General features: G+C 70.3%; 30 protein-coding genes and 1 pseudogene (1 of these 31 running past the window's edge). 18 read left to right on the plus strand and 13 right to left on the minus strand.

Annotated features, from left to right (window positions below):
• A pseudogene (locus HR086_RS03435) lies at positions 1-614 on the plus strand (monooxygenase); the annotation flags it as partial.
• 6 nt (positions 615-620) lie between these two features.
• Here HR086_RS03435 and HR086_RS03440 read toward each other — a convergent pair.
• A complete protein-coding gene (locus HR086_RS03440; protein ID WP_174454187.1) occupies positions 621-1,253 on the minus strand; it encodes a TetR/AcrR family transcriptional regulator in 633 nt (210 codons plus the stop codon).
• Between the two features lie 93 nt (positions 1,254-1,346).
• Here HR086_RS03440 and HR086_RS03445 point away from each other — a divergent pair, with 93 nt between their 5' ends.
• Both HR086_RS03445 and HR086_RS03450 read left to right on the plus strand, forming a co-directional pair.
• Positions 1,347-2,390 (plus strand): SDR family oxidoreductase, encoded by a 1,044-nt coding sequence (locus HR086_RS03445; RefSeq protein ID WP_174464862.1) that lies wholly within the window; start codon positions 1,347-1,349, stop codon positions 2,388-2,390.
• A gap of 92 nt (positions 2,391-2,482) precedes the next feature.
• On the plus strand, positions 2,483-3,592 hold the full coding sequence (locus tag HR086_RS03450) for an MBL fold metallo-hydrolase (RefSeq protein ID WP_174464863.1): 1,110 nt from the start codon (positions 2,483-2,485) through the stop codon (positions 3,590-3,592).
• 5 nt (positions 3,593-3,597) lie between these two features.
• On the opposite strand, the gene HR086_RS03455 is transcribed toward HR086_RS03450, so the two are convergent.
• Positions 3,598-4,953, minus strand: coding sequence for a hypothetical protein (locus HR086_RS03455; RefSeq protein WP_174464864.1), 1,356 nt, complete (start codon positions 4,951-4,953; stop codon positions 3,598-3,600).
• A 103-nt stretch (positions 4,954-5,056) separates the two neighbouring features.
• The gene (locus HR086_RS03460) at positions 5,057-5,980 is read right to left on the minus strand and encodes a LysR family transcriptional regulator (RefSeq protein ID WP_174464865.1); all 924 of its coding nucleotides are present in this window, start codon (positions 5,978-5,980) and stop codon (positions 5,057-5,059) included.
• Positions 5,981-6,086: 106 nt separating this feature from the next.
• Here HR086_RS03460 and HR086_RS03465 point away from each other — a divergent pair, with 106 nt between their 5' ends.
• From HR086_RS03465 to HR086_RS03475, 3 genes are all read left to right on the plus strand, one after another.
• Positions 6,087-7,811: an alkaline phosphatase family protein gene (locus tag HR086_RS03465; protein WP_174464866.1), complete on the plus strand. Its 1,725-nt coding sequence runs from the start codon at positions 6,087-6,089 to the stop codon at positions 7,809-7,811.
• A gap of 110 nt (positions 7,812-7,921) precedes the next feature.
• A complete protein-coding gene (locus HR086_RS03470; RefSeq protein ID WP_141641645.1) occupies positions 7,922-8,485 on the plus strand; it encodes a regulatory protein RecX in 564 nt (187 codons plus the stop codon).
• 147 nt (positions 8,486-8,632) lie between these two features.
• On the plus strand, positions 8,633-9,409 hold the full coding sequence (locus HR086_RS03475) for an alpha/beta fold hydrolase (RefSeq protein ID WP_174464867.1): 777 nt from the start codon (positions 8,633-8,635) through the stop codon (positions 9,407-9,409).
• A gap of 18 nt (positions 9,410-9,427) precedes the next feature.
• On the opposite strand, the gene HR086_RS03480 is transcribed toward HR086_RS03475, so the two are convergent.
• Positions 9,428-10,330 carry a LysR family transcriptional regulator gene (locus HR086_RS03480; protein WP_174454193.1) on the minus strand — a complete coding sequence of 301 codons (903 nt, stop codon included), beginning with the start codon at positions 10,328-10,330 and terminating at the stop codon, positions 9,428-9,430.
• Positions 10,331-10,420: 90 nt separating this feature from the next.
• Between HR086_RS03480 and HR086_RS03485 the strand changes: the two genes are divergently transcribed.
• Entirely contained in the window at positions 10,421-11,536 is a 1,116-nt protein-coding gene (locus HR086_RS03485) for an aldo/keto reductase (protein ID WP_174464868.1), read from the plus strand.
• A 27-nt stretch (positions 11,537-11,563) separates the two neighbouring features.
• On the opposite strand, the gene HR086_RS03490 is transcribed toward HR086_RS03485, so the two are convergent.
• From HR086_RS03490 to HR086_RS03520, 7 genes are all read right to left on the minus strand, one after another.
• The gene (locus tag HR086_RS03490) at positions 11,564-12,151 is read right to left on the minus strand and encodes a Uma2 family endonuclease (RefSeq protein ID WP_174464869.1); all 588 of its coding nucleotides are present in this window, start codon (positions 12,149-12,151) and stop codon (positions 11,564-11,566) included.
• 49 nt (positions 12,152-12,200) lie between these two features.
• Positions 12,201-12,791 carry a Uma2 family endonuclease gene (locus HR086_RS03495; protein WP_174464870.1) on the minus strand — a complete coding sequence of 197 codons (591 nt, stop codon included), beginning with the start codon at positions 12,789-12,791 and terminating at the stop codon, positions 12,201-12,203.
• A gap of 64 nt (positions 12,792-12,855) precedes the next feature.
• Entirely contained in the window at positions 12,856-13,593 is a 738-nt protein-coding gene (locus tag HR086_RS03500; protein WP_141641651.1) for an SDR family oxidoreductase, read from the minus strand.
• A 24-nt stretch (positions 13,594-13,617) separates the two neighbouring features.
• Positions 13,618-15,009 carry an FAD-binding oxidoreductase gene (locus tag HR086_RS03505; protein ID WP_174464871.1) on the minus strand — a complete coding sequence of 464 codons (1,392 nt, stop codon included), beginning with the start codon at positions 15,007-15,009 and terminating at the stop codon, positions 13,618-13,620.
• A 13-nt stretch (positions 15,010-15,022) separates the two neighbouring features.
• Positions 15,023-16,468, minus strand: a complete 1,446-nt coding sequence (locus HR086_RS03510) for a UbiA family prenyltransferase (RefSeq protein ID WP_174454198.1) — start codon at positions 16,466-16,468, stop codon at positions 15,023-15,025.
• Positions 16,469-16,551: 83 nt separating this feature from the next.
• Positions 16,552-17,595: a methyltransferase gene (locus HR086_RS03515; RefSeq protein WP_174454199.1), complete on the minus strand. Its 1,044-nt coding sequence runs from the start codon at positions 17,593-17,595 to the stop codon at positions 16,552-16,554.
• A gap of 11 nt (positions 17,596-17,606) precedes the next feature.
• Positions 17,607-17,972: an MXAN_6627.5 family MYXO-CTERM protein gene (locus HR086_RS03520; RefSeq protein WP_141641655.1), complete on the minus strand. Its 366-nt coding sequence runs from the start codon at positions 17,970-17,972 to the stop codon at positions 17,607-17,609.
• Between the two features lie 114 nt (positions 17,973-18,086).
• Between HR086_RS03520 and HR086_RS03525 the strand changes: the two genes are divergently transcribed.
• Positions 18,087-19,415, plus strand: a complete 1,329-nt coding sequence (locus tag HR086_RS03525; protein ID WP_141641656.1) for a response regulator — start codon at positions 18,087-18,089, stop codon at positions 19,413-19,415.
• A gap of 70 nt (positions 19,416-19,485) precedes the next feature.
• Here HR086_RS03525 and HR086_RS03530 read toward each other — a convergent pair whose 3' ends face one another.
• Positions 19,486-20,133 (minus strand): hypothetical protein, encoded by a 648-nt coding sequence (locus HR086_RS03530; RefSeq protein WP_141641657.1) that lies wholly within the window; start codon positions 20,131-20,133, stop codon positions 19,486-19,488.
• Positions 20,134-20,189: 56 nt separating this feature from the next.
• Here HR086_RS03530 and HR086_RS03535 point away from each other — a divergent pair, with 56 nt between their 5' ends.
• The 4 genes from HR086_RS03535 to HR086_RS03550 all read left to right on the plus strand — a co-directional run bounded on the left by HR086_RS03535 (position 20,190) and on the right by HR086_RS03550 (position 23,361).
• The gene (locus HR086_RS03535) at positions 20,190-20,684 is read left to right on the plus strand and encodes a hypothetical protein (protein WP_174454200.1); all 495 of its coding nucleotides are present in this window, start codon (positions 20,190-20,192) and stop codon (positions 20,682-20,684) included.
• A gap of 68 nt (positions 20,685-20,752) precedes the next feature.
• Positions 20,753-21,949 carry a thioredoxin-dependent thiol peroxidase gene (gene bcp, locus HR086_RS49365; RefSeq protein WP_305794046.1) on the plus strand — a complete coding sequence of 399 codons (1,197 nt, stop codon included), beginning with the start codon at positions 20,753-20,755 and terminating at the stop codon, positions 21,947-21,949.
• 379 nt (positions 21,950-22,328) lie between these two features.
• Positions 22,329-22,823, plus strand: coding sequence for a hypothetical protein (locus tag HR086_RS03545; RefSeq protein ID WP_141641660.1), 495 nt, complete (start codon positions 22,329-22,331; stop codon positions 22,821-22,823).
• 100 nt (positions 22,824-22,923) lie between these two features.
• On the plus strand, positions 22,924-23,361 hold the full coding sequence (locus tag HR086_RS03550) for a hypothetical protein (protein WP_174454202.1): 438 nt from the start codon (positions 22,924-22,926) through the stop codon (positions 23,359-23,361).
• Between the two features lie 107 nt (positions 23,362-23,468).
• Here HR086_RS03550 and nagZ read toward each other — a convergent pair whose 3' ends face one another.
• The gene (gene nagZ, locus HR086_RS03555; RefSeq protein WP_174464878.1) at positions 23,469-24,533 is read right to left on the minus strand and encodes a beta-N-acetylhexosaminidase; all 1,065 of its coding nucleotides are present in this window, start codon (positions 24,531-24,533) and stop codon (positions 23,469-23,471) included.
• Between the two features lie 256 nt (positions 24,534-24,789).
• Between nagZ and HR086_RS03560 the strand changes: the two genes are divergently transcribed.
• From HR086_RS03560 to HR086_RS03585, 6 genes are all read left to right on the plus strand, one after another.
• On the plus strand, positions 24,790-25,230 hold the full coding sequence (locus tag HR086_RS03560) for a DUF488 domain-containing protein (protein ID WP_254614143.1): 441 nt from the start codon (positions 24,790-24,792) through the stop codon (positions 25,228-25,230).
• Between the two features lie 88 nt (positions 25,231-25,318).
• The gene (dbpA, locus tag HR086_RS03565) at positions 25,319-26,701 is read left to right on the plus strand and encodes an ATP-dependent RNA helicase DbpA (protein ID WP_141641662.1); all 1,383 of its coding nucleotides are present in this window, start codon (positions 25,319-25,321) and stop codon (positions 26,699-26,701) included.
• A gap of 875 nt (positions 26,702-27,576) precedes the next feature.
• The gene (locus HR086_RS03570; protein ID WP_373564255.1) at positions 27,577-34,641 is read left to right on the plus strand and encodes an SDR family NAD(P)-dependent oxidoreductase; all 7,065 of its coding nucleotides are present in this window, start codon (positions 27,577-27,579) and stop codon (positions 34,639-34,641) included.
• Positions 34,638-40,226, plus strand: coding sequence for a type I polyketide synthase (locus HR086_RS03575; protein ID WP_174464874.1), 5,589 nt, complete (start codon positions 34,638-34,640; stop codon positions 40,224-40,226). The genes HR086_RS03570 and HR086_RS03575 overlap by 4 nt, the downstream gene beginning before the upstream one ends.
• Positions 40,227-40,245: 19 nt before the next feature.
• Positions 40,246-45,819, plus strand: coding sequence for a type I polyketide synthase (locus HR086_RS03580; protein ID WP_174464875.1), 5,574 nt, complete (start codon positions 40,246-40,248; stop codon positions 45,817-45,819).
• An 11-nt stretch (positions 45,820-45,830) separates the two neighbouring features.
• A protein-coding gene (locus HR086_RS03585; protein WP_174464876.1) for a type I polyketide synthase crosses the window boundary here: on the plus strand, positions 45,831-57,671 show its 5' portion. The gene runs 3,702 nt beyond the window's last position; only the first 11,841 of its 15,543 coding nucleotides appear in the window; the start codon lies at positions 45,831-45,833; the stop codon falls past the right edge of the window.

Genomic DNA, 57,671 nt, shown 5'->3' on the forward strand with positions numbered 1-57,671 from the left:
GGCTGGAGGTGGCCACGGAGGGGCCCCGGCGCTTCGGGTTGCGCAGGCACTTCCAACTGGCGCCGTGGACGCCCTACGTGGAGGTCCACTTCGCGGACGGCGTGGAGGCGTATGTGACGCCCGCCGGAGCGCGCCGCGTGGGGCTGGCCTTCCTGTGGGAAGACGGTGGCGTGGAGGGGCGGGTGGGCTTCGACACGCTGCTCGCGCGCTTCCCTCGGCTCCAGGAGCGACTGCTCGTCGCGTCGCCTGACTCGCAGGTGCGCGGCGCGGGGCCGCTGGCGCGGGTGGCGCGGGTGCGCGTGGCGGACCGCTTCGCGCTGGTGGGCGACGCGGCGGGCTACGTGGACGCGCTGACGGGCGAGGGCCTGTCCCTGGCCTTCGCGTGCGCGGAGTCGCTGGGGACGCTGCTGCCGGACGCGCTGACGAAGGGGGCGACGCGCCAGGTGCTGCGCCCCTACGAGCAGCGCTTCCAGCAGGTGTTCCGCAAGTACGCCTGGGCCACGCGCGCGCTGCTCATGCTGGCGCGAAGGCCCGGGTTGCGACGCCCCATCGTCCGGCTGCTGGGGCGAAGCCCGTGGATGTTCGAGAGAATCCTCCACGCCGTCGTGGCGTGACGGGCCCTACTTCGCCATCACCCACCCGACGAACAGCTCCACGGAGCGCTCCAGCAGGGGTTCAATGGAGTCGCTCCGGGTCTTCTTGCGCAGGGGCCCCTCGTTCCACAGCGAGGCGAGGCCGTGCACCCAGGCCCAGACGGTGAACGCGAGCGTGTCCATGTCCACCTTGCCGCCCGTGGTCTCCTTCGCCAGCTCCTGGAGCCGCCCGTAGGCGCGCATGCCCTCCGCGTGGAGGCTCGCGTACTTCTCCTCGTCCCCCCACTCCTGCCGGAACATGACGCGGTAGTGCGCGGGGTGCTCCACGGCGAAGCGCACGTAGCACCGGGCGAGCGCCCGCAGCTGGTTGTCCGTCCGGGGGGCTCGGATGCTGGACAGCGACTCGTCCATCCGCTGGTTGAGCGCCCGGTAGCCCTCTTCCGCCACCGCCGCCAGGAGCGCATCCTTGTCCCGGAAGTGGTGGTAGGGCGCCGCCGCCGTCACACCGGCCCGCCGGGCGACCTCGCGCAGGGACACCGCACCCACGTCCTCCGTCGCGATGAGCTTCAGCGTCGCGTCCACCAGGGCCTGGCGCAAATCTCCGTGGTGGTAGGCGCGCTTTCGCGGCGCCGCCGGTTTCTTCCCGACCCGAGTCGTCATCGCCCCTGCCCCCTTCCTGGAATGTCGTTCATCTTGACACTGCTGAGATTGCCTCTTATCTGAACAGTGATCATATAGACTGGGAGACGCGGGATGCGCGCATTCGTGACGGGTAGCACGGGCCTGTTGGGTAACAACGTGGTGCGGGCGTTGGTGGCGGGAGGACACACGGTGCGGGCGCTGGCCCGCTCGCCGTCGAAGGCGCGCCAGGTGCTGGGGGGCCTTGCGGGCGTGGAGGTGGTGGAAGGGGACATGCTGGACGTGAAGAGCTTCGCGGCCGCGCTGGAGGGATGTGACGTGGTCATCCACACGGCGGCCTACTTCCGTGAATACTACGCGCCCGGCGACCACTGGCCGAAGCTGTATGCCATCAACGTGAAGGCCACGGTGGAGCTTGCCGAGGAGGCCCACCGACGCGGGGTGAAGCGCTTCCTGGACATCAGCTCCTCGGGGACGGTGGGGACGAAGCCGGACGGCTCGGCCGGAGACGAGCAGACGCCGCCCGCACCCGTCGCCTCCTCGAACCTGTACTTCAAGAGCAAGGTGGAGTCGGAGCGGGAGCTGAATGCCTTCAGCGCGCGCTCGGGCCTGGAGGTGGTCTACATCCTGCCGGGGTGGATGTTCGGGCCGGGGGACGCGGGCCCCACGGGCTCGGGCCAGTTCGTGCTGGATTTCCTCGCGGGGAAGATGCCGGCGCTGCTCGACGGCGGCTCGTCGCTGGTGGACGCGCGCGACGTGGCCGAGGCCACGGTGGTGGCGGCACAGAAGGGCCGTGCGGGCGAGCGGTATCTGGTGGGCGGTGAATTCGTGGACCTCGTGACGCTCTCCCAGGCGCTCGAGCGGGTGACGGGGGTGAAGGGGCCGCGCCGGACGCTGCCGCATGGGCTGGCGGTGGTGCTGGGCGCGTTGGGGCAGACGTGGGCCCGCCTGACGGGGGGCCAGACGTCGCTGACGGTGGAGGGTGTGCGCGTCATGCACGCGAATCTGAGCGTGGATTCGACGAAGGCGCGGCGGGAGCTGGGCGCGTCGTTCCGTCCCCTGGACGAGACGCTGCGCGACACGGTGGCGTGGCTGCGCGAGCACACGCTCAAGGCCGCGCCCGTGCTGGAGAAGCCCCAGGTCGCCACTTCCCCTTGAAGAGGCCTGCGCGTCGTCACGCCGGCCGTTACGATGGGTCCCCAGCGCGCCCTGGCCGGAGGGCTCGGTCGCTTCGATGGAGTGTCGTGCCCATGCCCCTGGACCGCCAGTCCCCCACCTCGACGGTTCTGTTCCTGTTGCTGTGCGCACCGCTCCTCGGTGGCTGTCTCTTCGCGGGCCCGAGTCACCAGGGGCCGCCGCTCGCGCACTTCGATGGCGAGAAGTTCCACAACCTCGGGGACGCGCCGGAGCTGAAGACGACGGAGCTGGTGGAGGCGGCGCTGAAGGAGCCTCGCGGAGAGTGGCGGGAGTACGAGGAGCTGACCCCGGGCAGGACTCCTCCGACGCGGGTGGGGCCGGGCCGGCTGCGGGTGACGCTCATCAACCACGCCACCGTGCTCCTCCAGGCGGACGGGGTGAATGTGCTGACGGACCCCATCTACTCGGACCGGCCCAGCCCGGTGCCCTGGGTGGGGCCCAAGCGCGTGCATCCGCCGGGCATCCGCTTCGAGGACCTGCCGCCAATCCACGTGGTGGTGGTGAGTCACAACCACTATGACCACATGGATTTGCCCACGCTGCGCCGGCTGGAGGAGGCGCACCATCCGCGCTTCATCGTCGGCCTGGGCAACAAGGCGCTGCTGAAGGGCGAGGGCTTCCGGAACGTGGAGGAGCTGGACTGGTGGCAGTCCACGGACGTGACGCCGGAGGTGAAGGTGACGGCGGTGCCCGCGCAGCACCGCTCCAACCGGGGCCTCACGGACCTGTCCGAGACGCTGTGGGCGGGCTACGTCGTCTCCACCACGGGAGGGCCGGTGCTCTTCGCGGGGGACACGGGCTTCGGTCCGCACTTCTCGATGATGGCCGCGCGCTTCGGGCCCATGCGGCTGTCGGTGCTGCCGATTGGCGCGTTCCGTCCGCGCATCATCCACAAGGTGCACATGGGGCCGCGCGAGGCCCTGGATGCGCACAAGGTGCTGAACTCCTCCACGTCCGTGGCCATGCACCACAACACCTTCCCCATGGCCTTCGACGGGCAGGACGAGGCGAAGTTCCTGCTGCTGCGGTTGCTGGCGCGCGAGGAGGTGCGACCGCGCTTCTGGGCGCTGGGGTTCGGCGAGGGACGCTACGTGGAGCCGCTGCCGACGACCGCCGCGGCCCTCGCGGGTATCTGCCACCCGGATACGGTGGTTTCCGAGTAGCCGCTTCAGCGATTGAACGGAACTTCCTGGACCCAGTTGAAGCCTCGGTTGAGGAGCTGGAGCTGGGAGGTGTCCACCTTGCGCACGCGGACGTGGAGGGCGGCGCCCTCGAAGGTGCCCTGGATGACCAGGTGCTCCGGGTCTGGCTGCTCCAGGGTGAAGGTCGTCTTCTTCGCGTCCTCGCCCCGGCCTTCGGCGAGGACGAGCATCCGGGTCTCCGGGCTGCCCGACACCTGGTAGCGCTGTGTGGAGTCGTCCATCTTCCGGAGGGTCATCCGGAAGCGGCCGATGGCGAGGCTGCGCCAGCGCGAGGTGTCGCCCAGGAGCGGGGGCAGCACCTGTCCATTCTTCGTGAAGGATTCGACCTCATAGAGGCCGTAGAGCGGCGGCAGTGGCGCGCCATCTCCCCACTTCATGTGGCCCTCCAGGGTCCGGCTGGCATTGGAGTAGAGCATCCAGCCGACGAAGAGGAGCTTCACGCCTCGCAGCGCCCAGGTGACGCGGGAGGAGAAGGCGAAGGGCGTGTCGAGCACTGCGGGCTGGGTGGCGCGGTTGAAGACGAAGACGTCGGCCAGGCGTCGGAGGTCGGGCAGCAGCAGGAAGACGGCGTACAGCAGGAGCAGCGTGGAGTAGAGCTTGACGGGGACGTCGTAGAAGAAGTTCAGCGCCACCACGTTGGACATGACGCCGACGACCACCAGTGAGCCGAGCGTGGTGGTGCGTCGGAAGAGGAGCAGCAGGCCTCCCAGCACCTCCGCTCCTCCGGTGAAGAGGTTGTAGCCCGGGGAGAAGCCCATGAAGGTCCACAGCAGCCCCATGGGAGAGAACTCGCCCAGGGGTTGCGTGAGTCGGTCCACGGTGGGGAAGGGGAATTGGGACTTGAAGACCTTGGCGAAGCCATAGGACAGCATGGCGAGGGCCAGCATGTAGCGGACGTAGACGCGCAGGAAGTCGTGGGCCTTCACGTACCGGGTGCGACGCCGGTCGATGACGGACCACACGCTCGCCGCGATGAAGGCGAGCACCAGGCAGAGGGCCGTCTGCGCGTAGTCGATGGCCTTGTCTCCGCTGCCAGACGTGGCGATGGAGAGCTCCTGCTCGTAGCCGACCACATGCCGGGCGACCCAGGGCACGACGACCTGCCAGAAGCCCGAGATGGCCGTGGACAGGGGCCTGTCGATGAAGGGGAGCGCGTCCAGCGGGAAGGCGAAACAGTAGATGAGGACGAAGGCGCAGACGAAGCGGAATGCGATGCGCTTCGCGGGGCTCCAAGACTCGGGCACCGGAGGGGCGGAGACGGGCGCCGCTGGCACTGGAGCGACGGACCCTGGCTCGGAGTGAAGAGGGGTGGCGGTGGTCATGGAGGGCTCCTGCGCCCAATCGTAGCCAGGGAGCACGGGGTGCCCAAAAGGATGATTGCCCTGTGGCGCGCTCGCGGGAGCCCGCTCCGTTCCTCCGAGGCGCCTACCGCGCCTTTGTCCGGCGTGTCTTGGGCGCGGTGAGTCCACGCTGCTCGCTGGCGGTGCGCAGGGACTCGATGAGGCGGAGCGCCGCGGGGTTCTCCGGGGCGCTCGCCCGCTGCACGGAGTAGATGAGGTTGACGACCTGCTGGCGGCTCGGGGCCTGGGGCACGACGACGGTGCCCTGACGGGCGGCCTGGGCGACGCAGTGGTCGGGGAGGATGGACCAGCCGTGGCCGGCGGCCACCGTGCCCAGCACCTCTTCCAGCTCCTCGAAGTGGTACGTGCCCCGCACGGAGCGGGGCTGTCGCCCGTAGTGGCCCTCGAACCACTTGCCGAAGACATACTCACACTCGTCATACGTGATGAAGGCCAGGTCCTCGAAGGCCGCGAGCGACGGGAACGCGCGTCCCCGTGCCTGGGGCGGACCGACGAGCACCAGCTCCTCGCGCCACACGGGCGCGGTCAGCAGGCGGCTCGATACGTGGGGCAGGTAGACGAAGCCCACGTCACAGACACCGTCCTCCAGGGATGAGAAGACCTGGTCCGCCGTGGGGAAGCGCAGGGAGTACGGCGCGGAGGCCCGCTCACGGGAGAGGAGGGGATAGAGCACATAGCGTCCGAAGCCGCTCACCGAGGCGATGCGCAGCGGTGCTGGCTGGGTGTCGCCTTCCTTGAACGTGCGCGCGAGTCGACCGAACTCGTCGAAGAAGCGCTCACAGAGGGCATGCAGCTTCGTGCCCGCGTCGGTCAGCGTGAGTCGCCGCGTCGTGCGGTCGAAGAGCACGGTGCCCAACTGCTGCTCCAGTTGATGAATCTGGTAGCTCACCGCCGGCTGCGTCCGGTGCAGCACCGTCGCCGCGCGACTGAAGCCCCGCTCGCGGCTCACCGTCAGGAAGGTCTCGAGATAGCGAGGGTCCAGATCCATCGAACCATTCTATCGGCTCCATCCAGTCTATCCATTGGATTGATGGCGCGGAGCGCTCGCAGGATGCCCTCCACATCGCGAGGTGCGCGGTGTCGGAGGTGGAATCATGACGGGTTCATGGAGTCGGACGCTCGTGTCGCTGGGCTGTCTATGGGTGGTGCTGGGCTCGCGCCCGAGCGAGGCACGTGAGCCGGAGGTGTCCTCGGGCAAGGTGGGGTCGCGCACGGTGGCTCCAGTCCGAGGCTCCTCGCGGGCCCAGGCGTCCGCCGTGGAAGAGGCGCGTCCGTCGTTGGTGGTGTTCCTGGTGTTCGACGGATTGCGCTACGACGACCTGGAGCGGTGGCGCCATCGGATGGGGCCGGGAGGTTTCCGCAGGCTGCTGGAGGGCGGCACCGTCTTCGACTCCGCGCGCTATCCCTATGCGACGACGAAGACGTGTCCAGGACACGCCACGCTCGCGACGGGGGCCCTGCCCGGCGCGCACGGAATCATCTCCAACGAGTGGTACGAGCGGGAGTCCGGCGCGGAGGTGAGCTGTGTAAAGGACGCCGCGAGCCCACCGCTGGATGACCCGAAGGGAAAGGGCGTGTCACCCCGGCGACTGCTGGTGCCGACGTTGGGAGACCGGTTGCTCGCGACGCATGGGGCCTCGTCGCGCGTGCTGTCCGTCTCGTTGAAGGACCGCGCCGCCATCATGCTCGGAGGCCACCGGGGACAGGCGTACTGGTGGGGCACGAAGGGCTTCACGACGAGCCGTCACCACGCGGAGCAACTGCCATCCTGGGTCTCCACCTGGAATCAGGCCCAGGTCTCCCAGAAGGGTGGAGTCTGGGCACGAGGCGCGGAGCCCGGAGCGTATGGCGCGCTGGGGCCCGATGACGATGCGCGCGAGCGTCCACCCGAGGACCTGGGGCGGACGTTTCCGCATCCCCTCTCCACGGAGGACGCCTTCCTCTACACCCCGCTGGGCGCGGAGAAGCTGTTCGAGTTCGCCCTGGCGGGCCTGCGCGCCGAAGCGCTGGGGAAGCGTCCTGGTGCGAGGGACCTGCTGGCCATCGGCATGTCGAGTGTTGATGTGGTGAGCCACGCCTTCGGTCCGGAGAGTCACGAGACGGCGGACATGATTCTCCGAATGGACAGGGCGCTGGCCGCGTTCCTGGCGACGCTGGAGCGGGAGCTCGGATTGTCGCGGGTGCTGGTGGCCATGAGCGCGGACCACGGGATGGCGCCCGCGCCCGCGCGAGCCGAGCAGCGGATGCCAGGTGCGCTCGTGACGCACGCGGTGGACGCGGCGCTGGACCGGGCGTTCGGACCCGAGGACTGGGTGGAGGCCTTCAGCGTGCCGCACCTGTATCTGCGTCAGTCGCGCCTGAAGGCGCGCAAGGTGAGGTTGGAAGATGCCGTCGAGGTGAGCCGCACCGCGGTCCAGGCGCTGCCCGGCATCTCCGACGTCGTCTCCGCCTCGGACGTGAGCGCGGGCCGTGAGCGGGGCTTCGCTCGAAGGGTGCGCGGGGAGTACGTGCCGGCGCGGTCCGGGGAACTCGTCATCATCGCGGACCCGCATGTGCTGCTGGAGCCGGGGGAAGACCATGCGAGCACGCACGGCACGCCGTACGAGTACGACATCCACGTGCCGCTCATCCTCTTCGGCCAGGGCCTCCCCGCCGCGCGCCATGGGCGGCCCGTCACTCCGCTCGACCTGGCGCCCACGCTGGCGACGTGGCTGGGCGTGACGCTGCCGGATGCCTCGGGAAGTCCGCTCTGCGAGGCCCTGGCGCCTGGGACGTCCGTGCCCGCGAGCTGCGCCGCGAATGCCGCCGCCGCTCGATGAGGGCGAGTGAGGAGGCGGTGGCGCCGCTCGACTGCCCGCTTGGGTGTTCCTGGACCTGACACCTCTTGTTTCGCGTCCGGGTCAGACGCCCCTGGTAGATAGGGGGCCACGTGGACGACGACCGGACCGGACAGGACAGCAGGCCCCCCAGGAAACAGAAGCGACCCCGGAAGGTGTCCGCCCGCTATCTGGAGAACGTGGCGCTGCACTACCTCAAGCGCTACGCCTCCACGGTGAGCCAGTTGAAGCGCGTGCTGGTGCGCCGGGTGGACCGCTCGGTGAAGGAGCATGGCGGAGACCGCGCCGAGGCGCTCGGGTGGATTGACGCGCTCACGCAGAAGCTCGTCCGCAACAACCTCGTCAACGACGACGCCTATGCGGGGATGAAGGCGCAGTCACTGCGCGCTTCGGGGCGCAGCACGCGGATGATTGCCCAGAAGCTGCGGATGAAGGGCGTGGCCTCGGACCTGGTGCAGCGCAAGCTGGCGCTGGCCACCGCGGAGGTCTCCGACGAGGACGCCGCGCGCATCTGGGCCCGGAAGAAGCGACTGGGGCCCTTTCGCAAGGACCTGGCCACGCGTGAGGAGAATCGCAAGCGCGACCTCGCGTCGCTGGCTCGCGCGGGCTTCTCGTTCGGCGTGGCGAAGAAGATCATCGACGGAGCACTCGACTAGCGCTGCGACGTCCGGCCCGGCGTGAACTCCCATGCCGTGATACCGCGAAGCAGTTTTGCGGAAAAGAACGCAGCTATCAAGTTGCAAAAGTCTCCCGTACTTCCCCGCGTGACTGGAACACCTCCAGTCCCTCACGGGAGTCACGGGATGAACGCGACGAAAGACCTGCGGACAGTCACGCTCGATGGCCTGCGAATGCACTGCACGCTGATGGGCGAGGGCCCTCCTCTCGTCCTGCTCCACGGCTTCACGGGGACGGGCGCGGACTGGGTCCATGTGTTCGACCTGGAAGTGCTCGCCCGCAGGTACCGGCTCATCATTCCGGACCTGCGGGGCCACGGCCGGACCGACAACCCGTCAGAGGACTTCACCACGCGCCAGTGCGGGGTGGACGTGCTCGCGCTGCTGGACTCGCTGGGCATCGAGCGGTTTCGCGCCATCGGCATGAGCCTGGGCGGCAACACGCTGCTGCACCTCGCGACGCGTGCACCGGGCCGCGTGGAGCGGATGGTGCTCGTCTCCAGCACGCCGTACTACCCCGCGCAGGCGCGCCGCATCATGGCCACCTTCACGGAGGAATCGCGCACCGAGGCCGAGTGGGCGGACATGCGCTCCAAACACGTCCATGGGGACGCGCAGATTCGCGCGCTCTGGCGACACGGCCGAGGCTTCGCGGACAGCTTCGACGACATGAACTTCACGCCGCCGTTGCTGGGCACGGTGCGCGCGCGGACGCTGCTCGTCCAGGGGGACCAGGACCCGCTCTATCCGCTGGAGCTGTCGGTGGAGCTGTATCGCGCCATTCCCGCGTCCCGGCTGTGGGTCGTCCCGGGCGGGGGACATGGCCCCATCTTCGGGGAGCAGCGTGAGGACTTCGCGCGAACGGCGCTGGCGTTCCTGGAGGAGCCCGCGCCGGCGTCGTGAGGTGGCGATGCCCCCGTGTCAATTCGTGGGGAGCAGCTTGCGCGCCAGGGCGATGAAGGCGCGCAGCGGCGCCGACGCGCGAGCCCGGTGGGGGTAGTACAGGAAGATGCCCGGGACGGAGGGCGCCCAGTCCTCCAGCACGGGCACGAGGGTGCCCGCGCGCAGGGCGGGGGCGACCTGCAGCTCCGCCAGGTAGGTCAGCCCCACGCCCGCTACCGCCATGCGGTACATGACCTCCGAATGGTCCGTGGCCAGCCGGCCCTTCACCTGGATGCGCAGCTCCTTGCGACCCCGCTCCAGCTCCCAGTGATAGGGCAGGCTCGTCGTGGGCGCGCGGTAGGTGATGCAGTCATGTTTCGCCAGGTCCTCGGGGTGCATCGGGGTGCCGTGGCGCTTCAGGTAGGAGGGGGAGGCGAGGACCATGAAGCGGAAGGCCGGCGTGAGCCGCACCTGCACCATGTCCTTCTCCACGGCTTCAATCAGCCGCAGTCCCGCGTCGAGTCCCTCCTCGACGATGTCCACGAACCTGTCGGACAAGCGCACCTCCGCGTGGACATGCGGATTGTCCCGGAGGAAGCGGGGCAGCACCGGCTCGATGATGCTGGCGAGGGCGATGCTGGGCACCGTGAGTCGCAGGGTGCCGGTGAGCTGCGTGGTATCGGCGGACAGGTGCTCGAGCGCGTTGAGGGCGGACTCCAGTCCCGGGGCGGCCCGCTCCAGCAGTCGCTGGCCGGCGTCGGTGAGCGACACGTTGCGAGTGGTGCGAAAGAACAACGCCTGTTGGACGCGCTCCTCTAGCAGCCGCACGGACTGACTCACCGCGGAGGTGGAGACGCCCAGCTCCTTCGCGGCCCGGGTGAAGCTCTTGTGCCGTGCGACGGAGACGAACACGGCCAGCTCGTTCAGAGGGGTCAGTGCCATTGTGAAGCCATTCTAAACAGTGCTTTCGCGCCGTGCCTCTTCTCCGAAAGGCCCTCGGGCGGCAGTTTGAGGTCATTCACGGAGGCACACATGACGACGACGAACCGCATCGACTCGCTTTCCCGTTACCACCTGTTGGGGCGCTCGGGGCTGCGGGTGAGTCCGCTGGCCCTGGGGACCATGACGTTCGGCACGGAGTGGGGCTGGGGGAGCCCCAAGGACACGGCGCACCGCCTGCTGGCCCGCTACCTGGAGGCAGGGGGCAACTTCCTCGACACGGCGGACGGCTACACGAACGGGACGAGCGAGGAAATCATCGGGGACTACTTCGCGAAGCAGGGCGGGCGTGACGGCGCCGTCATCGCGACGAAGTTCACGGTGAACACGTCGCCGGGAGACCCGAACGCGGGAGGCAACGGACGCAAGAACATCCACCGCGCGGTGGAGGGCTCTCTGCGCCGGCTGAAGACGGACTACCTGGACCTGTACTGGATGCACGCGTGGGACGGCATCACTCCGATGGAGGAGGTGATGAGCACGCTGACGGACCTCGTGAGGGTGGGGAAGATTCGTTACATCGGCCTGTCGGACGTGCCGGCCTGGTACTTCGCGCGGGCGCAGACGCTGGCGGAGCGCGAGGGCTGGGAGCGCGTCGTCGCGTTGCAGTTGGAGTACTCGCTGGTGGAGCGCAACATCGAGCGGGAGCACATCCCGGCCGCGCTGGAGCTGGGGGCGAGCATCACCCCGTGGAGCCCGCTGGCGTCGGGGTTGTTGTCGGGCAAGTACACGCGAGAGGGCCTGGTCGCGAAGGGAGAGGGGCGACTGCCGGCGGTGCAGGGCCGAGGCAACCCGGGAATGGAGAAGCTCTTCACGGAGAAGAACTGGCGCATCGTGGATACGCTGATGGAGGTGGCGCGGGAGCTGGACAAGCCGCCCGCGCAGGTGGCGTTGGCGTGGGTGACGCGGCGGCCGGGGGTGGCCTCCACCATCATCGGGGCGACGAAGCTGGAGCAGCTCGAGGCGAACCTGCGTGCGCTGGACGTGGAGATTCCGGAGGCGCAGGCGGCGAAGCTGGACGCGGCCGGTCGCCCGGAGCTCGTCCACCCGTACATCTTCTTCGAGAACGCCTTCTTCACCAGCGGCATGTTCACCGGTGGCACGTCCGTCCGGGCCGAGCCGACGTGGTTCCGCCCGGCGGTGCGCTGAAGCTCGGATGCGCGCTGGAGGCTGGTTTCAGTCGGTGCGCTGAAGGGCGCGCCAGAGCCAGCCCCAGCGCAGCTCCAGGTCCTCGAAGGGTGGGACTCGGATGAGGGCGTCGTGCTCGTTGTAGACGCCCAGCTCGGCCCATTGTCCTTCACGCAGCTCGCTCACGGTGAGCGTGCGTGAGTCCAGGTCGATGAGCCACAAGTGTTTGATGCCGAGTCGCGCGTAGAACGGGCGCTTGATGCGCAGGTCATACGCGCGTGTCGACGGCGACAGGATTTCACAGACCCAATCGGGCTCCGTGGTCCATTGTCGCTCGGGAAGACGGGCGACGCGCTCTCTCCGCCAGCCCGCGAGGTCTGGGATGAACTCCGGGGAGCCTCCGGCCTGCACGCCGGGCTCGACCATGAGCCACCAGTCGCCCGGCCCTGGGTTTCCGAGCTGGAACGGACCATCCAGCTCACCAAAGAGTCTCAGCCCGAAATAGACATGCCCACCACCGGGGCGGGCATGCGTGTACAGCGCTCCATCGATGATCTCGCCCACGACGCCCTCGGGCAGAGCCTCGATATCGGCGAGGGTCGCGACACCCTCTGTCTCGCGCTTGCCGTAGGCCATGCCCCGAGTGTGGAGATAGCAGCGCTGTCTGACAAGCGGACGCGAGAGGCTATATCCCGGCGGAGGGCTCCACGAACGGCCAGAGCGCGCCGAGTCTCAGCTCGAGGTCTTCGAACGGAGGCACGCGGACGACGTCCTCATCACCGTAGGTCCCTACTTCCATCCAGAGTCCGTCGCGCAGCTCGCTCACCGTGAGGGTTCGTGCGTCCACGTCGATGAACCACAAGTGCTTGATGCCAATCCGCGCGTAGAACGGCTGCTTGATGTGCAGGTCATACGCACGTGTCGACGGTGACAGGATTTCGCAGGCCCAGTCAGGTGCTACGAGCCAGGAACCCGTGGGTAGCCGTGCCACCCGGTCCTTCCTCCAGCCCGCGACGTCCGGAATGAACTCCGGCGAACCCTCCAGCCGGATGCCGGGCTCCACCTGAATCCACCAGCCCCCAGGTCCGCCACTCCCATGCTGGAAGGGGCTCCAGAGCAGGGCATGCAGACTTCCAAGGGTATTCATATGCCCAGCACGTGGCTGGGCATGCACATACAACGTTCCTTCGATGATCTCGCCCACGACGCCCTCGGGCAGAGCCTCGATGTCGGCGAGGGTCGCGACACCCTCTGTCTCGCGTTTGCCGTAGGCCATGCCCCGAGTGTGGAGATAGCAGGGCCGTCCGACAAGCCGCGCCGCTGACGGCGTCCGTTTACAGCTAGAGCTTCAACTTCTTGAACACGGATTCCGGGATGCTCTTGATGATGAGCATGATGAGCGCCCAGATGCCGGGAACGTAGACCTCGTTCTTGCGCGCATCCGCGGCGCTGAGCAGTCCGCGTGCCACCTTCTCCGGCGAGGCGAACAGCTTGTTCTTCGGCAGGTGCGCCGTCATCGGTGTGTCCACGAAGCCCGGCTTCACCGTCACCACCGCCACGTTGGACTTCGCCAGGCGATTGCGCAGGCCCTGCAGGAACACGGTCAGCGCGCCCTTCGACGTGCCGTACACGTAATTGCTCTGCCGGCCGCGGTCTCCGGCCACCGACGAAATCACCACCAGCGTGCCGGCCTTCTGCGCCTCGAAGCGGTTGGCCAGCACCGTCAGGAGCGACGCCGCGCTCAGGAAGTTGGTGCGCAGCACCGCCTCCGTCGCCGTCCACGAGCGCTGCGCCTCCGCCTGGTCTCCCAGCACGCCGTGCGCCAGCACCACGCCGTCCAGCCCGCCCAGCGCCTGGAACGCCCCGTCCACCAGCGCCTCGTGCACGGCGAAGTCGTTCAGGTCCACCGCCTTCGACTCCACCTTCGCGGCGCCCCGCGTGGCGGCATCCTTCGCCACCGCGTCCAGGTTCTCCGCGTTGCGGCCCACGAGGTACAGCGAGGCACCGCGAGCGGCGAGCAGCCGCACCGTCGCCTGGGCAATGGCGCTGGTGGCGCCGAGGACGAGCACTTTCTTCATGGGGTCGGCAATCTCGGAGAGAGGTCAGCGAAGCGCAAGCAAGGACTTGGGATGCGGCGCTCCGGAAGCGCGCTCCGATTCCAGCGAGAAGGGCATCGTCACCGGATTCATCCGCCGCCAGAACGACGAGGAGAACGCCGGGTCGATGTACCCCGCGAACTCCGCGCGGCGCGGGAAGTACGCGGCGAAGCTCTCCGGACTCATCCTCGCGTCCTTCGCCGGATACACCGCGCCGCCCGCCTCGCGCGTCACCCGGTCCAGCTCCTCCACCAGCCGGTACGTCTTCTCCCCCCGGTTGGCGAAGTCCATGGCCAGCGTCACACCCTGGCGCGGAAAGGACATCCACCCCGGCGAGGGAAGGTCACCGAAGGTCTTCAACACCGAGAGGAAGCTGGGCAGCCCGCCGCGCGAGCTGCGCTCCAGGATGTCCTTCAGCGCGTCACGCGCGGTGGCGTAGGGCACCACGCACTGGAACTGGAGGAAGCCCCGGCTGCCATAGATGCGGTTCCACGCGTAGATGGCGTCCAGCGGATAGAAGAACGGGTCGTAGTGCGTCAGCCGCTGCTTGGGCTTGCCGTTCTGCCGGTGGAAGTAGAGCCAGTTGAACGCCGACACCGACAGCCGGTTGAGGCAGAAGGCCGGCATGTCCATCGGCACCGCGAGGCCAATGCCATGCGACAGGTGGCTCTTGGTCAGCGGGAGCCCGTCGAACTGCGGCGGCGCGAAGTTGCCCCGGTACAGCAGGCCCCGTCCCACCTTCTTGCCGCGCGCCAGGCAGTCCACCCACGCCATGGTGAACTCGTGGTCCGCCTCGGACTCGCGCGCCACGACGAGGAATTCGTCCAGGTTGCCGAAGGGCACCGTCTCCTGGAGCACGTACGGGTTGCTGATGGGCTTGAGCTGCACCTCCGCCCACGTGACGAGCCCCGTGAGGCCCAGGCCGCCAATCGTCGCGCCGTACCAGTCCGGGTTCTCGTCCGGCGCGCACACCCGGCGGCTGCCATCCGAGCGCACCAGCTCGAAGCGGCGCACGTAGCGGCCGAACGTCCCGCCCCGGTGGTGGTTCTTCCCGTGCACGTCGTTGGCGATGGCGCCGCCCACCGTCACGTACTTGGTGCCCGGCGTCACCGGCAGGAACCAGCCCCGAGGCGCCGCCAGTCGCAACAGCGTGTCCAGCGTGACGCCCGCCTCGCAGCGCACCACGCCCGTGGCCGCGTCGAAGGCGATGAGCTTGTCCAGGCCCGAGGTGAGCAGCAGCGTCCCGCCCCCGTTGAGGCAGGAGTCGCCATAGCTGCGCCCCAGCCCGTGCGGCAGCACGGAGCCAGAGACTTGCGGCAGCGCGTCCGAGCGCCACGTCAGCGCCTGCGTGCGCTGCTCGACTTGGGGGTAGCGCCCCCAGGACTCCAGTGACTTCATCGCGGAAGCCCTCTCACGTGGCCGCCCACAAGACCAGGGCGGAGACGAGCCCCACCGCGTAGCTCACCTTGTCCTTGAGCGCGAAGACGAGCGGGTCCTCGTTCACCTGCCCGCGATGCGCCAGCACCCAGATGCGGCCCACCCAGTAGAGCATCACCGGGCACAACAGCCACAGGCGCTCCGGGTGGTCGTAATAGACAGTCACTTCCTTCGACGTGATGTACAGCGCCAGCACCAGCACGGACACCTGGCCCGCCGCCGCGCCCAGGCTGGCGAGCTGCTCGTAGTCCTGCGCCAGGTACCCGCGCCCGTGCGCGGACGTCTCGTTGGACAGCCGCAGCCGACGCACCTCGCTCAGCCGCTTCACCAGCGCGAGCGACAGGAACAGGAACATGCTGAACATGAGCAGCCAGCTCGACGTGGGCACGCCCACCGCCAGCGAGCCGCCGAAGATTCGCACCGTGTACAGGCCCGCCAGCACCAGCACGTCCAGCATCACCACCTGCTTGAGCCGCAGCGAGTACGCCAGCGTCAGCGCGTAGTACGTCGCCAGCAGCGCCGCGAAGGCGGGCGGCAAGAGCAGGCACACCGCCGCCCCGGCGAGGAGCAGCACTGGCGCCAGCACCACGCCCACGCTCACCGGCAGCGAGCAGGCCGCGAAGGGGCGCTTCTTCTTCGTCGGGTGCCGCCGGTCCGAGTCCAAATCCAGCAAGTCATTGAGCACGTACACGCTGGACGCGCACAGGCTGAACGCCACGAAGGCCAGCACCGCCTGGGCCAACAGATTCGGCGCCGCGGCCTTGTGCGCGGCGAGCACCGGCACGAAGACGAGCGCGTTCTTCGCCCACTGGTGCACGCGCAGCGCCTTCACCCAGACGCGCGGGCCCACCTTGGGCCTCTCGAAGACGCGGTGGACCTGACGCCCCAGTCCCCGGGCCTTCTCGAGCACGCCCGCCGGCGCGTGGACCACCACGATGTTTCGCGACTCGCGCCACAGCGGCACGTCCACCGCGTCGTTGCCCGCGTAGTCGAACGTGCCCAGCGCGGCCTTCAGCTTCGCCAGCTTGCGCGCGCCGGAGAGGTTCACCGTGCCGTCGCTGGCGTGGACCTCCGCGAAGATTCCCAGGTGCGCGGCGACGGCCTGCGCGATTCGCTGGTCCGCCGCCGTGGCCAACACCAGCCGGCGGCCTCGCGCCTTCTCCTCGTGGAGGAACGCGAGCAGCTCCTCGTTGTACGGCAGCTGCGCGGCGTCCAGGCCCGCCCGCCGGGCGACCTCCGCCTTGAAGTACGCCTTGCCCTTGAGCACCCACAGGGGCAGCAGCAGGAGCAGCCACGGCGCGCGCTTGAAGAGCACGAGCAGGTTCTCGTGCAGCGTGTCGGTGCGCACCAGTGTCCCGTCGAGGTCGACGGCGAGCGCCACGTCGGGCGAGTCAGCGGTGAGGGGTGTCTCGGGAAGCATGGGCAACGGGGGCGAAGGCTACCCTGTCAGACCGCTCCTGGGAGCGGGAAGGGCGCGCGCCCCCCCGCCCGCCAGGGCACCGCTCAGTCGAGTCGGGCGATCAGCAGGGTTTGAAGGGGGAGGTTTCGGATGGGTCGGCTGCTCTCGATGCGGTAGCCCGCGTCGTCGAGGAAGCCCTCCACCTCCGCGGGCGTGTAGGCGTCAGAGCCGGAGGTGACGAAGTAGTGCAGGCCGATGAGGGGCGCGGAGCTGGCGGGGTCCTGGATGTCCTCACGCAGATACTCCAGCACGGCCAACGTCCCCTTGGGGGCCAGCGAGGAGCGGATGCGGCGCAGGAGCGCCACGTTCTGCGCGGGCGTCAGGTGGTGCATCACCTGGAACAACAGCACGCCGTCATAGAGGCCACCCAGCTCCGCGGAGAGGATGTCCCCGGCCTGATGGGTGACCAGGTGGCTCAGCCCCGCGGAGGCGATGATGTCCCGGCCCACTCGGACGCTGCCTTCCAAGTCCAGCACCGTGGCCTTGAGGCCCCGGTGGCGCAGGCACAGCTCCGCGGCGAACCAGCCGTGCGCTCCGCCCAAATCCAACAGGTGTCTGGCACCTCGGGGCAGGGGGATGGCGCCCACGACCTCCGGGGCCGCCAGCCGGGCGAGCTGGTGCATGGCGTGGATGTAGTCGCGCCAGCGCGGGTCCTCCGGCGCGAAGTCGTGGATGTCCACCGCCTCGCCCGAGCGCACCACGCCCTCCAGCCCCGTCCACCAGTCCCACTGCGCGTAGTTGAACTCCAGGAAGGCGCCCACGTACTTGGGCGAGCGCGGGTCCAGCCACCGCTTCGAGCGCGAAGCCAGCCGGTAGCGGCCGTCGCGCTGACGCTCCACCGCCTCGCACGCCACCAGCGCCTCCAGCAGGGAGCGGGTGCCTTCCGGGGACAGCTTCAGCCGCGCCGCCAGCGCCTCCGACGTGGCCGCGCCGTCCGCCAGCGCGCCGTAGATGCCCAGCCGCACGCCCGCCATCAGCGTGCGCGACGCCATCATCCCGAAGAAGGCATGGGCCAGGGGTTGGGGGGCCAGGTTGAACCAGTCCGCCACTCGCTCCAGCAGGTTGTCCGCCTTGAGCCCCAGCCGCATGCGCGCGCCCCCTAACGCTTCTTCCGGGGGAGGGCCAGGCCGGCCAGTCCCACCATCACCAGCGCGGCCTCCACGCCCATCAGGCAGCCCACCTGCTCCGCCTTGCGCACCCCCGTGTAGCGGCAGGTGCCGTCCTCGCAGGAGAAGCGCGGCGAACAGTCTCCGCTGCTGCGACAGACCGTGTTCACCCGCCCCGTCCCGTCCTCCCCTTCCGGGTTGTCCCGGTCGGGTCCGCCCTCTCCAGTGGATGCGTCCGGGAGGGGGATGATGATGCCTCCGTCCCCCGATGACTGGGCGAGGGCGACGGCGGGCAGCAAGAGGGGGAGGCAGGCCAGCAGAGACAAGCCCTGGGCGCGGACAAGGTGACGAAGGGACATGACGGGGTCGTCACCCTAACCGCCCCGCCGCACAGATGCATCCACCGTGGAAACCGGAACTCGGGGGTAGATTGTCCCACCCCACCGCCTTCATCTGGTAGCGTACGACCCGCGATGGCCGCCCCCAGAATCCTCGTCGTCGATGACAACCCGGAGCTTCTTTCCCTCCTCACGCAGCTGTTCGAGGACGCGGGCTACGAGGTCGTCGGCGCCAGCCGCGGCAGGCAGGCGGTTGACGTCGCTCGGGCCAATCCCCCCGGCGCGGCCGTCTTGGACATCCTGCTGCCGGACATGATGGGCTACCACCTGGCGGACGCGCTGCGGAAGGACAACCCCCAGCTCCCGCTGCTCTTCATCACCGGCGTCTTCAAGGGCGGCAAGCACGCGCTGGAGGCCCGGCAGAAGTACCAGTCCGCCGGCTACTTCGAGAAGCCGTTCGAGGCGCAGAAGCTGCTGGAGGCCGTCACCAAGGTCCTCCCTCCGGAAAAGAAGGCCCCGCCCGCCGGCTCCCTCCAGGACGCCTTCGAGGTGGAGCTGGACATCGACGTGGAGGAGGAGGGCCCCCAGGATGTGATGGAGCTGACGGGCCGCATCAAGGTGACGGGTGGCGGCAACATCACCGCGGAGATTCGCGGCGCCAACCTCACCGCCAGCCCCATGCAGAAGGTGCCGGCCACCCAGGTGCGGCGGCCCACGCCGGGCCATCCGCCGGACTCTCCTCCCGCGGGCTCGGGCGCGCCGGGCAGCCGCCGGGGCGAGCTGAAGGACAACCTGCCCTCGTTGCTCACCGCCTACTACCTCTCCCGTGAGACGGGCGAGCTGGGCATCCAGCGCGGCAAGGTGAAGAAGGTCGTCTACTTCGAGAAGGGCATGCCGGTGTTCGCCCTCTCCAACCTGCTGGCGGACCGCTTCGGGCAGTTCCTCGTCCGCGTGGGGAAGATCAAACCCGAGCAGCTCCAGGATGCCTCCGCCGTGGCGGGAGCGACGAACCGGCGCACGGGCGACGTGCTGGTGGAGCGCGGGCTGCTCAAGGACACCGAGCGGCTCTACTACGTGGGCCAGCAGGTGAAGGCCGTCATCTACTCGCTCTTCGCGTGGGAAGAGGGCACGTATCTGATGAGCTTCCGGGAGAAGGCCAGCTCGGAGTCCATCAAGCTGGACGTGCACCCGGCCAACCTCATCGTCCGTGGCATCAAGAAGCTCTACAAGCCGGAGCGCCTGCGCCGGCTGCTGCAGCCGGAGGACCGGCTCATCCCCGCGGTGGCCCCGGCGTACCAGCTCAACGAAGTGGAGCTGGAGCGGTGGGAAGCGGAGCTGTTGCCCAAGATTGACGGCAACCGCACCGTCGCGGAGCTGCTGGCGTTCGCCAACCGCCCCGAGCACGTCGTCTACGGCTTCCTGGTGGCGATGATGGCGCTGGGCATCCTGGACAAGCGCTCGTAGCGCGGCTGCGGGTCGCCGGGCGGGCGCCTGCTTGGAGCCTGGGGCGCCCGGGGTGGCTTGGAGCTCGAGCTCAGCCGCCCGTCAGACGGGAGCCAATCCAGAACAGGCCGAGCGCACCGGAGCCCACGGCGACGACGCGCTGCACCCAGGTGGTGATGCGGTCGTTGAGGCGGGTGAGGCCCTCGGCGAAGAGCAGGCCCACGGTGCCCATGCCGATGAGGATGCCCAGCGCGAAGCCGGGCAGGTACGTCCACGCGGCCAGGCTCATGCTTCCGCCGACGAGCAGCGGGGGCAGGGCGAGCAGCAACGAACGCACGCCGCTGACGGCCATCAGCGCGCCGGCGGCGGTGCTGACGGTGTGCACGTGCTCGTGCGGCTCCTTGGAGTGGCCGGGCAGGTGGGGGTGGCCGTGGTTCAGGCTGTTGGGGAACAACAGCGCCGTCACGGCGAGGGCCACCAGCACGGCGCCGCCGAAGATTTCGGCCCAGCGCTCGAAGGTCTCGGACAGGCCCACGCCGGCCAGGAGGCACAGGGAGGCGATGCCGCCCAGCATGGCCGCGTGCCCCAGCGCGAAGCGGAAGGCGGTGGCGATGGCCGCGCGACGCCGGCCCCCATTCAGGGTTCCGAGCGTGGCCACGGCCGCGCAATGGTCCGGCCCCACGGCGTGGAGCAGGCCCTGGGACAGACCGAGCAGGAAGGCAAGGAGAATGGGCTGCACGACGCGGACCCTACCCGCGCTTCCCTCCGGAGGCCAGCAAGAGGTACCTACGCGTCATGTGGACTGCCTTCCGACCGCTGCCGGCCGCGCTTTCACTCGTGTTTTGTTGGGTCCTCTTCACCGGGTGTGACTCGGGGAAGAAGCAATTCCAGGAAGCCAATGCGCAGTACGAGGCGCTGGTGGACCGGGGCGTGCCGCCGACGGACCCGGCGTGGGACGCAGTGGTCGCGTCGCTGGAGAAGGTGCCCGCCGGCTCACGCTCGCGTCCGGAAGCCGACAAGCGTCTTTCGGCCATTCGTGGCCTGCGGGGCAGCCTGCCTCCGCGTCCGTTGGCGACCCCCGGCGCGACGGGGCCCGGCACCAGCGAGGCGGACGTGAAGCGCGCCGCGTGCGAGGCGCTGGCGAAGAAGCTGGGACAGGCGTCGGACGAGGCCACTCGCGAGCCACTGCACAAGGCGCTCGAGCAGTGTCACGCGGACCTGGTCCGGCTGGAGGCCAAGAGCCACCCTCCCGGGGAAGAAGGCCACGAGCATGGGAGTCCGCCGCATTGACGCCGTGTGACGTCGCTCACGGATGATTGAGAACACGTCGGGTTTGTGGCTATGGAGCGCGCATGCCCATGCCCCAAGCAGGTGACGCGGCTCCCGACTTCGTGCTTCAGGACCAGGACGGCAACTCCGTGACGCTCTCGCAGCTCGCGGGGAAGAACGTCGTCCTCTATTTCTATCCGAAGGATGACACTCCCGGATGCACCGTGGAGGCGTGCAGCTTCCGCGACGAGCACTCGGTGCTGGAGGCCGCTGGAGCGGTGGTGCTCGGCGTGTCCGCGGACAGCACCGCGAGCCATCGCAAGTTCGCGACCAAGTTCAACCTTCCCTTCCCGCTGCTGGCGGACACCGAGCACCAGGTGTCGGACGCCTATGGCGTCTGGGGGGAGAAGTCGCTGTATGGACGCAAGTTCCTGGGCATCAACCGCGCCACGTTCCTGATTGGACCGGACGGCAAGGTGAAGCAGGTGTGGCCCAAGGTGAAGGTGAACGGCCATGTGGTGGAGGTCCTCGCCGCGCTGGGGGCGAAGCCGAGTGCTCCGGTGTCGGGCGGGTCCGCGTTAGAGGTGGAGGGGGCGGCGCCCGAACTGCCCGCGGCGTCCGTGAAGGACTCGGAGTGGGTAGATGAACTCACGCCGCTCTCGGGCACTCCGTTGACGGCGCCGGCGCAGGTGACGAAGTTCGAGCCCGCGAAGCGGAAGTCCGCGGCGACGAAGGCCCCCGCGAGCAAGGCCGCGTCGCAGGATGAGACGCCGGCCGGGGCGGCTGTCGCGGTGACGACCGCGCCCGAGAAGAAGGCCGCGCCCGCGAAGAAGCCGGCCTCCGAGAAGAAGGCCGAGCCTGTGAAGAAGTCGGCCTCCGAGAAGAAGGCCGCGCCTGTGAAGACCGAGCCTGTGAAGGCCGCGCCCGAGAAGAAGGCCGCTCCCGCGCAGAAGACCTCCGCGAAGAAGGCAGCGCCTGTGAAGAAGGCGGCCGCGCAGAAGACCTCCGCGAAGAAGGCAGCGCCGGTGAAGAAGGTGGCCGCGCAGAAGACCTCCGCGAAGAAGGCAGCGCCGGTGAAGAAGGTGGCCGCGAAGAAGACCTCCGTGAAGAAGGCCGCGTCCGTGAAGAAGGAGGCCGCGAAGAAGGCCGGGCCCGCGAAGAAGACCTCCGCGAAGAAGGCCGCGCCTGTGAAAAAGGCAGCCGCGAAGAAGTCGCCCGCGAAGAAGGGGGCCTCGGCGAAGAAGTCCGCGCCCGCGAAGAAGAAGTCCGCTGCGAAGCGGAAGTAGCAGAGCGCTGCCGTGAAGCAGGCCACTTCCCAGATGCGTGGACGCGGCGCTTCAAGCCTCGTCCCCGTATCTGGGGATGAGGCGCCACGGAGCACTGCCTGTGCGGCGACGACCGTCATACTCGGACGCACGGTGCTTTGAACCAGGCAAGGGAGCAGGGACTCGCCGCGCAAAATTTGCGGCGAGACGCGGGCTTCTGTCCCGAAGAAGTCTCAATCCACCGTGACCATGAAGAAGACGGTGCGCGAGCGCAGAGGAGGGCGTAACTGAGCAAGCGGCCCAAGCGGCCGCCGTGTACCCGCCTCGTGGTTTGGACACCAGACGTGCCCATTCTCCTGGGATGCGGGGGACTTGAAGACAGACATCCGAGGAGTGGGACATGCGCGAGCGGAATTTCCGGCGGTGGGCTCAGGTGGCGGCGTTGACGGTGGGTGTCATGGGCGCGGTGGGCTGCGGTGGCCTGCCCGAGACAGGGGGCAAGCAGCCGGGCGAGAGTCGCGGCGGGCCGTTCGCTCAGCGTGGCATCCAGCCGGATGCGCTCCTGGACATGCAGGGCAACGTGCATCCCGAGAAGTCCCCGCCCTGGTTGATGGTCGCGGACCGGGGCCACAACGGCACCATCAAGGACATTGGCTCCAGCATCGACCCGCGCACGCCCAAGCTGGAGGGACAGCAGAACAAGTCTCTCTGGGACGACAAGGGGAAGATGATGGAGGACCGGTACGGCAGCGAGGGTGGCGCCACCTTCGCGCCGACGGCACAGGGGCTGGGCGGCGAGGATGGCGCGCTTCAGAGCGGCTCGACAGACTTCAACCACGGTTGGGGTTACCGGCCGCTGGGCTGGCAGGACCGCAACGCTCGGCTGCGGCGCTAGGTTCGACTCGGGCGGACGGCTGATTCTTCGCCGGCATCTGCGTACGAGGATGGGTATCCATCCCTCTGGGGCCTGAATGGCTCGCCGGAGGGATGGACACATGAACCAGGGAAACATTCGCCGCTGGCTCCTACCCGGCGCGCTGGCCGTGGCTTCGTTGGTGGGCACGGCGTGTCACCGGGAGGAAGAGCGCGTCCGTCGGGAGATTCCCAGGACGGGCGGCCCCTATCAGGGCGTCGCCAATGACTCGCAGCCCTTGAGCAGCTTCGGCCCGGGAACGGGTGGCTCGGGCACGCCCGACATCGCGCCCGTGCAGGACATCGTGGGCACGAACCTGCCGCCCACGGCGGTGGGCAATGTCCCTCCGCGTGTGGAGCCCGGCATCGCCGCGGGCTCACCGACAGCGATTCAGAAGGAGCAGCAGGAGCAGGACGCACCGCCCCAGGGGGCCCCGCCCGCGAAGAACACGCCGGATGGAACGTCGGCCCCGAAGCCAGGGGATGCTCCTCCACGCGAGGACTCCAAGGTCCCGCACTAGTTGCTCGGTGCACGGGGCCGGTGCCCCGTGGCGCTCATCGAGACGCGAGCATGACCTTGGTGGGGCCTGGGCTCGCTACACGGGGTGGTGCCCCGTGGCCGTCACGCTCAGCGAGACGCGAGCATGACCTCGGTGGGGTCCTTGCCCGCGAAGGCGCTGTCGAGCCCCTTGGCGAGCGCGTGATGCTCGGCGCCTCCCAGGGTGGCGAGCCGGTCCTCCGCCGGGTGCGCGAAGCGCGCGGCGAGTACGTCGAGCCTGCGGTGCGCCTCGGTGATGCGCTCGCGCGGAATCCTGCCGGACTCCACCGCCTTCACCACGGCCTCGACGGCGCGACGCTGCACCTCCGCGTGGTGGCACACGAGGAACAGGTCCACGCCCGCGAGCGTGCCCTGCACCGCCGCCTCCTCCACCGTGTAGTGGTCCGCGATGGCCTTCATCTCCAGGTCGTCGCTGACGAGCACGCCGTCAAAGCCCAGCTCCTCGCGCAGCACCCCCGTGAGCACGCGCTCGCTCATCGTCGCGGGCACGCCCTTGTCCAGCGCGTCGAACAGGACATGGGCCGTCATCAGCGAGGCCAGCCGCGCCTGCGCGAAGGCCCGGAAGGGCACCAGCTCCACACGCCGCAGCCGCTCCAAATCATGCGCCAGCCTGGGCAGCGTCAGATGGCTGTCCGTGGTCGTGTCACCATGCCCGGGGAAGTGCTTGCCGCAGGAGGCGATGCCGCCGGCCTCCAGGCCCCGCGCGAGCGCCACACCCAGCCGCGCCACCTCCTCCGCGTCCCGGCTGAAGCTCCGGTCCCCAATGACGGGATTGGCCGGGTTGGTGTCCACATCCAGCACCGGCGCGAAGTCCCAGTCGAAGCCCACCGCGCGCAGCTCGTGCGCCAGCAGCCGCCCCACGCGCTCCACCAACCGGGCGTCCCCGCGCTGTCCCAGCTCGCGCATCGGGGGCAGGGCGGTGAACGGCGCCCCGCGCAGCCGCGCCACCCGTCCTCCCTCCTGGTCCACCGAGAGGATGAAGGGCCGACCCGCGCGCGTCTTCAGCTCGCGGCACAGCGTCGCCGTCTCCTGCGCCGTACCCACGTTGCGCTTGAAGAGGATGGCGCCATAGACGCCGTCATCCATCAGGGCCGCCAGGTCGGCGTCGATGCGAGTCCCAGGAAAGCCCACCATGAACAGGCGGGCGCAGTCGCGGTAGAGGGCGGAGGCGGTCACGGGACGCAGTGTCGCAGAACCCGGGCCTCAGCTGGATACCGTTCCTTCGCGGTCCGCACCGGGCGTCGTCTGCCCGTCACCTCCCGGGGCGGTCATGTCCGCTGGCCGCCATCCCGGTCCGCCCGGGGCAGGGGTCGCCCGGCTCCTCCACGTGGCTTCCGGCGGGCTCCTCGCATCGTCATGTTGAGGCACGGCGGCGAGGCGCCAGCGCGGGATGCCAGGGCGCCTGCCCGTCCACCTGTCGGGGGAGCACGGGACGATGATTCAAATCGAGCGGGTGTATCACCACCTGGAGCCGCACGACTCGGAGGGGGCTCGCTTCCTCGTCGAGCGACTGTGGCCGCGAGGTATCAAGAAGACCCACCTGAAGCTGGATGGCTGGCTCAAGGACGTGGCGCCCAGCACGGAGCTGCGCAAGTGGTACGGCCATGAGCCCGCGCGCTGGGAGGAGTTCCAGCGCAGGTACGCCCAGGAGCTGCGGGAGCATCGCGAGGCCCTGGAGCCGCTCGTCGAGGCGGCCCGACGGGGAGACGTGACGCTGCTGTTCAGCGCGCGGGACGAGGACCACAACAGCGCCGTCGTCCTGAAGGCGCATCTGGAGCGCGGGCTGCGTCCAGCCAGGCGGCGCTCGCGCCAGCACCCGACGGTGCATTGACACAGGGGCTTGTTCCGCCACGGACGGCTGCTACAAGGGCCCCGGGATTCCGAGGCACCTTCCGCGCCTCCGTTCAATCGAGGCCCTGATGGATTTCGCCACGCTCGAGCTGTCTCCACCCTTGCTCCAGGTCATCGCCGAGCTGGGTTTCCAGGCCGCCACGCCCATCCAGGCGCAGAGCATCCCCGTGTTGCTCAAGGGCAAGGACCTGGTCGGCCAGGCGCGCACCGGCAGCGGCAAGACGGCGGCCTTCGCGCTGCCCATGCTCCAGCACGTCCAGCTCCAGGACCGACGCCTGCAGGGGCTGGTGCTCTGCCCCACGCGAGAGCTGTGCGCCCAGGTGGCGGGAGAGATTCGCAAGCTGGGGCGTCGGCTGCCGGGCCTTCAGATATTGGTGCTGGCGGGCGGGCAGCCCATCCGGCCGCAGTTGGAGGCGCTGGAGAAGGGCGTGCACATCGCGGTGGGGACGCCCGGCCGGGTGATTGATGTGCTGGAGCGCGAGGCGCTGGAGACGAAGCGCCTGGGCACGGTGGTGCTGGACGAGGCGGACCGGATGCTCGACATGGGCTTCCGCGAGGACATGGAGCGCATCATCGGCGCGATGCCGTCACGGCGTCAGACGGTGCTCTTCTCCGCGACGTTCCCTCCAGACATCGCGGCCCTGAGCCGCGCGTTCCAGAAGGACCCCGTGCGCGTGACGGTGGAGGACACCGAGGCCACGCCCGCGATTCGTCAGGTCCGCTACGACACGAAGCCCGAGGACAAGACCCAGCAGTTGCTGCGCGTGCTCCGGCTCTACCAGCCGTCCTCCGCCATCGTCTTCTGCAACCACAAGGCGACGGTGGTGGAGCTGACGAAGGCACTCTCCGACGCGGGCGTCAGCGTGGACGGGCTCCAGGGGGACCTGGAGCAGTTCGAGCGGGACCGGGTCATGGCGAAGTTCCGCAACCTCACCACGCGGGTGCTCGTCGCCACGGACGTGGCGGGGCGAGGCATCGACGTGGAGGCGCTCGACGCCGTCGTCAACTTCGACATGCCCTTCCAGCCGGAGCCGTACGTGCATCGCATCGGACGCACGGGGCGCGCGGGGCGCACGGGGCTCGCCATCGCGCTGGTGGCGCCGAACGACAAGCGCAAGGTGGAAGAGATTGAGCAGTCGCTGGGCCTGAAGCTGGAGCCGGGCGACGCGGCGGAGCTGGAGGCCGCGGCGTCGAAGCCGGGTTCGCTCGGCTCGGATTGGGAGACGCTCTACATCTCCGCCGGGCGCAAGGACAAGATGAGGCCGGGAGACATCCTCGGCGCGCTGACGGGTGAGGCGGGTGGCTTCGCCGCCACGGACGTCGGCAAGATTGAAATCCAGGACCACATCTCCTACGTCGCCGTCGCGCGCCGCGTGATCAAGGTGGCCTTCCAGCGCTTGAGCGAGGGCAAGATCAAGGGCCGCAAGCACAAGATTGAGCGCGTGAAGTAGCCGCCCGCGGAGAACGAACCCGCACGCGGAACGGGCCAGGCCCGCACCTTCTGGCCCTCCCACCCGCGACGGGTGACTCCGTCATGCGGGAATCCTCCAGTGCTGAGTGGCTTGCCGCTTCTGGGCGGGATGCCTCCCGTGGAGGTTCGCCGCGCCAGGGCAGCACCCTGCCGTGCGGTGGCGCCGAGGACCGGTGCCCTCACGGCGCATGACCTGATGCGGGCTCGTGCCTCGCACGACCTGGGAACGAGGTGGATGGCCCGGGCCGTGTCACGTGTCGCGGCGGGGTGACGGGACTCCCCGCTTCCAGCCCGCATGAATTTGTGGCGTCCGTGCATCAGCTTCGAGTCTTTGCGATGGCTGTCTGACGAATGCCAGGTAAAGGCAATCGCGAGAGGGCGTCGCTCTGCCGACACGATGAAATTTCTATGAGTGTGTTGCCCGGCCCGAGGACCGCGTGACGGCCTTCGTTCGTGGCGCTCTCGAGAAGGCAGGTCGAATTTCCTGGACGCGGCGGTGTCCACCGTCTGCCTGTCCTGTGCGGGTATCTCCGAGGGCGCAAGTCATGGATGGCAGTTGTGCAATGTTTTTGCCCGACGAGAGACGCCAGACTCGCCTCGTGGTTGTCTGACTGGGGTCATCAGGCAAATTCATACAGACGTGGCCCCATTTGTTGGGGGGCCACGGTTTTCGCAACCCTGTTTTGTTTTCCAGCAAAACAGGCGGTGCCGCTTTATGACTTGCAACGCACGACAATCTTTGGCATCTATTTTTCCCGCATCGCGTCAAATAGAGGGGAAACGGGTTATGCCCGTTTACGTCTCGCTTTCCAGGAAAACGTCATTGGCTTGCGGGCGCGCGAGTTAGAGGTTCCAGTGTCAGCGAACGATAGTGTGGTGAAGGACGGCCTGGCTGGGATCCAGGCGCGTCTGGCCCGTGTGCTTGCACAACGGTTGGGAGTCGATGCGCGCCAGTTGGACGTGCGCGAGAGCTTCAGCAGGTATGGGCTGGACTCCGTGATGGCCACGGGTTTCATCGCGGAGCTGGGAGCGATGCTCGGGCGGCCGTTGTCACCCACGCTCGCCTGGGAATTCCCTACCCTGGAGTCCCTGGCCGCGCACCTCTCTGGAGCGCGGGCTCGTCCGACCTCGCAGGTCCTTCCCAGACACTCGATGGAGGATGAGCCCATCGCGGTGATTGGCATGGCGTGTCGTCTTCCCCAGGCCCCCAATCCGGAGGCGTTCTGGCGTCTGCTGGCGGGAGGGACGAATGCCATCTCCGAGGTCCCCGCCGAGCGCTGGGACGTCAACCGTCTTTATGATCGCGACCCCGCGGCTCCCGGCAAGGTGACCTCCCGCTGGGGCGGGTACCTGGACCGGGTGGATGGGTTTGACCCGCTCTTCTTTGGCATCTCACCCAAGGAAGCGCTTCACATGGACCCGCAGCAGCGGCTCATGCTGGAGCTGACCTGGGAGGCATTGGAGGATGCGGGCATCCCAGCGGATCGGCTGCGGGGCTCGCCCACGGCTGTCATGTTCGGGGCCGTCTGGATGGATTACGAGGCGCAGCTGCAACGGCTCGGCTTGCGGCGCATCTCTTCGTACACCGCCACGGGTTACCACCACAGCATCGTCGCCAACCGCATTTCCTACGTCCTGGGTTTGCGGGGGCCGAGTCTGTCCATGGACTCGGCGTGCTCGTCTTCACTGACGGCGGTGCATCTGGCCTGTGAGAGTCTTCGCAGGGGCGAGTCGACCCTGGCCCTGGTGGGCGGCGTGAACCTGACGCTCGCGCCCGACAGCACTGTTGCCCTTTCCAAGCTCGGCGCCCTCTCTCCGGACGGTCGCTGCTACACCTTCGATGCCCGCGCCAACGGGTTCGTACGGGGCGAGGGGGGCGGTGTGGTCGTGCTCAAGCCCCTCTCCCAGGCCCTCGGGGATGGCGACTCCATCTGCTGTGTCATCCGAGGCAGTGCCCTCAACAACAACGGTGGAAGCAACGGCCTCACCGCGCCCAACACCAGCGCCCAGGCGGAGGTGATTCGCCAGGCCTGCGCCCGCGCGGGCGTCGCGACGACCGACGTGCAGTACGTCGAGGCCCATGGCACCGGCACGCAGCTCGGTGACCCGATGGAGGCCCTCGCGCTGGGCGAAGTGCTCGGTGAGGGGCGGCCCGTCGACAAGCCCCTTCACATCGGTTCGGCCAAGACGAACGTCGGCCACCTGGAGGCCGCCGCGGGCATCACCGGGCTCATCAAGGTCGCCCTGTCCATCCGGCACCGGGCGCTCCCTCCGAGCCTCCACTTCGAGACGCCCAATCCGCTCATCCCTTTCGAGGCGCTGCGGCTGGAGGTCCAACACACCCTGACGGATTGGCCGGAGCCGGACCGGAAGCTCCTCGCGGGGGTCAGCTCCTTCGGCTTCGGCGGCACCAACTGCCACGTCCTGCTCGAGGAGCCGGACGCGCCCCGAGCCGAACTCGTGCGCGTGTCGGCGGAGAGTCCGGAGGCGCTCCGGGCCGCGGCGCAGCGGCTGTTCGAGCGTCTGGACGGCGCCATCCACCAGCCCTGGTCCGAGCTGCTGCGCTCGGCGGCGGACGAAGACGGGGCGCACGCGCATCGCCTGGCGATGACGGTCCGGTCGCGCAAGGACCTGCGCGCGAGCCTCCAGGCCTTCCTGTCCGGAGAGGCCCGGGCGGGCGTGTGCGTGGGCAGCGTGGGGCCCGAGCACGGCTGGAAGCCGGTCTTCGTCTTCTCCGGCCATGGCGCGCATTGGCCCGGCATGGGGTTGTCCCTCATGCGCACCGAGCCGGTGTTCCGGGCCGTGCTGATGCGGTGTGAGCGGCTCATCCAGCAGAACGTGGGCTGGTCGCTGCTGGAGGTGCTGGGCGCGGAGGACTCGGCGGCGCGGCTGAAGCGAATCGACCTCGCGCTGCCTGCCATCGTCGTCCTGGAGATGGCCTTGACGGCGCTCTGGCGCTCCTGGGGCGTCGAGCCCGCGATGGTGATGGGGCACAGCATCGGCGAGGTGGCGGCGGCCCATGCCGCGGGCATCCTGGGCCTGGAGGACGCCGTTCGCGTCGTCTGCTTCCAGAGCCGGCAGATGCACCGGCGCAGCGGCGAGGGCGCGATGGCGCTCGTGGCCGTGCCCTGGACCGAGGCCGCCGGGCTGCTGGTGGGCTACGAGGGGCGGCTGGACCGCGCCATCGACTCCGGCCCGGACTCGACGGTGCTGTCGGGGGAGCCCGCGGCGCTCGCCGAGGTGCTCGCCGCCCTGCAGGCGCGTGGCGTGTTCTGCCGCCAGGGAGACATCGACGTGGCGGCGCACAGCCACCAGATGGACGTGCTGGGTGAGGTGCTCACCGAGGAGCTGCGGGGAATTCGTCCCGAGCCCGCGCGCCTCCCCATGGTGTCCGGTGTCACCGCCGCGGTGCTGGAGGGTGCGCAGGCCGATGCCCCCCACTGGCAGAAGAACATCGCGATGCCCACGCTCTTCACGGGCGTGCTCACCCACGCGCTTGGCGAGGGGCACCGCGTCTTCCTGGAGGTGGGCCCCCACGCGATTCTCAAGCACCCCATCGAGTCGACCCTGCGCCACGCCGGCCAGCCGGGGCTGTTCGTCCCCACCCTGCGTCGACAGGAGGACGCGCGGGGCACGATGCTCGACACCCTGGGCGTCCTGTATGTCCACGGCCAGCCGGTCCGCTGGGAGTCGGTTTCCAGGGGGAGCGTGGAGGAGGGCGAGGCGTCGGCGCGGGTGCTGCCCCTGTCGGCCCGAAGCCCCGATGCCCTGACGTCCCTGGCCTCCGCCTTCCGTGACGTGCTGGCCGAGGACTCGGGTGCGTCGCTCGAGGACCTCACCTACACGGCGGGCGTACGCCGCGGTCAGCTTTCGCACCGCCTGGCGGTGGTGGGTGGCTCGCGGCGGGAGATGGCGGAGGCGCTGGAGGCCTTCGCGCGAGGCGAAGCCCATCCGGGCGTGAGCCACGGGAAGGTGAGTCCGGAGGGGAAGGCCAAGGTGGCGTTCGTCTTCCCCGGTCAGGGCTCGCAGTGGCTGGGCATGGGCCGCCAGCTCCTCGGCGAGGAGCCCGTGTTCCGCGAGGCCATCGAGGCCTGCGAGCGCGCGATGCGGCCCCATGTGGACTGGTCGCTCACCGAGGAGCTCCTCGCCGAGGAGCCGCGCTCGCGCCTCCAGGACATCGACGTCGTGCAGCCGGTGCTGTTCTCGATGCAGGTGGCGCTGGCCGCGCTGTGGCGCTCGCGGGGAATCACGCCGGATGCGGTGGTGGGCCACAGCATGGGCGAGGTGGCCGCGGCGCACGTGGCCGGCACGCTGAGCCTGGAGGACGCGGCCCGCATCATCTGCCTGCGCAGCCAGCTGCTTCGCGGCAAGAGCGGGCAGGGGGCCATGGCCGTGGTGGAGCTCGGCCTGGAAGAGGCCCGCGCGGCCCTGACGGGCTACGAGGCGCGGCTCTCCGTGGGGGTGAGCAACAGCGCTCGCTCCACGGTGCTCTCCGGTGACACCGAGGCCCTGGAGGCGCTGCTGCCCACGCTGGAAGGGCGGGGCATCTTCTGCCGCCGGGTGAAGGTGAATGTCGCCTCGCACAGCCCTCAGATGGACTCGCTGAAGGACGACCTCCTGCGTGTGCTGGAGGGCCTCGCGCCCCAGCCCGCGCTGGTGCCCATCTACTCCACTGTCACGGGGCAGACGAGCGACGGGGGCGACTTCCATCCGGCCTACTGGGTCCGGAACCTGCGCGAGCCGGTGCTGTTCCACGGCGCCGTCGAGCAGCTCTTGGAGGACGGCTACAGCGTGTTCCTGGAGGTGAGCCCGCATCCGGTGCTGCTCGCGCCCATCGAGGAGACGCTGCGCGAGTCGAAGCGGGAGGCCCTCGCGCTCGCGTCGCTGCGGCGACAGATGCCTGAGCGGCGCAGCCTCCTGGAGTCGCTCGCGGCGCTGTACGCCTGGGGGTGCTCCGTCGACTGGTCGTCGCTGCACCCCTCGGGTGGGCGGGTCGTCGCGCTGCCTGGCTACCCGTGGCAGCGGGAGCGCTACTGGCTGATGGACGAGGCGGAGACGGACCCGGAGCTCAGGGGCTCCGGGGATGAGGGCCGCGCGGGACATCCCCTGCTCGGCGCTTCGCTGTCCTCCTCCGTGCAGCCCGGCACCCACTTCTGGGAGCGGAGCGTGAGCACGGCGGCGTTCCCGTATCTCTCCGACCACTGCGTCTGGGGGGACGTCGTCTTCCCGGGCGCGGCCTATCTGGAGCTGGCGCTCTCCGCCGGAGCGGAGGTGCTGGGTGAGGCGGGGCTCGTGCTCGAGAACGTCTCCCTCAGCGAGATGCTCGCGCTCAAGCCGGCGGAGTCGCGGCGCGTGCAGGTGGTGCTGAACGAGGAGGAGGCGGGGCATGCCTCCTTCCAGATTTCCAGCCGCGCCGAGGGCGACGCGGGCTGGCGCAAGCATGCGGCGGGGCGCCTGCGGCGTGAGGAGCACGCGGCCACGAGGCCCGTCTCCGAGTCGCCCGAGTCACTGCGGCAGCGGCTCCCCGTGGAGCTCTCCTCCGAGGCCCACTACCAGCGCAGGCAGGAGCAGGGGCTGATGTACGGCCCCACGTTCCAGGGCCTGCGGCGGCTGTGGCGAAGCGAGCGGCAGGGGTTGGGCCGCGTGGAGCTTCCCGAGCAGGTGGCCGCCGAGAGCGGAGTGTACCGGCTTCATCCCGCGCTCCTGGACGCGAGCCTCCAGGTCGCGGTGGAGCTGATTGCATCCGTGGCGGAGGCGTCGGCCGTGGCGCCCACCTATGTGCCGGTGGGACTGGGTCGGGTGCGGCTCTTCCAGCGGCCTGGGCGCGCGGTGTGGGTCCACGTGACTTCCGTGGGCGACGGGGCGGCGAACGAGCGGGAGCGCTCCTTCGACCTGCGGCTCCTGGATGACCAGGGACAGGTGCTGCTGGAGCTCGACGAGCTGCGCCTGTACCGGCTCGACGCGGGCGTCGCGGCCCGCAAGGCGCTCGGTGAGTGGCTCTACCAGGTGGACTGGGAGAAGCAGCCCCTGCCGGTGGAGCCGACGTGGCCGGAGCGCACACCGGGAAGCTGGCTGATTCTCGGTGACCAGGGGGGCGTGGGGCAGGCGCTGTCCACCCTGCTGCGAGCCCGCGGGGAGACGTGCGTGCTCGTCGTCCCTGGAGAGACGTATCGGCTCACGGGGCCGGGGCGCGCCGAAGTGGACCCCCGGAACGCGGAGCACCTGCGCCGGCTGCTCGGGGAAGCGCTGGGGGCCGGGACGCCTCCTTGCCGCGGGGTGGTGCACCTGTGGAGCCTCGATGTCGCCGCGAATGACGCGCTCACGCCGCGGGCGCTGGAGGACTCGCGCCGGTCCACCACCACCAGCGTGCTGCACCTGACGCAGGCGCTCTCCCAGGTGGGCTGGAGGGATGCTCCCCGACTCTGGCTGACCACGCGGGGCGCGCGGTCCGTCGGCGGGTCGCCGGAGCGCGTCGCGGTGGCGCAGGCGCCGCTCTGGGGCTTGGGGCAGGTGCTGGCCGTGGAGCAGCCGGACCTGCGCTGCACGCGCGTGGATGTCGAGGGCGGTGTGGACGCCTGCGCCGACGCGCTCCTCCGCGAGCTGTCGTCCACGACGTTCGAGGACCAGTCCGCCTGGCGCGGTGGCACGCGCTTCGTGGCGCGGCTGTCCAGGGCCCCGGACGCGCTGGTCGCTCGGGAGCCCTCGACGCTGCTTCGCGACGACGGCACCTATCTCATCACGGGGGGACTCGGCGGACTGGGGCTCGAGGTCGCCCGCTGGCTCGTCTCCCATGGGGCGCGTCACCTGCTCCTGCTGGGGCGCCGTGCTCCCACCGAGGCCACCGAGCACGTGCTCACGGAGCTGCGCCAGACGGGCGCGCGCGTGGAGTCCTTCCAGGCGGATGTCGCCGTCGCGGATGACGTGGCGCGAGCGCTGGCCCGGGTGGACGAGGCGATGCCACCGCTGCGCGGCGTGTTCCACGCGGCGGGGCTCCTCGAGGATGGCCTGCTGCTCAACCTCACCGAGGAGCGCTTCGCCGCGGTGATGGCCCCCAAGGTCCTGGGGACCTGGAACCTGCACGCCCAGACGCACCACCTGCCGCTGGAGCACTTCGTGCTCTTCTCCAGCGTGGCCGCCTCGCTGGGCACGCCGGGGCAGGCGAACTACGCCTCCGCCAACGCGTTCATGGACGCGCTGGCCCATGACCGCCGCGCGCGGGGACTGGCCGCGCTGAGCATCAACTGGGGAACCTGGACGAGCGTCGGGCTCGCGGCGGCGCAGTCCAACCGGGGTGAGCGGCTCGAGGCCCGGGGCCTGCGGGGCATGTCTCCGGACAAGGCGCTCAGCGTGCTCGGCATGTTGATGGGACAGACGCGGCCACAGCTCAGCGTGATGTCGTTCGACGCGAGGCAGTGGCTGGGCTTCTACCTGTCCGCGGCGCAGTCGCCCTACTTCACCCGGCTGGCCCAGGAGCCTTCTGCCCGGCCCTCCGTGAGCGCCGGACGGAGCCGGATTCGCGAGCAGCTCTTCGCCGCTCGTGCCTCCGAGCGCCGGGCCCTGCTGGATGGCCACCTGCGCGAGCTGGTGGGCGGCGTGCTGCGCATGGCGCCCGCGCGCATCGACCCGAGGACGCCCTTGATGAACCTGGGGCTCGACTCGCTGATGAGCATGGAGATTCGCAACCGCCTGGAGGCGGCGCTCGGGCTGAAGCTCAGCGCGACGGTGGTGTGGACCTATCCGACGGTGGCCACGCTCACGCCCTTCCTGGCGGAGAAGCTGGGGCTTCCGCTCGAGGACCGGGCTCCGGAGCCACTGGACGAAGCGGCGCCGCCGGCCATCGCCGAGGCGAGCGCGATTGACGAGATGTCCGAAGAGGAAGTCGAGCGGCTGTTCGCTCAGCGCATGGGGCAGGGCACATGACGAGCTTCGCGGAGAAAATCGCGCAGTACTCCCCCAAGCGGCTCGCGCTGCTCGCGATGGACCTCAAGTCCCGCCTGGACGCGGTGGAGGGCACCCGCTCGGAGCCGGTGGCCATCATCGGCATGGGGTGCCGTTTCCCGGGTGGAGGCAAGGACCCGGAGTCGTACTGGAACCTCCTGCGCGATGGCGGGGACGCCGTCACCGAGGTGCCTTCCTCGCGATGGACGCGCGAGGAGATGGCGCGGATGGACCCCGAGGCACTGGAGAAGCTGGGGGCGCGGTGGGGGGCCTTCATCCAGGACGTGGACCAGTTCGATGCGGACTTCTTCGGCATCTCGCCGCACGAGGCGCACCGGATGGACCCGCAGCAGCGCATCCTCCTGGAGGTGGCCTGGGAGGCGCTGGAGGACGCCGGGCAGGACATGTCGCGGCTCGCGGGCAGCCGCACGGGCGTGTTCATCGGGGTGTACAGCGACGACTACGCGTTGCTCCAGGTGGGCAACCCGTCCGCGCGTGACTCCAGCAGCGTGACGGGCGCCATCAACTGCGTGGTGCCGGGGCGCCTGTCCTACCTGCTCGACTTCCAGGGCCCCTGCCTGACCGTGGACACCGCGTGCTCCTCGTCCCTGGTGGCGCTGCATCTGGCCGCGCAGAGCCTGCGGAACCAGGAGTGCTCGATGGCGCTGGCGGGCGGCGTCAACCTCATCCTCTCGCCGCTCTCCTCGAGCAGCGTCTCCAGGGCCCAGGCGCTGTCGCCGGATGGGCGCTGCAAGACCTTCGACGCGCGCGCCAACGGCTTCGTGCGCGGCGAGGGCTGTGGCGTGGTCGTCCTCAAGCGGCTGTCGGATGCCATCGCCGCCAAAGACCCCATCCTGGCGCTCGTGCGCGGCTCGGCCGTCAACCAGGACGGCAAATCCGCGGGGCTGACGGCGCCCAACGTGCTCGCCCAGAAGGCGCTCATCCGTCAGGCGCTCCAGAGCGCGAACCTGGAGCCCGCCGACATCGACTGCGTCGAGGCGCACGGGACGGGGACGTCGCTGGGTGACCCCATCGAGATGGAGGCGCTCCACGAGGTCTACGCCAGCGGCAGGTCCGCGCGGCAGGCGCTCGTCGTGGGCGCGGCGAAGACGAGCATTGGCCACCTGGAGTCGGCCGCGGGAATCGCCGGCATCATCAAGATGGTCCTCTCGCTGCGGCACGAGGCCGTTCCGCCGCTCACGCACTTCCAGCGGCTCAACCCGCGAATCGACTTCACCGGCGAGTCCATCACCCTCCCGACGTCACTCCACCCGTGGCCCGTCCAGGCCGAGCGCAAGCGCCGGGGCGCGGTCAGCTCGTTCGGCATCAGCGGGACGAACGCGCACGTGATTCTCGAGGAGCCGCCCGCGCCCGTGGCCGCGCCGTCCCAGCGCGCGGCGGGTGCCCACCTGCTGCCCCTGTCGGCGCGCTCGCCCGCCGCGCTCCAGGCCCTGGCGCGTGGTTATGCAAGCCTCCTCGTGGCGTCGCCGGACGTGTCGCTCCGGGACGTCTGCTACACGGCCTCGCTGCGGCGCACCCACCAGGAGTACCGCCTGTCCGTCGCGGGCGAGTCCCCGGCCGCCATCGCCGAGAAGCTCCAGGACCTCGCCTCGTCGGGCGTCACCGCCGCCATGAAGGGCACGGACGAGCGGCCCAAGGTGGCCTTCGTGTTCCCGGGCCAGGGCTCGCAGTGGCACGGCATGGGTCGTCAGCTCCTCGACCAGGAGCCTGTCTTCCGCGAGGCGCTCGAGCGCATCGACGCGGCCATGCGCCCCCATGTGTCCTGGGGGTTGCTCGACGTGCTCCGGGCGCCCTCCGAGTCGTCGCGCCTGGGGGAAATCGACGTCGTGCAGCCGGTGCTGTTCGCCATGGCCGTGGCGCTGTCGGCCCTCTGGCGCTCCTGGGGAATCGAGCCGGACGCGGTGGTGGGGCACAGCATGGGCGAGGTGGCCGCGGCGCATGTGGCGGGCGCGCTCACCCTGGAGGATGCGGCGGCCATCATCTGCCTCAGGAGCAGGCTGCTCAAGCGCATCAGTGGCCAGGGCGCGATGCTGGCGACGGAGCTGTCCCTGGCGGACGCGCGCAAGGTCCTGGTGGGGCATGAGCAGCGTGTGGCCATCGCGGTGAGCAACAGCCCGACGTCCACGGTGCTGTCCGGCGATGCGGTGACGCTCGAGGAGCTTCGTGGGTCGCTCGAAGCCCGCAACGTGTTCTGCCGCTGGGTGAAGGTCGACGTGGCCTCTCACAGCCCGCAGGTCGACTGCCTGCGAGAAGAGCTGCTCTCCGTTCTCTCCTCGGTCCGGCCGCGCTCCGCCTCCGTGCCCATCGTCTCGACGGTGACGGCCGCCGGCTGTGATGGCTCGGGCTTCGATGCGGCGTACTGGGTGCGCAACCTGCGTGAGCCGGTGCTCTTCTCCTCAGCCGTGCTCGGCCTGGTCGAGAGCGGGCACACCGTGTTCATGGAGATGAGCCCGCATCCGATTCTGCTGCCCGCCGTCGAGCGGTGCATGCAGCACGCGGGACGCGAAGGGGTGACGGCTCCTTCCCTTCGCCGCGAGGAGTCCGAACGCACGGTGATGCTGGAGTCCGTGGGCGCGCTGTACCGCGCGAGCTGCCCCGTGGCGTGGACGCGGCTGTTCCCGGAGGGCGGACAGGTCGTCCCGCTGCCCACGTATCCCTGGCGGCACAAGCGGTACTGGCTCGACGCGGTGGCGACGCCCGTCGTCTCCACCACCGAGCAGGTGACGTCCCTGAAGGGCCGACCGGTCCGTGTCGCGCATGGGGTCGACGGCCAGGTCTTCGAGCTGGAGCTGGGCAGCACCTCCCTGCCGTGGCTGGGCGCGCACCGGCTGGGCGGCGTCGCAGTGGTCCCTGCCTCGGCCCTGGTTGAACTCGCGCTGAGCGCCGCGTCCGAGTCGCTGGGCTCAGGCGCCCGGGAACTCTCCGACGTGGAGTTCGAGCGCGCGCTGGTGCTGACGGAGTCTTCACGGCGCATCGTGCAGGTCCACCTCTCCTCGGCTTCGGAGGGGCGGCACATGTTCCATCTCCACAGCCGGGCGGTGGACGGAGCCGCGTCCGAGACGGAGTGGGTGCGGCACTGCCGGGGTCAGGTCCGGCCGCTGGGGGTGCTCACGGGAGTGCCGGACGTCATCGAGGCGGTGCGCTCACGCTGCGCACAGCACGTCCAGGGCGCGGCCATCTACGAGGAGCTGGAGCGCAGCGATGTCCAGTACGACGCGCCGCTGCGGACGCTGAGCGAAGCCTGGAGGCGGCCCGGTGAGGCGCTCGGGCGCGTGGTGATGGGACCGGAGCGGATGCAGGAGTCCGCGCGCTACCAGCTCCACCCGGCGCTGCTGGACGCGGGGCTCCAGACCCTGGCGCTCGCCCTCGCGGCGGAGCCCGAGAAGGCCGCGCTGTTCATGCCCCTGAGCCTCGAGTCGTTCGAGTGCCTTCCGGGCCGCGCGGACGTGCAGTGGGCCCATGTGTCCATCGCGCCCACGGTCCGCTCCGAGGAGCGCGTGGGGACGCTGACGTTGCTGGATGCAGCCGGTCGCCAGGTGGCCGTGGCGCGCGGGGTGCGGCTGCGGCGCGTGGCGACGGAGCGGCTGTTGGAAGTGCTGGGCGAGGTTCGCACCCAGGACTGGTTCCATGACGTGACGTGGGAGCCCAGGCCGGTGTGCGTGGCCCCGCCTGTGCCCGCGGACTGGCTGGTGTTCGTCGATGGTGGGGGCTGGGGCGCCGGGCTCGTGGAGGCGCTGCGCCGCCAGGGTGCTTCGCCTGTCACCGTGACCTCGGGAGGCGGATTCCAGCGGCTGGATGCACGGCGCTTCGTGGTGGACCCGAAGCGGCCGGAGGACATGGAGCGTCTGCTGCGCGAGTTGCCCGCGCTGCCCTCGGGACACGAGGGCCGTGCACTCTTCCTGTGGGGCCTCGACGCGGTGCTCGACGAGCAGACGGGGACGCCGGAGTCCTGCGTGGCCGCGCTGCACCTGGTGAAGGCACTCATGGGCGCACCTGGCCGCGCGCGGCTCTGGATGGTCACCCGGGGCGCACAGGTCACCGGCGTGGGCGACGAGCGGGTGTCGCTGGCCCAGGCGCCGCTGTGGGGCATGGGTCGCAGCGTGTCCCTGGAGCAGCCCGGCGTGTGGGGAGGCCTCATCGACCTGTCTCCGGAGCGTCATCCCGAGGAGGTGCTGGCGGTGCTTCGCGAGGTCTCCGCGTTCGGCGTGGATGGCGAGGACCAGCTCGCGCTCCGCGAGGGGCGTTCGCTGGTGGCCCGTCTCACTCGTGGCCGGGTGACGGCACCCACGGAGCCGCTGAGGCTGCGCCAGGACGCGACCTACCTCGTCACGGGTGGGCTCGGAGGACTGGGCCTGAAGGTGGCGCGGTGGTTGGTGGAGCGGGGCGCGCGGCACCTCGTGCTGCTGGGCCGTGGGGGCCTGTCGGGCTCCGGCGACGCGGCGTCGGAGCGGCGCCGTGAGGCACTCGATTCGCTCCGGGCACTCGGCGCGACTGTCACCGCGCTGGCCGCCGACGTGGCGGACCGCGAGCGGATGGCGACGCTCCTGCGCGAGACGGCCGAGACGCTTCCTCCGCTACGCGGGGTGATTCACGCCGCGGCGCTCCTGACGGAGCGACGGCTGGAGGACCTGGACCTCACGGCGATGACGGCGATGCTGCGGCCGAAGGTGCTCGGCACCTGGGTGCTGCATGAGCTGACTCGCGGGTTGGCGCTCGACTTCTTCGTGATGTTCTCGTCGACGTCGACCTTGTGGGGCGCCTCCGGCCTGGCGCACTACGCGGCGGGCAACCAGTTCCTGGAGGCGCTGGCGCACCACCGGCGGGCCTCGGGACTGCCCGCGACCACCCTGCACTGGGGGACGTGGGACGAGATTGGCGGCGAGCGCGCCGACAGCGTGCGCGGCTTCGCGCGCTTCGGCCTCAATCCCATGGCTTCGGAGCGTGCGCTCGATGCGATGGGCCAGGTGCTGGGCTCGGGCGCGAGCCACAAGACGGTCGCGTCGGTGAACTGGAGCGTGCTCAAGCCCATCTGGGAGGCCCGGCGCCGCCGGCCCTTCCTGCGACACATGGGCGAGTCCGCGTCCGCGTCGGTGGGTGAGGCGTCTTCGCGGGCGCGGTTGCTCGCGGAGCTCCAGTCGCTTCCGCCCGACCGCCGCTTCGACACGCTGGTGCTCCGCATCCAGGGAGAGGTCGGGCGCATCCTCGGGTTCGCGCCCACCGAGCTTCCCCCCACGGACCGGGGCTTCTTCCAGATGGGCATGACGTCCCAGATGTCCGTGGAGCTGCGCGCGGTGCTCCAGCGGGGGCTGGAGAAGGAGCTGCCCGCGAGCCTCGCGTTCGACCACCCCACCGTCATGGCGCTGGCGAAGCGTCTGGCCAGCAGTGTCACCGCGGTGGAAATCCCCCTGCCCACCGTGGCGGGGGCGCAAGAGCCGCGAGCGCAGGTGGCGCCCGCGCAAATCGATGACCTCTCCGCGCGCCTGTCGCAGGTCACGGAGCTGTCCGACGACGAAGTCGAGCGGTTGATTGCACAGAAGCTGAGCTGAAGCGGCGGGCACGACGGCGATGAGCAAAGAATTCTACGAGAAGATTTCGAGCCTCCCTCCCAAGAGGCTCGTGTTGCTGGCGCTCGAGCTGCACGCGGAGAGCGAGGCCCTCAAGCGGACGCGTTCGGAGCCCATCGCCATCGTCGGCACCTCGTGTCGCGTGCCGGGCGGAGCGCGGACGCCGGAGGCATTCTGGCGGCTGCTGCACGAGGGCGTGGACGCCATCACCGAAGTGCCCCGTGAGCGGTGGGACGCGGAGGCGTTGTTCGACGCCGACCCGATGAAGCAGGGCCGCACCTACGCGCGCTGGGGAGGCTTCCTCGACGGCGTGGAGAACTTCGACGCCGCGTTCTTCGGCGTGTCGCCTCGCGAAGCCGCGCGCATGGACCCGCAGCAGCGCATGCTGCTCGAAGTCGCGTGGGAGGCGCTCGAGCGCGCGGGCCAGCCGCCCGACCAGCTCGCCGGAAGCAAGACGGGCGTCTTCCTGGGCATCATCGGAAGTGACTACGCGCAGCTCCAGGCGCGGGAGCTCGGCGGGGCCCCGGACATCTACCACCTGACGGGGACCTCCCTGAACGCGGCGGCGGGCCGGCTCTCCTACACGCTCGGCCTCCAGGGGCCGTGCATGGCCATCGACACGGCGTGCTCGTCGTCGCTCGTCGCGCTCCACCTGGCCTGCCAAAGCCTGCGCAACCGCGAGAGCGACGTGGCGCTGGCCGCGGGCGTCAACCTGATGCTGATGCCGGACGCGACCATCGCGCTGTCCAGCAGCAGGGGGCTCGCGCCCGACGGGCGCTGCAAGACGTTCGATGCCTCCGCCAATGGCTTCGTGCGCGCGGAGGGCTGCATCGTCCTGGTGCTCAAGCGGCTCTCCGATGCCCTGGCCCACGGTGACGAGATTCTCTCGCTCGTCGCAGGCTCGGCGGTGAACCAGGACGGCGCCAGCAGTGGACTGATGGTCCCCAACGGCCCGGCGCAGGAGCGCGTCATCGCCCAGGCCCTGGCGAGCGGTGGCCTGGAGCCCTCGCGAATCTCCTACGTCGAGGCCCATGGGACGGGCACCTCGCTGGGCGACCCCATCGAGCTTCAGGCCCTGGCGCGGGCGCTGGCGACGGGCAGGAGCGCCGAGTCGCCGCTCTTCGTGGGTTCGGTCAAGACGAACCTCGGCCACCTGGAGGCGGCGGCCGGGCTCTCCGGCGTCCTCAAGACGGCGCTCGCGCTGCGCAACGAGGCGATTCCTCCGAACCTGCACTTCCAGCGGCTCAACCCGGACATCGTCCTGGACGGCGCGCCCGTGGTCGTCCCGACGCAGGTACAGCCGTGGCCGCGGGCAGGGCAGCCGCGTCTGGCGGGGGTGAGCGCGTTCGGAATCAGTGGAACGAACGCGCATGTCATCCTGCAGGAGCCTCCGCTTCCGGCGCCCCCGCCTCCGCTTCCTTCGCGGGGCGCGGAGTTGCTCGTGCTCTCGGCGCGCGGCGCTGACGCGCTCCGGGCGATGGCCGCGAGTCACGCGCGTTGGCTCACCGAGCACCCGGACGTGTCGCCGCGCGACGTGTGCGCCACGGCGGCCCTGTCGCGCTCCCACCACGAGCAGCGGCTCGCGCTCGCGGGCCGCACGCACGCCGACTTCGTGGAGAAGCTGGAGGCGTTCGCGCGGGGCGAGTCCGTGCCTGGAGCGGCCATCGGGCGCGGCTCGGGGCAGGTCCGCCGCCGCGTCGTCTTCGTCTTCCCAGGCCAGGGTTCGCAGTGGCTGGGCATGGGCCGGAGGCTGCTTGAGGAGGAGCCCGCGTTCCGCGCCGCGCTGGAGCGGTGCGACGTGGCCATCCGGGCCTGCGCCGACTTCAGTGTCCTGGCGGAGCTCGCGGCCGAGGAGGGCCAGGGTCGTCTGCACGAGATTGACGTCATCCAGCCCGTGCTCTTCGCCATGGAGGTGGCGCTGGCGGAGCTGTGGCGCGCGTGGGGCATCGAGCCGGACGCGGTGGTGGGCCACAGCATGGGCGAGGTGGCCGCGGCACACGTGGCCGGCACGCTGAGCCTGGAGGACGCGGCGACCATCATCTGCCGCCGAAGCCGGCTGCTGCGCGGCGTGAGTGGCCAGGGCTCGATGCTCCTGGTGGACCTGACGCTGCAAGAGGCGAAGGAGGCTCTGCGCGGCTTCGAGGACCAGGTCTCCGTCGCGGTCAGCAACAGCGTGCGCTCCACCGTCCTCTCGGGAGCCCCTGGGGCCCTCGAGAAGATTTCCGGCGCGCTCACTCAGCGGGAGGTCTTCTGCCGCTTCGTGAAGGTGGACGTCGCGTCGCACAGCCCGCAGATGGACTCGCTGCGGCCGGAGTTGCTCGCGGCCCTCCAGGGCATCTCACCCCGCGCGTCGCGTGTCCCCATCTGCTCGACGGTGACGGGAGCGCTGACGGATGGCGCGGCGTTCGGCGCCTCCTACTGGGCCGACAACCTCCGCGAGCCGGTGTTGTTCTCGACGGCCATCGAGCGACTCGCGGTCGACGGACACGACATCTTCATCGAGCTGAGCCCGCATCCCATCCTCCTGCCCGCCGTGGAGCAACACCTGCGGCACCTCGGGCGCGAGGGCGCGGTGCTGCCTTCACTCCGGCGCAACGAGGATGAGCGGGGCTCGATGCTGTCGTCGCTGGGCTCCCTGTACGCCGTGGGGCATGCGGTGGACTTCCAGCGCCAGCACCCGGTGCGGGGCCTCCGGGCGGCGCTCCCCACCTATCCCTGGCAGCACGAGCGCTTCTGGTTCGAGTCATCCCCGCGCGCGCGTCAGGTCCTGGTCGCCGGGCAGCACCCGTTGCTGGGGGCCCACGTGGCGCTGGCCGGAGAGGACGGCGCGCACCTGTGGCAGACCGGGCTGCTGGCGGACAGCCCGGCGTATCTGGGTGACCACGTCGTGCACGGAGAGGTCGTCCTTCCTGGGACGGGTTACCTGGAGATGGCGCTCGCGGGCGCCGCCGAGGCGCTGGGGCCCACGTGTCATGCGCTCGAGGACGTCAGCTTCCAGGAGATGATGGTGCTCTCCCGCGACGAGCCGCTCGCGGTGCAGATGCGCTTCACCCCGGACGAGGGCGGAGCGAAGCGGTTCCAGATTTTCAGCCGGTCCACGGAAGCGGGCGGTGGTTGGACGCTGCACGCCGAGGGCCGGCTCCGTGAAGCCGAGGCGGCGGAGGCCTTCGCGCTCGACGAGGCGCGTGCGCGGTGCACGGAGCGGATGGACGGTGAGACGCACTACCAGCTCATGAAGGAGCGAGGCGTCGACTTCGGTCCCAGCTTCCAACTGCTGAAGGAGCTGTGGAAGGGGCCCGGGGAGGCGGTGGGGCGCCTGGAGCTGTCGTCGTCGGTTGCTTCGGAGATGGCGGCCCATCAGCTCCATCCGGCGCTGCTGGATGCCTGCCTCCAGGTCATCAATGGAGCGGGGTTGGGCGACCGGCCGGGAGAGACGTTCGTTCCGATGGCTGTCGAGAGCCTGCGTGCCCACGGGCGCCCCGGCGGGGAGCTGTGGGGACACGCCCGCATCCGGCCCGGCACGCGCAGCGGCGCGGGCTCGCTCGAAGCGGATGTGACGTTGCTGGACGGCGAGGGCCGCGTGCTGATGGAGGCCCGGGGGCTGCTGTGCCGCCGGCTGGAGGCGATGCGGCGGCGGTCCTCCGACGAGGTCGATTCGTGGATGTATCAGGTCGACTGGCAGGAGATGCCGCGTGAGCAGGTGACGCCCGCTCCGGACTCCACGCCCGGGGCCTGGCTGGTGCTCCTGGACCGGCAGGGCTTCGGCCGGAAGTTGCAGGCGGCGCTGAGCGCGCGCGGCGAGCGGTGCATCCTCGTCTCTCACGGCGAGGAGTCCCGCCTCATCGAGCCCGGGCACTACGTGGTCGACCCGTCCCGGGTGGAAGGCTTCGAGCGGATTCTGGAGGCCGAGTTCGGCGCCGGGCGGCAATCGTGCCGGGGCGTCGTCCACCTCTTCAGCCTGGATGCGCCTCGTCCCGAGGACGGGCCCCAGGCCCTGGCGCGAGCGCGGATGCTCGGGGCGGGCAGTGCGCTCCACCTCACGCAGGCGCTGGTGGCTTCGGGCTTCCGTGACATGCCTCGCTTGTGGCTGGTGACGGAAGGTGTCCAGGCCCCCCGTCCCTCGGAGCAGGTCCTCCATGTGGAGCAGGCCCCCATCTGGGGTCTGGGCCGGGTGCTCTCGCTGGAGCACCCCGAGCTCCGGTGCTGCTCGGTGGACCTGGGCGCGCTCGACGAGGACCAGGCACGCGGGCTCGCCAGTGAGTTGCTCGCGTCGACGCCGGAGGAGCAGGTCGCGCTTCGGCGGCCCGCGAGGTTCGTGGCCCGACTGTCGCGCATGGAGCGAAGCAAGGCCGCGCCGGCGGAGCTTCGCGCCGATGGCACGTACCTGATTACCGGCGGCCTGGGAGGTCTGGGCCTGAAGCTCGCGGAGTGGTTGGTGGAGCGCGGCGCCCGCCACCTCGCGCTGCTGGGCCGGGGCGGTGCGTCCGAGGAGGCGCAGCGGACGCTGGAGGGCCTGCGCGCGGCGGGCGCGGAGGTCCGGGTGTGCAAGGCCGACGTGGCGGTGCGAGCGGACCTGGAGCGGGTGCTCGGAGAACTCGCGGCCCAGATGCCTCCGCTGCGGGGCGTCTTCCACGCGGCGGCGGTGCTCGATGACGGCGTGCTGGCGAACCTCACCGCGGAGCGCCTGCGCAAGGTGATGGAGCCCAAGGTCCATGGCGCGTGGAACCTGCATGTGCTGACGCAGGCCCTGCCGCTGGACAGCTTCGTGCTCTTCGCGGCGGCGGGCTCGCTGTTGGGCTCACCGGGACAGGGCAACTACGCGGCGGCCAACTTCTTCCTCGACGCGCTGGCGTCGTACCGGCGGGGACTGGGCCTGCCCGCGCTGAGCGTCGACTGGGGCGCCTGGGCTGGCGTGGGACTGGCGGCTGCGGCGGAGGCGCGCGGCGAGCGCATCTCCCAGCGAGGCGTGGACAGCATGCCGCCGGCGCAGGCGCTCGAGGCGTTGGGCCGGATTCTGACGGGCTCCCACGCGCGGGTGGTGGTGATGCGCTTCGACATGCGCCAGTGGAGCGAGTTCTACCTGACGGCGGCGAAGTCGCCGTTCCTGTCACGGCTCGCTGGCGAGCAGTCCCGTCGCGCGGAAGGCCCGGCGGACCGGGGCGCCTTCGTGGAGACGCTCCGCGCGGCGGAGCGGCCGAAGCGGGCTCAACTGCTGGAAACACACCTGTGCGAGCAGGCCGGGCATGTGCTCCGGCTGGCGCCCTCCCGCATCGACCCGCAGCAGCCCTTCGGCAACATGGGGCTGGACTCGCTCATGGGGCTGGAGCTGCGCAACCGGCTCGAGGCCAGCCTGGGGCTGCGGCTCCCGGCGACGCTGGTGTGGCGTTACCCGACGGTGGAGTCACTCGTCGAGCACCTGGCCGAGCAACTGAAACTTCCCATCACGACTCAGGCCGAGCAGCCCCGCGATGAAGCGGCGGCGCTCGAAGCCGTGCTCGTCAACAACGTCAATCAGCTCTCGGACGAAGAGGCCGAGGCGCTCCTCGCGGAGAAGCTCGCCGCATTGGCTGAGTGAAGAGAACCCCCATGGCAAACCGCAACGACGAGTCCAGCGAGCTGTCCCCCGCCAAGCGCATGCTGGTGGCGTTGGAGAAGATGCAGACGCGGCTGAACGCGGTGGAAGGTGCCGCGAAGGAGCCCATCGCCATCGTGGGCATGGCGTGCCGCTTCCCTCAGGCCGACGACGTGGACGCCTACTGGCGGCTGCTCGAGGCCGGTGTCGACGCCGTGCGGGAGATTCCGCTGGAGCGCTGGCGGCGGGATGAGGTCTCCGGCCTGGGTGAAGGGGCGATGCGCTGGGGCGGCTACCTGGACGCGGTGGATGGCTTCGACCCGGGCTTCTTCGGCATCTCCCCGCGTGAAGCGGTGCAGATGGACCCCCAGCAGCGCCTGCTGCTCGAGGTGGCGTGGGAGGCGCTCGAGGACGCGGGGCTGGATGTCGACAAGCTCTCGGGCAGCCGCAGCGGCGTCTTCATCGGCGCCTGCAACGACGACTACCACTGCATGCAGGTGGAGCAGCCGGAGACGGGAGACGCGTTCAGCGCCACGGGCGTCGCCGCGAGCGTCCTGTCCGGCCGCCTGTCCTATCTCTTCAACCTCCAGGGGCCGAGCCTGGTGGTGGACACGGCGTGCTCGTCCTCGCTCGTATCGCTCCACCTGGCATGCCAGAGCCTGCGGGCCCGCGAGTGCAACCTGGCGCTCGCCGGCGGCGTGAACCTCATCCTCTCGCCGCAGTCCCTGCTGCTCGTGTCCAAGCTGCAGGCCCTGTCTCCGGATGGCCGGAGCAAGGCGTTCGACGCCTCCGCCAACGGCTTCACCCGAGGCGAGGGCTGCGGAATGCTCGTCCTCAAGCGCCTCTCCGACGCGCTCGCCGACGGCGACCACATCCTGGCGACGATTCGCGGCTCGGCCATCAACCAGGACGGAAAGTCGACGGGGCTCACCACCCCCAACGTGCTCTCGCAGCAGGCGCTCATCCGTCAGGCCCTGGAGAACGCGGGGCTGAAGCCGGAGCACGTGAGCTACGTGGAGGCACACGGCACCGGGACGCCGCTCGGCGACCCGATAGAGGCGGAGGCGCTGCGGGAGACCTACGGCGTCCCGCGCGCTGACGGCGGCGTGTGCGGCGTCGGCTCGGTGAAGACCAACCTGGGGCACCTGGAGTCCGCGGCGGGCGTCGCGGGCATCATGAAGGTCGTCCTCGCGATGCGGCATCAGCGCATCCCGGCGCACCTGCACCTCAAGCAGGTCAACCCGCGCATCCAGCTCGAGGGCAGCGCGCTCACCATCCCCACGCGGCTCACCCCGTGGGAGGTGGCCGGGCAGCCGCGTCGCGCGGGCGTCAGCTCCTTCGGCATCAGTGGCACCAATGCCCACGTCATCCTCGAAGAGGCACCGGCGTCCCCGGTGAAGGACGTGTTGCCCCAGCGTCCGGAGCTGTTGCCCTTGTCCGCGCGCAGCCGGGAGGCGCTCCAGGCGCTCGCGGAGCGTCATGCGGAGCGGCTGGGTCGGGACGGGGGCGGAAGCCTCGCGGACGTCTGCTACACGGCCTCAGCGCACCGCACGCACCACGCCCACCGTCTCGCGGTGCTGGCGGACTCCCGCGAGCGCACCGCCGAGCGGCTTCGGGCCTTCGCGCGAGGAGAGCAGCCCGCGGACACCTGGACGGGCCGCAAGTCGTTCGGCGCGCGCCGCAAGGTCGTCTTCGTCTACCCGGGGCAGGGCGCGCAGCGCGCCGGCATGGGGCGGGCGTTGATGGAGCAAGAGCCTGTCTTCCGCGACGCGCTCGTCAAGGTGGACCAGGCGCTGCGGCCCCACCTGGGCTGGAGCGTGCTCGACGAAATCGCCGCGGACGAGCAGCACTCGCGTCTGGCGGAGATTGACGTCAACCAGCCCGTGCTCTTCGCGGTGGAGGTGGCCCTCACGGCGCTGTGGCGCTCGTGGGGCATCGAGCCGGACGCGGTGATGGGTCACAGCATGGGCGAGGTGGTCGCCGCGCACGTGGCCGGGGCGCTCAGCCTCGAGGACGCCGTCCTCATCATCTGCCACCGCAGCAAGCTCATGCGCACCCTGGGTGGGCGGGGCGCGACGATGGCGATGGTCGAGCTCTCCGCGGAGGAGGCCGAGGAGGCCATCCGTCCCTGGAGTGGCAGGCTCTGGCTGGGAGGCCTGAATGGCCCCCGCTCGCAGGTCCTGTCCGGAGACCCGGAGGCGGTCAAGGAAGCGGTCGACGCGCTCGGGCACCGGGGTGTCTTCACCCGCTGGGTGAAGATGGACGTGCCGTCGCACACCCCGCTGGTGGAGGTCATCAGTCGGGAGCTGGAAGGGCGCATCGCACGCATCACTCCGCGCGCCTCGGACGTGCCCCTCTGCTCCACCGTGACGGGCGAGTTCCTCGACGGCGCGAAGCTCGACGCGGCCCACTGGGGCAACAACCTCCGGCTCCCGGTGCGCTTCGAGGCGGCGGCGCGGCGGCTCCTCGCGAGCGAGCACACCCTCTTCATCGAGGTGAGCCCCCACCCCGTCCTGCTCCCGGCCGTCGAGCAGACGATGGGCGCGGAGGGCACGCAGCAGGGCCTGGTGCTCGCCTCCCTGCGGCGGGGCGAGGAGGAGCGGCACACCCTGCTGGCTTCACTGGGCTCCCTCTATGCCTCGGGCCACCGCGTCGCGTGGAACCGCGTGTATCCGGGCAAGGGGCAGCTCGTGCCACTGCCCGCGTATCCCTGGCAGCGCGAGCGCTTCTGGATGGAGCCTGTCTCCCGCGCCGCGCGCTCGTCGCGGACCGCCTCCGGGCATCCGCTCATCGGTGAGCGCATCGACCTGTCCGCGCAGGGAGACGTCTCCCGCCTGTGGCAGGTGCAGTTGGGACCGAAGCACTTCCCGCTGCTCGCGGAGCACCGCGTCCAGGGCGTGCCCGCGCTGCCGGCGGCGGCCATGGCCGACATGGCGCTCAGCGCGGCGAGGCAGACGCTCGGAGAGCCCGTCTCCCTGGAGGATGTGACCTTCAGCGCGCTGATGTCGTTCCCCGAGGACGAGGAGCGGGTCCTCCAGCTCTGGCTGTCGACGGAGCGTCCGGGGGCCCACACGTTCCGCCTCTTCAGCGCACCCGTCATGCGCGAGGTGCCTTCGGACGAGCTGAACTGGACGCTCCACGCCGAAGGCTCGCTGCGACAGGGCGAGGTCGCGGCGGACACGGCCCCCGTCGTGCTCGCGGAGCTTCGCGCGCGGCTGGGTGAGCAGTCCCCGGTCGAGGCGCACTACGAGACGCTCCGGGACATCGGGCTGGACTATGGCCCCACCTTCCGTGTCGTGCGGGAGCTGTACCGGGCGGACGGTGAGGCGCTGGGCCGCGTGCGGCTCGAAGGCGAGCTGACGGCCTCGGAGGCGCACTACAGCCTGCATCCGGCGCTGCTCGACGGCTGCTTCCAGGTCCTGGGCGCGGCGCTGGAGAGCATCGACAGCGAAGGGGGCGTCTACGTCCCCGTGGAGCTGAAGCACCTGCGCGTCCTGTCGCGCCCCCCGTCGGCCGGGCTCTGGAGCCACGTTCGCATCGTCAGTGGCGCGGCCACGGGTTCGAGCGCCATCGAGTGCGACGTCACGCTCCTGGATGACCAGGGTGGGGTGGTGGCGGAGGTGCGGCGGCTGGTGTGCAAGAAGGTCTCCGTCACCAGCGCCCCCGTCGATGAAGTGGACCGCTGGCTCTACTCCGTCCAGTGGCGGTCGCAGCCGCGTCCGACGGGGACGGTGGGCGCGCGCGGCGAGGGCCGCTGGCTCGTCTTCGCGGACACGCGGGGCCTGGGCGCGTCGCTGGCCACGGGACTCGGTGAGCGCTCCGGAGGCAGCGTCGTGGTGGAGGTGGGCGCCGCCTACGAGCGGCTCGACGCGGAGCACTACCGCGTCAATCCCTCCCGGCTCGAGGACTTCCAGGCGCTCCTGCGCGATGCGTTCAGCGAGCAGTCGCCGTGCAGAGGCATGGTGCACCTCTTCGGGCTCGATGTGGCGTCCGACGTGTCGAAGCCCGAGGCGTTCGAGCGCGCGGTCTCCCTGGGTGGCACCAGCGTGATTCACCTGCTCCAGGCGTGGGCACAGCGCGGCTGGCGTGACACCCCTCGACTGTGGCTGGTGACGGCGGGCATGCAGGTGCTGGCCCAGGGCGAGCCGTCTGGCGCGCCCGCCGCGGCCTTCCTGTCGGGGCTCGCCGCGGTCATCACCCACGAGCATCCCGAGCTGCGATGCGCGCACGTGGACCTGGGCGCGGAGCCCTCACCCGAGGAGCTGGCGTCGCTGACGGAGGAACTCCTCGCGGATGGGGCGGAAGACCGCATCGCCTTGCGTGGGACGTCTCGTCACGTCGCGCGGCTGGAGCGGGGTACCTCCGAGCGAGTGGCTTCGGAGCCGAGTGAACTCTCCCCGGCGGGCACCTACCTCATCACCGGCGGCCTGGGAGGCCTGGGGCTGGAGGTGGCGAAGTGGCTCGTCCAGCGGGGGGCTCGCAACCTGGCGCTGACGGGACGGAGCGCTCCCTCCGAGGAGGCGCTTCGCGTGCTCGGAGAGCTTCGAGCGGGCGGAGTCGAGGTGCGCGTCTACGGCGCGGACGTCACGAGCGCCGCCGAGGTGGCGCGCCTGCTCGGGACGATGGACGCGGAGCTGCCGCCGCTGCGAGGCATCGTCCACGCGGCCGGCGTCATCGCCGATGGTGTGCTGACGCAACTCGATGAGACCCGGCTGCGCACGGTGCTGGCGCCGAAGGTCCAGGGCGCATGGAACCTGCACGCGCAGACGCAGGGGCGGCCCCTGGATTTGTTCGTGATGTTCTCCTCGGCGGCGTCGATGTTGGGCTCGCCAGGGCAGGGCAACTACGCGGCGGCCAACGCCTTCATGGACGTGCTGGCCCATCACCGCCACGCGGCGGGCCTTCCCGCGCTGAGCGTCAACTGGGGGCCGTGGGCCGAGGTGGGCCTCGCGGCCGTGGCAACGAGCCGGGGCGACCGTCTGGCGCTGCGGGGCGTGGGCAACATGCCGCCGTCGCAGGCCCTCGATGCACTGGGCCGGCTGCTGGCGCGCGAGGCCGTGCAGGTGGCGGTGGTGCCGCTGGACCTGCGGCAGTGGCGTGAGTTCTATCTGAGCGCGGCGCAGTCGCCCTTCCTCTCCGTGCTGATGCAGGAGCGGGCGAGCACGCAGCCGTCGCGCAAGGGCGACGCGCGCGAGCAACTGGCGGCGGCGGAGCCAGGCCGGCGACGGGGGCTCCTGGAGTCCTACCTGCGCGAACAGCTCGGGCGCATCCTCCGCATGGAGCCGGCGCGCATCGAAGCCGACCAGCCCTTCGGCGACGTGGGCATGGACAGCCTGACGGGCCTGGAGCTGCGCAACCGAATCGAATCGGGCCTGAAGCTCACGCTGTCCGCGACGCTCGTCTACGCCTACCCCACGGTGCAGGCGTTGACGGAGTACCTGTTCAGCAAGCTGGAGCCCGCGCTCGACGCCGAGGCGCGTCCCGCGGCTCGCCCCTCGGTGAAGCAGGCGCGGACGTCCGCCCCGGAGACTTCCTCCGGACAGGGCCCCGAGCTGCTCGCCGTCGTCGGCATGGGCTGCCGCTTCCCGGGTGGCGCCAACGCTCCGGAAGCGTACTGGCGGCTGCTGAGTGAAGGCGTGGACGCCGTCCGCGAGGTCCCCTCGGACCGCTGGCGGAGCAGCACGGACGCGGCGGAGCATAAGGGCACGCGCTGGGGTGGCTTCCTGGACCGGGTGGATGGCTTCGACCCGGAGTTCTTCGGCATCGCCCCTCGCGAGGCCGTGGCGATGGACCCGCAGCAGCGACTGCTGCTCGAGGTCGCCTGGGAGGCGCTCGAGGACGCGGGGTTGCCCAGGTCGCGTCTGGTGGGCAGCCGGACGGGTGTCTTCGTCGGCGTCTGCGGCAATGACTACGCCATGCTTCAGGCGGAGCGTGATGTCGCGGGTGACGTCTACTCGGTCATCGGTTGCTCCAACAGCGTGATTGCGGGACGCCTGTCGTACCTGTTGGACCTGCGCGGCCCGGCGCTGTCCGTGGACACGGCCTGCTCGTCCTCGCTGGTGGCGTTGCACCTGGCGGGACAGAGCCTGCGCAACGGCGAGTGCGACGCGGCGCTCGTCGGCGGCGTCAACCTGCTGCTCTCCCAGCGGCCCAGCACCTGGCTCTCCAAGCTGACGGCGCTGTCTCCCGACGGTCGCTGCCGGACGTTCGATTCGAGGGCGAACGGCTTCGTGCGTGGCGAGGGCTGCGGCGTCGTCGTGCTGAAGCGGCTCTCCGATGCCCTGGCCCAGGGGGACAACGTCCTCGGCGTGATTCGCGCCTCGGCGGTGAACCAGGATGGTGGCTCCACCGGCCTGACGACTCCCAACGTCCTGTCCCAGCAGGCGCTGATTCGCGAGGCCCTGGAGGCCGCGAGCCTGTCGCCCAAGGACATTGGCTACATCGAGGCGCACGGCACCGGGACGCCGCTCGGTGACCCGATAGAGGTGGAGGCGCTGCGGGAGACCTACGGCGCGCGGCGCGAGGACGGCTCTCTCTGCTACCTGGGCTCCGCCAAGACGAACCTCGGACACCTGGAGGCCGCCGCCGGCATGGCGGGCCTCATCAAGGTCCTGCTCGCGCTGCGGCACGAGGCCATCCCGAAGCACCTGCACTTCAAGGCGCTCAACCCTCGCATCTCCATCGAGGACACGCCCTTCGTCATCCCGACGCGGCAGCAGCCGTGGCCCGTGTCCCAGCGGCGTCGCTACGCGGCCGTGAGTTCCTTCGGTATCAGCGGGACGAACGCGCACGTCATCCTGGAGGAGGCCCCCACGCCGCCGCCCGCGCCCGAGGCCACCGACGTGGGAGCCCAGCTCCTCGCGCTGTCCGCGAGGAGCGAGGGTGCGCTGCGGGCGCTGGCGCGCTCGTACCAGGAGCTGCTGAAACTACCGGAGGACCAGGCACCGAATCTCGAAGACGTCGCCTACACCGCCGCGCTCCGACGAAACCCCTACGAGCATCGGCTCGCGGTGGCGGGCCGCTCGCGGCAGGAGTGGGGCGAGCAGCTCCAGGCCTTCCTGGAGGGCGCGGCGCCGCCGTACCTCACGACGGGGCTCGCCGAGAGCCGACGGGAGAAGGTCGTCTTCGTCTTCGGTGGCCAGGGCTCGCAGTGGCAGGGCATGGGCAGGGATTTGCTCGCACGCGACGCGGTCTTCGCCGCCGCGCTGCGCGAGTGCGACTCGCTGCTGGCCCCGCACACCGGTGCCTCCATCATCCAGGCGCTCGAAGTCGAAGGGAATGCGTCGCGGCTGGACGAGACGGAGGTGGCACAGCCCGCCATCTTCGCCATCCAGGTCGCGCTCGCGGCGGCCTGGCGCGCGCTCGGGGTCGTCCCGGTCGCCGTCGTGGGACACAGCGTGGGTGAGATCGCCGCCGCGCACGTGGCCGGGGCGCTGAGCCTCGCGGAGGCCGCGCGCCTGGTGGCGCATCGCAGCCGCATCATGCAGCGGGTGACGGGCCAGGGCCGCATGGCCTCGGTCGAGCTGTCGCCCGAGGAGGCCGAGCGGGAGCTGACGCGCTACGCCGGGCGGTTGTCGGTGGGCGCCATCAACGACGCGCGCGCCGTCGTCCTCTCGGGAGAGCCGGCGGCACTCGGAGAGGTGCTCGAAGCCCTGCGCGCGCGGGGTGTCTCCACGCGCGACCTGGGGGTGAACTACGCGTTCCACAGCCAGCAGATGGCCCCGCTCCAGGCGGAGCTCGTTCAGGCACTGGGCCGGCTCGAGACGCGGCCGACGTCCATCCCGATGATTTCGACGGTGACGGGACAGGTCATCGAAGGTGAGTCGCTGGATGCGACCTACTGGGCGAGCAACATCCGGGAGGCCGTGCGCTTCTCCGATGCCATGAGCGCCCTGCTCGATGAGGGCCAACGGCTCTTCGTGGAGCTGGGGCCGCAGCCCGCGCTGGGCCGGTATGTCCTCCAGATGCTGGAGCGCCGCGAGCTGGAAGGCGCGGCGGTGCCGTCCCTGCGCAAGGGCCGGGATGGCCAGACGGTGATGCTCGGCGCGTTGGGCGGGCTCCACGTGAAGGGGTTCCCCGTGGAGTGGGGGCGCCTCTTCCCGTCGGGAGGCCGGCTGGCGGCGCTGCCGCTCTACCCGTGGCAGCGCTCGCGGTACTGGATTGAGGCCGCCGACGCGAAGGCCGCTTCGCTGGTGGCCGCCGCGCCTGCTTCGGAGGCGAAGCGGCCGGAGGACTGGGTCTACGACCTCACGTGGCAGGTGCGTGAGCGTGGAGTCGCTTCACCGCGCGCGCCGCGCGATGAGGGGACGTGGCTGGTCTTCGGTCACCGCGAGGGCACGGGCGCCGCGCTGGCGGCCCTGCTCGAGAAACGGGGCGAGCCGTGCTGGTTGGTCATCCCGGGTGACGAAGAGGCGGTCCAGGGCCCCGGGGTGCGGTCGCTGAATCCGCGAAGCCCCGAGCAGTTCGACCGGTTGCTTCAGGAAGTGGGCCCCGTCCGCGCCGTCGTCCACCTGTGGGGCGCGGAGGTCGCGCCGGTCTCCGAGCCCACGCTCGCGCAGGTCGAGTCCGCGCAGCAGCTCGGAGTCCACGCGGCGCTGCGCCTCGCGCAGGCACTCATGCGCAAGGGCGCCGAGAGCGCCGCCCGGCTGTGGCTGTGCACACGCGGCAGCCAGGCCGTGGGGGGAGTCACGGGAGGCTCGCCGCTGTATGCGCCCCTGTGGGGCCTCGGTCGCGTCATGGCGCTGGAGCACCCGGAGGTCTGGGGTGGGTTGCTGGACCTGGACCCAAGCGCTTCCGAGGGTGAAGTGGAGACGCTGTGGCGCGAGCTGTCCGGCGCGGATGAAGAGGACCAGTCGGCCTTCCGTGGCGGAGTCCGCTACGTGGCGCGCCTCGTCCCCTCGGCTCCGGCACGCGGGCTCGCACCCGTCGCGCTTCGCGCGGACGCGGCGTACCTCGTCACGGGGGGCCTGGGTGGGTTGGGGCTGCATGTGGCGAAGTGGCTGGTCTCCAAGGGCGCGCGGCACCTCGTGCTGCTGGGCCGCAGGGGGCTGCCTGACCGTGCCGCGTGGCCAGCGCTGTCGCGCGAGAGCGACGTGGGCCGGCAGGTGGCGGCCATCGAAGCCCTCGAAGCCGAGGGCGCCGTCGTTCACGCCCTCAGCGCGGACGTGGGTGACCCGACCCGCATGGCGGAGGTCATCGGGCTCATCCAGCAAGGGCCCGCGCCGTTGAAGGGCATCATCCACGCCGCGGGTGTGTCCACTGTCCAGCCGCTCGAGACGATGGATGAGGCGGCGCTCGCCTCCATCCTGCGTCCGAAGGTGTGGGGCGGCTGGGTGCTGCACCAGGCGACGCAAGGGTTGGACCTGGACTTCACCGTCTACTTCTCGTCCGTCTCCGCCGTGTGGGGTTCGGCCCGGATGGGCCACTACGCCGCGGGCAATCAGTTCCTCGACGCGCTGGCCCACCACCGTCGTGCGAAGGGCCAGCACGCGCTGAGCATCAACTGGGGGCCGTGGGCCGCCGAAGGCATGGTCGCCGAAGAAGGCCTGCGTTGGTTCGAGCGGATGGGCGTCAGCGGTCTCTCGGTGGAGGGCGGGCTCCAACTGCTCGGGGCACTGCTCACCACGGATGCGACCCAGCGCACCGTCGCCCAGATGGACTGGAGCCTCTTCAAGTCCGTGTACGAGTCGCGGTCGCGCAAGCCGATGCTGGAGGCGCTCGGCCCTGCTTCCGTGCCCGCGCCGCGGCCGGTGTCGCTGCCTTCCGGGAGCGACGAGTTCGCGCCGCTGCGCAACGCTTCTCCTGCGCGTCGCCGGGAGCTGGTGACGGCCTGGGTGCGTGACGAAGTGGCCCGGGTGCTCGGCTTCCCGTCGAGCGCCTCCGTCAAACTGGAGCAGGGCTTCTTCGATACGGGCATGGACTCCATCACCGCCGTGGAGCTGCGGCGGAGACTGGTGGCCCGGTTCGGCGTCCAGCTTCCGACCACGATTGCCTTCGACAAGCCGACGGTGCTGGCCCTGTCGACCTACCTCCTTCAGGACGTGCTCCAACTGGACGTGGTGGCGAAGGAGGAGACGGTCCGGACCGCGAGCAACGCGACGGAGCCCATCGCGATTGTCGGTATGGGCTGCCGCGTGCCCCAGGCCTCGGGCCCCGAGGCTTTCTGGCAACTGCTGGAGGGCGGCGTGGACGCCATCCGCGAAGTGCCTGCCTCGCGGTGGAAGGTCGACGACTACTACGACCCGAGGCCCGGCGTGCCTGGGAAGACCTACACCCGTTGGGGCGGGTTCCTGGACGACGCCGACCAGTTCGACGCGCAGTTCTTCGGAATCTCCCCGCGTGAGGCCGCGAACATGGACCCGCAGCAGCGCCTGCTGCTGGAGGTGGCCTGGGAGTCCCTGGAGCACGCGGGGCTCGCGCCGGGGCGACTGGCGAACACCCGCACGGGTGTGTTCATCGGCATTGGCAGCAACGAGTACGCGATGCTCAACGGGGTGGGGAGCGCTTCGGCCGCGGGCGACGCGTATATCGCCACGGGCAACGACGCGAGCTTCGCCGCGGGCCGGCTGGCCTACCTGCTCCGATTCCAGGGGCCGACGATGAGCTTGAACACCGCGTGCTCCTCGTCGCTGGTGGCGGTGCACCTGGCCTGCCAGAGCCTGCGCTCGGGAGAAGCCAACCTGGCGCTCGCGGGTGGCGTCAACATGACGCTCGCGCCGCACTCGACCATCTACCTCGCGCAGCTGCGGGCCCTGTCTCAGGACGGACGGTGCAAGACGTTCGATGCCTCGGCGGATGGCTACGTGCGCAGCGAGGGCTGCGGCATCGTGGTCCTCAAGCGCCTGTCCGACGCGAAGCGGGACGGGGATGACATCCTCGCCGTCATCCGTGGCTCGGCGGTCAACCATGACGGCCCGAGCAGCGCGCTTACGGTCCCCAACGGGGATGCGCAGCAGCAGGTCCTCCGCGCCGCCCTGGCCAACGCGGGCGTGGCCCCCTCGGAGGTGGACTACATCGAAGCGCACGGCACGGGCACGTCCCTGGGCGACCCCATCGAGGTCCAGGCCGTGGCCAAGGTGCTCGGTGAGGGCCGCACGTCCGAGCAGCGGCTGTTGATGGGCTCGGTGAAGACCAGCATCGGCCACCTGGAGGCGGCGGCGGGCATCGCCGGGCTCATCAAGGTGGTGCTCGCCCATCGGCACGGCGTGGTGCCACCGCACCTGCACCTCACGCGCCTCAACCCGCACATCGAGCTGGACGGCTTCCCGCTGGACATCCCGACGAAGGCCACGCCCTGGCCCGAGCGCGCGCGTCCGCGCATCGCCGGCATCAGCGCCTTCGGCCTGAGCGGCACCAACGCGCACGTCATCGTGGAAGAGGCCCCCGCGACCGAGCCCCTTGCGGCGCAGCCCGAGCGAAGCCTGCACGTGCTCGCGCTGTCGGCGAAGACGAAGGGCGCGCTCTCGCAGCTCGCGGCGCGGGTCGGTGAGCACTTCACCGCGCGCCCGGAGCTGTCGCTCGCGGATGTCTGCCACGCCGCGAACACGCAGCGCACGGGCTTCTCCCACCGGCTCGCGGTCGTCGTGGACTCGGCGGAGCAGGCCCGGGAGCGGCTGCTGGCGCTCGCGCGGGGAGAAGAGGTGGCCCGGCTGGCCCAGCACCGCTTCGAGGGCGAGCCTCCCAAAATCGTCTTCGTGTTCACCGGCCAGGGCTCCCAGTACGCGGGCATGGGCCGGGAGCTGTATGAGACCGAGCCTGTCTTCCGCGCGGCCCTGGACCGCTGCGACGCCCTGCTCGCGGGCACCTGGGAGGAGTCGCTCCTCTCCGTGATGCACGGGACGGGTTCGCGCATCGAC

Source organism: Myxococcus sp. CA039A (genome assembly GCF_013336645.1).
GTDB lineage: Bacteria > Myxococcota > Myxococcia > Myxococcales > Myxococcaceae > Myxococcus > Myxococcus llanfairpwllgwyngyllgogerychwyrndrobwllllantysiliogogogochensis.

What these genes read in the sequence shown, in the direction of transcription:
- HR086_RS03440 (WP_174454187.1), bottom strand. Translation starts at nt 1,253, where the DNA reads ATGACGACTCGGGTCGGGAAGAAACCGGCGGCGCCGCGAAAGCGCGCC.
- HR086_RS03445 (WP_174464862.1), top strand. Translation starts at nt 1,347, where the DNA reads ATGCGCGCATTCGTGACGGGTAGCACGGGCCTGTTGGGTAACAACGTG.
- HR086_RS03450 (WP_174464863.1), top strand. Translation starts at nt 2,483, where the DNA reads ATGCCCCTGGACCGCCAGTCCCCCACCTCGACGGTTCTGTTCCTGTTG.
- HR086_RS03455 (WP_174464864.1), bottom strand. Translation starts at nt 4,953, where the DNA reads ATGACCACCGCCACCCCTCTTCACTCCGAGCCAGGGTCCGTCGCTCCA.
- HR086_RS03460 (WP_174464865.1), bottom strand. Translation starts at nt 5,980, where the DNA reads ATGGATCTGGACCCTCGCTATCTCGAGACCTTCCTGACGGTGAGCCGC.
- HR086_RS03465 (WP_174464866.1), top strand. Translation starts at nt 6,087, where the DNA reads ATGACGGGTTCATGGAGTCGGACGCTCGTGTCGCTGGGCTGTCTATGG.
- HR086_RS03475 (WP_174464867.1), top strand. Translation starts at nt 8,633, where the DNA reads ATGAACGCGACGAAAGACCTGCGGACAGTCACGCTCGATGGCCTGCGA.
- HR086_RS03480 (WP_174454193.1), bottom strand. Translation starts at nt 10,330, where the DNA reads ATGGCACTGACCCCTCTGAACGAGCTGGCCGTGTTCGTCTCCGTCGCA.
- HR086_RS03485 (WP_174464868.1), top strand. Translation starts at nt 10,421, where the DNA reads ATGACGACGACGAACCGCATCGACTCGCTTTCCCGTTACCACCTGTTG.
- HR086_RS03490 (WP_174464869.1), bottom strand. Translation starts at nt 12,151, where the DNA reads ATGGCCTACGGCAAGCGCGAGACAGAGGGTGTCGCGACCCTCGCCGAT.
- HR086_RS03495 (WP_174464870.1), bottom strand. Translation starts at nt 12,791, where the DNA reads ATGGCCTACGGCAAACGCGAGACAGAGGGTGTCGCGACCCTCGCCGAC.
- HR086_RS03500 (WP_141641651.1), bottom strand. Translation starts at nt 13,593, where the DNA reads ATGAAGAAAGTGCTCGTCCTCGGCGCCACCAGCGCCATTGCCCAGGCG.
- HR086_RS03505 (WP_174464871.1), bottom strand. Translation starts at nt 15,009, where the DNA reads ATGAAGTCACTGGAGTCCTGGGGGCGCTACCCCCAAGTCGAGCAGCGC.
- HR086_RS03510 (WP_174454198.1), bottom strand. Translation starts at nt 16,468, where the DNA reads ATGCTTCCCGAGACACCCCTCACCGCTGACTCGCCCGACGTGGCGCTC.
- HR086_RS03515 (WP_174454199.1), bottom strand. Translation starts at nt 17,595, where the DNA reads ATGCGGCTGGGGCTCAAGGCGGACAACCTGCTGGAGCGAGTGGCGGAC.
- HR086_RS03520 (WP_141641655.1), bottom strand. Translation starts at nt 17,972, where the DNA reads ATGTCCCTTCGTCACCTTGTCCGCGCCCAGGGCTTGTCTCTGCTGGCC.
- HR086_RS03525 (WP_141641656.1), top strand. Translation starts at nt 18,087, where the DNA reads ATGGCCGCCCCCAGAATCCTCGTCGTCGATGACAACCCGGAGCTTCTT.
- HR086_RS03535 (WP_174454200.1), top strand. Translation starts at nt 20,190, where the DNA reads ATGTGGACTGCCTTCCGACCGCTGCCGGCCGCGCTTTCACTCGTGTTT.
- bcp (WP_305794046.1), top strand. Translation starts at nt 20,753, where the DNA reads ATGCCCCAAGCAGGTGACGCGGCTCCCGACTTCGTGCTTCAGGACCAG.
- HR086_RS03545 (WP_141641660.1), top strand. Translation starts at nt 22,329, where the DNA reads ATGCGCGAGCGGAATTTCCGGCGGTGGGCTCAGGTGGCGGCGTTGACG.
- HR086_RS03550 (WP_174454202.1), top strand. Translation starts at nt 22,924, where the DNA reads ATGAACCAGGGAAACATTCGCCGCTGGCTCCTACCCGGCGCGCTGGCC.
- nagZ (WP_174464878.1), bottom strand. Translation starts at nt 24,533, where the DNA reads ATGGTGGGCTTTCCTGGGACTCGCATCGACGCCGACCTGGCGGCCCTG.
- HR086_RS03560 (WP_254614143.1), top strand. Translation starts at nt 24,790, where the DNA reads ATGCCAGGGCGCCTGCCCGTCCACCTGTCGGGGGAGCACGGGACGATG.
- dbpA (WP_141641662.1), top strand. Translation starts at nt 25,319, where the DNA reads ATGGATTTCGCCACGCTCGAGCTGTCTCCACCCTTGCTCCAGGTCATC.
- HR086_RS03575 (WP_174464874.1), top strand. Translation starts at nt 34,638, where the DNA reads ATGACGAGCTTCGCGGAGAAAATCGCGCAGTACTCCCCCAAGCGGCTC.
- HR086_RS03580 (WP_174464875.1), top strand. Translation starts at nt 40,246, where the DNA reads ATGAGCAAAGAATTCTACGAGAAGATTTCGAGCCTCCCTCCCAAGAGG.